At 50.2% G+C, this 56,215-nt stretch carries 58 protein-coding genes, 1 tRNA gene and 1 pseudogene (1 of these 60 cut by a window edge); 35 read left to right on the top strand and 25 right to left on the bottom strand.

Annotated elements, in window-relative coordinates; genetic code table 11:
• Positions 1-27, top strand: the 3' end of a protein-coding gene (locus GY634_RS15945; protein ID WP_166409717.1) for a hypothetical protein. Its footprint begins 264 nt before the window's first position; only the last 27 of its 291 coding nucleotides appear in the window; its start codon lies beyond the left edge, outside the window; the stop codon is at positions 25-27.
• A gap of 67 nt (positions 28-94) precedes the next feature.
• Here GY634_RS15945 and GY634_RS15940 read toward each other — a convergent pair whose 3' ends face one another.
• Positions 95-271, bottom strand: coding sequence for a hypothetical protein (locus tag GY634_RS15940; RefSeq protein WP_166409716.1), 177 nt, complete (start codon positions 269-271; stop codon positions 95-97).
• 262 nt (positions 272-533) lie between these two features.
• Positions 534-746: a cold-shock protein gene (locus GY634_RS15935; RefSeq protein ID WP_278249060.1), complete on the bottom strand. Its 213-nt coding sequence runs from the start codon at positions 744-746 to the stop codon at positions 534-536.
• 751 nt (positions 747-1,497) lie between these two features.
• On the opposite strand from GY634_RS15935, the gene GY634_RS15930 reads away from it, so the two are divergent.
• From GY634_RS15930 to GY634_RS15880, 11 genes are all read left to right on the top strand, one after another.
• Positions 1,498-1,698, top strand: a complete 201-nt coding sequence (locus GY634_RS15930) for a hypothetical protein (protein ID WP_166409714.1) — start codon at positions 1,498-1,500, stop codon at positions 1,696-1,698.
• Between the two features lie 3 nt (positions 1,699-1,701).
• Positions 1,702-2,202, top strand: coding sequence for a single-stranded DNA-binding protein (gene ssb / locus GY634_RS15925; protein ID WP_166409713.1), 501 nt, complete (start codon positions 1,702-1,704; stop codon positions 2,200-2,202).
• A gap of 71 nt (positions 2,203-2,273) precedes the next feature.
• Positions 2,274-2,609 (top strand): hypothetical protein, encoded by a 336-nt coding sequence (locus GY634_RS15920; RefSeq protein WP_166409712.1) that lies wholly within the window; start codon positions 2,274-2,276, stop codon positions 2,607-2,609.
• A 14-nt stretch (positions 2,610-2,623) separates the two neighbouring features.
• Positions 2,624-3,415 carry a DUF2303 family protein gene (locus tag GY634_RS15915; RefSeq protein WP_166409711.1) on the top strand — a complete coding sequence of 264 codons (792 nt, stop codon included), beginning with the start codon at positions 2,624-2,626 and terminating at the stop codon, positions 3,413-3,415.
• 158 nt (positions 3,416-3,573) lie between these two features.
• Complete coding sequence (locus GY634_RS15910) at positions 3,574-3,831, top strand: hypothetical protein (protein ID WP_166409710.1); 258 nt, start codon at positions 3,574-3,576, stop codon at positions 3,829-3,831.
• An 81-nt stretch (positions 3,832-3,912) separates the two neighbouring features.
• Positions 3,913-4,077 carry a hypothetical protein gene (locus tag GY634_RS15905; RefSeq protein WP_166409709.1) on the top strand — a complete coding sequence of 55 codons (165 nt, stop codon included), beginning with the start codon at positions 3,913-3,915 and terminating at the stop codon, positions 4,075-4,077.
• A 744-nt stretch (positions 4,078-4,821) separates the two neighbouring features.
• The gene (locus GY634_RS15900; protein WP_166409708.1) at positions 4,822-5,634 is read left to right on the top strand and encodes a hypothetical protein; all 813 of its coding nucleotides are present in this window, start codon (positions 4,822-4,824) and stop codon (positions 5,632-5,634) included.
• Between the two features lie 523 nt (positions 5,635-6,157).
• Positions 6,158-6,421, top strand: coding sequence for a DUF4224 domain-containing protein (locus GY634_RS15895; RefSeq protein ID WP_135865856.1), 264 nt, complete (start codon positions 6,158-6,160; stop codon positions 6,419-6,421).
• Positions 6,422-6,443: 22 nt separating this feature from the next.
• Positions 6,444-7,136, top strand: coding sequence for a tyrosine-type recombinase/integrase (locus tag GY634_RS15890; RefSeq protein ID WP_166409707.1), 693 nt, complete (start codon positions 6,444-6,446; stop codon positions 7,134-7,136).
• Positions 7,137-7,645: 509 nt separating this feature from the next.
• Positions 7,646-8,236 (top strand): TetR/AcrR family transcriptional regulator, encoded by a 591-nt coding sequence (locus tag GY634_RS15885; RefSeq protein ID WP_166409706.1) that lies wholly within the window; start codon positions 7,646-7,648, stop codon positions 8,234-8,236.
• 82 nt (positions 8,237-8,318) lie between these two features.
• Positions 8,319-8,657, top strand: a complete 339-nt coding sequence (locus tag GY634_RS15880) for a tRNA-binding protein (protein WP_166409705.1) — start codon at positions 8,319-8,321, stop codon at positions 8,655-8,657.
• A gap of 39 nt (positions 8,658-8,696) precedes the next feature.
• Here GY634_RS15880 and lpdA read toward each other — a convergent pair whose 3' ends face one another.
• From lpdA to GY634_RS15860, 4 genes are read right to left on the bottom strand one after another with little or no spacing between them, the layout of a single operon-like run.
• Positions 8,697-10,094, bottom strand: coding sequence for a dihydrolipoyl dehydrogenase (gene lpdA / locus GY634_RS15875; protein WP_166409704.1), 1,398 nt, complete (start codon positions 10,092-10,094; stop codon positions 8,697-8,699).
• Positions 10,091-11,434, bottom strand: a complete 1,344-nt coding sequence (locus tag GY634_RS15870) for a dihydrolipoamide acetyltransferase family protein (RefSeq protein WP_166409703.1) — start codon at positions 11,432-11,434, stop codon at positions 10,091-10,093. The genes lpdA and GY634_RS15870 overlap by 4 nt, the downstream gene beginning before the upstream one ends.
• The gene (locus tag GY634_RS15865) at positions 11,434-12,513 is read right to left on the bottom strand and encodes an alpha-ketoacid dehydrogenase subunit beta (RefSeq protein ID WP_166409702.1); all 1,080 of its coding nucleotides are present in this window, start codon (positions 12,511-12,513) and stop codon (positions 11,434-11,436) included. Before GY634_RS15865 ends, GY634_RS15870 begins: the two co-directional genes overlap by 1 nt.
• Before the next feature lie 2 nt (positions 12,514-12,515).
• Positions 12,516-13,748 carry a 3-methyl-2-oxobutanoate dehydrogenase (2-methylpropanoyl-transferring) subunit alpha gene (locus GY634_RS15860; protein ID WP_166409701.1) on the bottom strand — a complete coding sequence of 411 codons (1,233 nt, stop codon included), beginning with the start codon at positions 13,746-13,748 and terminating at the stop codon, positions 12,516-12,518.
• Positions 13,749-14,080: 332 nt separating this feature from the next.
• On the opposite strand from GY634_RS15860, the gene GY634_RS15855 reads away from it, so the two are divergent.
• Genes GY634_RS15855 through GY634_RS15845 form a run of 3 tightly spaced genes read left to right on the top strand, consistent with a single transcriptional unit; the run spans position 14,081 to position 16,400 of the window.
• Positions 14,081-14,821, top strand: coding sequence for a GNAT family N-acetyltransferase (locus GY634_RS15855; protein WP_166409700.1), 741 nt, complete (start codon positions 14,081-14,083; stop codon positions 14,819-14,821).
• A gap of 14 nt (positions 14,822-14,835) precedes the next feature.
• Entirely contained in the window at positions 14,836-15,873 is a 1,038-nt protein-coding gene (locus GY634_RS15850) for a GNAT family N-acetyltransferase (protein ID WP_166409699.1), read from the top strand.
• Between the two features lie 17 nt (positions 15,874-15,890).
• Complete coding sequence (locus GY634_RS15845) at positions 15,891-16,400, top strand: GNAT family N-acetyltransferase (RefSeq protein WP_166409698.1); 510 nt, start codon at positions 15,891-15,893, stop codon at positions 16,398-16,400.
• A gap of 32 nt (positions 16,401-16,432) precedes the next feature.
• On the opposite strand, the gene GY634_RS15840 is transcribed toward GY634_RS15845, so the two are convergent.
• Together GY634_RS15840 and GY634_RS15835 are read right to left on the bottom strand one after the other, a co-directional pair.
• Positions 16,433-16,930, bottom strand: a complete 498-nt coding sequence (locus GY634_RS15840; RefSeq protein ID WP_166409697.1) for a GbsR/MarR family transcriptional regulator — start codon at positions 16,928-16,930, stop codon at positions 16,433-16,435.
• A gap of 88 nt (positions 16,931-17,018) precedes the next feature.
• A complete protein-coding gene (locus GY634_RS15835) occupies positions 17,019-17,441 on the bottom strand; it encodes an acyl-CoA thioesterase (RefSeq protein ID WP_166409696.1) in 423 nt (140 codons plus the stop codon).
• A 160-nt stretch (positions 17,442-17,601) separates the two neighbouring features.
• Here GY634_RS15835 and GY634_RS15830 point away from each other — a divergent pair, with 160 nt between their 5' ends.
• Positions 17,602-17,994 (top strand): nuclear transport factor 2 family protein, encoded by a 393-nt coding sequence (locus GY634_RS15830; protein ID WP_166409695.1) that lies wholly within the window; start codon positions 17,602-17,604, stop codon positions 17,992-17,994.
• A 1-nt stretch (position 17,995) separates the two neighbouring features.
• Positions 17,996-18,835 carry an ankyrin repeat domain-containing protein gene (locus GY634_RS15825; RefSeq protein WP_166409694.1) on the top strand — a complete coding sequence of 280 codons (840 nt, stop codon included), beginning with the start codon at positions 17,996-17,998 and terminating at the stop codon, positions 18,833-18,835.
• A 73-nt stretch (positions 18,836-18,908) separates the two neighbouring features.
• Here GY634_RS15825 and GY634_RS15820 read toward each other — a convergent pair whose 3' ends face one another.
• From GY634_RS15820 to pdxR, 4 genes are all read right to left on the bottom strand, one after another.
• On the bottom strand, positions 18,909-20,270 hold the full coding sequence (locus GY634_RS15820; protein WP_207625629.1) for an NCS1 family transporter: 1,362 nt from the start codon (positions 20,268-20,270) through the stop codon (positions 18,909-18,911).
• A 23-nt stretch (positions 20,271-20,293) separates the two neighbouring features.
• Positions 20,294-21,037, bottom strand: coding sequence for an aspartate/glutamate racemase family protein (locus GY634_RS15815; protein ID WP_166409693.1), 744 nt, complete (start codon positions 21,035-21,037; stop codon positions 20,294-20,296).
• 21 nt (positions 21,038-21,058) lie between these two features.
• Positions 21,059-21,802: a GntR family transcriptional regulator gene (locus GY634_RS15810; RefSeq protein WP_166409692.1), complete on the bottom strand. Its 744-nt coding sequence runs from the start codon at positions 21,800-21,802 to the stop codon at positions 21,059-21,061.
• A 409-nt stretch (positions 21,803-22,211) separates the two neighbouring features.
• The gene (gene pdxR, locus GY634_RS15805) at positions 22,212-23,705 is read right to left on the bottom strand and encodes a MocR-like pyridoxine biosynthesis transcription factor PdxR (protein ID WP_166409691.1); all 1,494 of its coding nucleotides are present in this window, start codon (positions 23,703-23,705) and stop codon (positions 22,212-22,214) included.
• A gap of 179 nt (positions 23,706-23,884) precedes the next feature.
• Between pdxR and GY634_RS15800 the strand changes: the two genes are divergently transcribed.
• Genes GY634_RS15800 through glyA form a run of 5 tightly spaced genes read left to right on the top strand, consistent with a single transcriptional unit; the run spans position 23,885 to position 28,963 of the window.
• Positions 23,885-24,718, top strand: coding sequence for a YggS family pyridoxal phosphate-dependent enzyme (locus GY634_RS15800; RefSeq protein ID WP_166409690.1), 834 nt, complete (start codon positions 23,885-23,887; stop codon positions 24,716-24,718).
• Positions 24,715-25,563: a pyridoxine/pyridoxal/pyridoxamine kinase gene (gene pdxK, locus GY634_RS15795; RefSeq protein WP_166409689.1), complete on the top strand. Its 849-nt coding sequence runs from the start codon at positions 24,715-24,717 to the stop codon at positions 25,561-25,563. The genes GY634_RS15800 and pdxK overlap by 4 nt, the downstream gene beginning before the upstream one ends.
• 34 nt (positions 25,564-25,597) lie before the next feature.
• On the top strand, positions 25,598-26,830 hold the full coding sequence (gene trpB / locus GY634_RS15790; RefSeq protein ID WP_166409688.1) for a tryptophan synthase subunit beta: 1,233 nt from the start codon (positions 25,598-25,600) through the stop codon (positions 26,828-26,830).
• Positions 26,827-27,684, top strand: coding sequence for a tryptophan synthase subunit alpha (gene trpA / locus GY634_RS15785; protein WP_166409687.1), 858 nt, complete (start codon positions 26,827-26,829; stop codon positions 27,682-27,684). Before trpB ends, trpA begins: the two co-directional genes overlap by 4 nt.
• A 10-nt stretch (positions 27,685-27,694) precedes the next feature.
• On the top strand, positions 27,695-28,963 hold the full coding sequence (glyA, locus tag GY634_RS15780; RefSeq protein WP_166409686.1) for a serine hydroxymethyltransferase: 1,269 nt from the start codon (positions 27,695-27,697) through the stop codon (positions 28,961-28,963).
• A gap of 69 nt (positions 28,964-29,032) precedes the next feature.
• On the opposite strand, the gene ptsJ is transcribed toward glyA, so the two are convergent.
• The 4 genes and pseudogenes from ptsJ to GY634_RS15760 all read right to left on the bottom strand — a co-directional run bounded on the left by ptsJ (position 29,033) and on the right by GY634_RS15760 (position 32,672).
• Positions 29,033-30,328 (bottom strand): MocR-like B6 salvage transcription factor PtsJ, encoded by a 1,296-nt coding sequence (ptsJ, locus tag GY634_RS15775; protein ID WP_166409685.1) that lies wholly within the window; start codon positions 30,326-30,328, stop codon positions 29,033-29,035.
• Between the two features lie 222 nt (positions 30,329-30,550).
• Positions 30,551-30,781 (bottom strand): annotated as a pseudogene (locus GY634_RS17410) (aldolase); the annotation flags it as partial.
• Positions 30,782-30,998: 217 nt separating this feature from the next.
• Positions 30,999-32,483, bottom strand: a complete 1,485-nt coding sequence (locus GY634_RS15765; RefSeq protein WP_166409684.1) for an L-lactate permease — start codon at positions 32,481-32,483, stop codon at positions 30,999-31,001.
• Positions 32,484-32,598: 115 nt separating this feature from the next.
• A tRNA-Cys gene (locus tag GY634_RS15760) sits at positions 32,599-32,672 on the bottom strand.
• A gap of 135 nt (positions 32,673-32,807) precedes the next feature.
• Here GY634_RS15760 and GY634_RS15755 point away from each other — a divergent pair.
• Positions 32,808-35,072 carry an arginine/lysine/ornithine decarboxylase gene (locus GY634_RS15755; protein WP_166409683.1) on the top strand — a complete coding sequence of 755 codons (2,265 nt, stop codon included), beginning with the start codon at positions 32,808-32,810 and terminating at the stop codon, positions 35,070-35,072.
• 70 nt (positions 35,073-35,142) lie between these two features.
• Here the strand turns inward: GY634_RS15755 and GY634_RS15750 are convergent, their stop codons facing one another.
• Together GY634_RS15750 and hisC are read right to left on the bottom strand one after the other, a co-directional pair.
• Positions 35,143-35,688, bottom strand: a complete 546-nt coding sequence (locus tag GY634_RS15750; protein ID WP_166409682.1) for a carboxymuconolactone decarboxylase family protein — start codon at positions 35,686-35,688, stop codon at positions 35,143-35,145.
• Positions 35,689-35,751: 63 nt separating this feature from the next.
• Complete coding sequence (gene hisC, locus GY634_RS15745; RefSeq protein ID WP_166409681.1) at positions 35,752-36,855, bottom strand: histidinol-phosphate transaminase; 1,104 nt, start codon at positions 36,853-36,855, stop codon at positions 35,752-35,754.
• Between the two features lie 85 nt (positions 36,856-36,940).
• On the opposite strand from hisC, the gene asd reads away from it, so the two are divergent.
• Positions 36,941-37,789 (top strand): archaetidylserine decarboxylase, encoded by an 849-nt coding sequence (gene asd / locus GY634_RS15740; protein WP_166409680.1) that lies wholly within the window; start codon positions 36,941-36,943, stop codon positions 37,787-37,789.
• Here the strand turns inward: asd and GY634_RS15735 are convergent, their stop codons facing one another.
• Positions 37,790-38,725 (bottom strand): LysR family transcriptional regulator, encoded by a 936-nt coding sequence (locus tag GY634_RS15735; protein WP_166409679.1) that lies wholly within the window; start codon positions 38,723-38,725, stop codon positions 37,790-37,792.
• Positions 38,726-38,882: 157 nt separating this feature from the next.
• Between GY634_RS15735 and GY634_RS15730 the strand changes: the two genes are divergently transcribed.
• Genes GY634_RS15730 through GY634_RS15720 form a run of 3 tightly spaced genes read left to right on the top strand, consistent with a single transcriptional unit; the run spans position 38,883 to position 41,905 of the window.
• Positions 38,883-40,196: a CitMHS family transporter gene (locus GY634_RS15730; protein WP_166409678.1), complete on the top strand. Its 1,314-nt coding sequence runs from the start codon at positions 38,883-38,885 to the stop codon at positions 40,194-40,196.
• Positions 40,197-40,214: 18 nt separating this feature from the next.
• Positions 40,215-41,582 carry an acyclic terpene utilization AtuA family protein gene (locus tag GY634_RS15725; protein ID WP_166409677.1) on the top strand — a complete coding sequence of 456 codons (1,368 nt, stop codon included), beginning with the start codon at positions 40,215-40,217 and terminating at the stop codon, positions 41,580-41,582.
• Complete coding sequence (locus GY634_RS15720) at positions 41,579-41,905, top strand: AtuA-related protein (RefSeq protein ID WP_166409676.1); 327 nt, start codon at positions 41,579-41,581, stop codon at positions 41,903-41,905. Before GY634_RS15725 ends, GY634_RS15720 begins: the two co-directional genes overlap by 4 nt.
• A 75-nt stretch (positions 41,906-41,980) precedes the next feature.
• Here the strand turns inward: GY634_RS15720 and GY634_RS15715 are convergent, their stop codons facing one another.
• Both GY634_RS15715 and GY634_RS15710 read right to left on the bottom strand, forming a co-directional pair.
• On the bottom strand, positions 41,981-43,012 hold the full coding sequence (locus GY634_RS15715) for a methionine synthase (protein ID WP_166409675.1): 1,032 nt from the start codon (positions 43,010-43,012) through the stop codon (positions 41,981-41,983).
• A 28-nt stretch (positions 43,013-43,040) separates the two neighbouring features.
• A complete protein-coding gene (locus GY634_RS15710) occupies positions 43,041-44,018 on the bottom strand; it encodes a DUF1852 domain-containing protein (protein ID WP_166409674.1) in 978 nt (325 codons plus the stop codon).
• 293 nt (positions 44,019-44,311) lie between these two features.
• Here GY634_RS15710 and GY634_RS15705 point away from each other — a divergent pair, with 293 nt between their 5' ends.
• The 3 genes from GY634_RS15705 to GY634_RS15695 all read left to right on the top strand — a co-directional run bounded on the left by GY634_RS15705 (position 44,312) and on the right by GY634_RS15695 (position 47,726).
• Positions 44,312-45,208 (top strand): LysR family transcriptional regulator, encoded by an 897-nt coding sequence (locus GY634_RS15705; RefSeq protein WP_166409762.1) that lies wholly within the window; start codon positions 44,312-44,314, stop codon positions 45,206-45,208.
• Positions 45,209-45,225: 17 nt separating this feature from the next.
• Positions 45,226-45,666 carry a hypothetical protein gene (locus GY634_RS15700; RefSeq protein ID WP_242683733.1) on the top strand — a complete coding sequence of 147 codons (441 nt, stop codon included), beginning with the start codon at positions 45,226-45,228 and terminating at the stop codon, positions 45,664-45,666.
• 77 nt (positions 45,667-45,743) lie between these two features.
• Positions 45,744-47,726 carry a metallophosphoesterase family protein gene (locus GY634_RS15695; protein WP_242683732.1) on the top strand — a complete coding sequence of 661 codons (1,983 nt, stop codon included), beginning with the start codon at positions 45,744-45,746 and terminating at the stop codon, positions 47,724-47,726.
• Positions 47,727-47,728: 2 nt separating this feature from the next.
• Here GY634_RS15695 and sorU read toward each other — a convergent pair whose 3' ends face one another.
• Both sorU and sorT read right to left on the bottom strand, forming a co-directional pair.
• Complete coding sequence (gene sorU / locus GY634_RS15690) at positions 47,729-48,037, bottom strand: SorU family sulfite dehydrogenase c-type cytochrome subunit (protein WP_166409673.1); 309 nt, start codon at positions 48,035-48,037, stop codon at positions 47,729-47,731.
• Positions 48,038-48,090: 53 nt separating this feature from the next.
• On the bottom strand, positions 48,091-49,305 hold the full coding sequence (gene sorT, locus GY634_RS15685; RefSeq protein WP_166409672.1) for a SorT family sulfite dehydrogenase catalytic subunit: 1,215 nt from the start codon (positions 49,303-49,305) through the stop codon (positions 48,091-48,093).
• A 337-nt stretch (positions 49,306-49,642) separates the two neighbouring features.
• Here sorT and GY634_RS15680 point away from each other — a divergent pair, with 337 nt between their 5' ends.
• Together GY634_RS15680 and GY634_RS15675 are read left to right on the top strand one after the other, a co-directional pair.
• The gene (locus tag GY634_RS15680; protein WP_166409671.1) at positions 49,643-49,996 is read left to right on the top strand and encodes a helix-turn-helix domain-containing protein; all 354 of its coding nucleotides are present in this window, start codon (positions 49,643-49,645) and stop codon (positions 49,994-49,996) included.
• Positions 49,996-51,228, top strand: coding sequence for a type II toxin-antitoxin system HipA family toxin (locus GY634_RS15675; RefSeq protein ID WP_166409670.1), 1,233 nt, complete (start codon positions 49,996-49,998; stop codon positions 51,226-51,228). The genes GY634_RS15680 and GY634_RS15675 overlap by 1 nt, the downstream gene beginning before the upstream one ends.
• Before the next feature lie 109 nt (positions 51,229-51,337).
• Here GY634_RS15675 and GY634_RS15670 read toward each other — a convergent pair whose 3' ends face one another.
• Positions 51,338-52,048, bottom strand: a complete 711-nt coding sequence (locus GY634_RS15670) for a phosphoribosylaminoimidazolesuccinocarboxamide synthase (RefSeq protein ID WP_166409669.1) — start codon at positions 52,046-52,048, stop codon at positions 51,338-51,340.
• A 352-nt stretch (positions 52,049-52,400) separates the two neighbouring features.
• Between GY634_RS15670 and GY634_RS15665 the strand changes: the two genes are divergently transcribed.
• From GY634_RS15665 to GY634_RS15655, 3 genes are all read left to right on the top strand, one after another.
• Positions 52,401-52,877: a DUF4189 domain-containing protein gene (locus GY634_RS15665; RefSeq protein ID WP_166409668.1), complete on the top strand. Its 477-nt coding sequence runs from the start codon at positions 52,401-52,403 to the stop codon at positions 52,875-52,877.
• Between the two features lie 38 nt (positions 52,878-52,915).
• Complete coding sequence (locus tag GY634_RS15660) at positions 52,916-53,650, top strand: hypothetical protein (RefSeq protein WP_166409667.1); 735 nt, start codon at positions 52,916-52,918, stop codon at positions 53,648-53,650.
• Positions 53,651-53,951: 301 nt separating this feature from the next.
• Entirely contained in the window at positions 53,952-54,983 is a 1,032-nt protein-coding gene (locus GY634_RS15655; RefSeq protein WP_166409666.1) for a hypothetical protein, read from the top strand.
• Between the two features lie 407 nt (positions 54,984-55,390).
• Here the strand turns inward: GY634_RS15655 and fdxA are convergent, their stop codons facing one another.
• Complete coding sequence (gene fdxA / locus GY634_RS15650; RefSeq protein WP_166409665.1) at positions 55,391-55,720, bottom strand: ferredoxin FdxA; 330 nt, start codon at positions 55,718-55,720, stop codon at positions 55,391-55,393.
• Between the last annotated feature and the right edge of the window lie 495 nt (positions 55,721-56,215).

Genomic DNA, 56,215 nt, shown 5'->3' with positions numbered 1-56,215 from the left:
GCCGCAATGGAGGCAAAGCAGCCATGAGCAGCCTGAGCCAAGCAAAAGCCGCCTAGAAAGGCGGCTTAGGTGGCAAGGTGTTATTACTTGCTAATTAGTAAGGTAGCCCAGGAAACCTGTTTTTCAGGTTGCGGACAAAGTTACGACGGATTTCGGTAAGTCGCCTTTCTTGAGCTTGTTCTTCTTGCTGTTTAGCAGTTTGTTTAGGTTCAAGCAAAGGGGATACGTGCAGGGGGCTCATGCCACCCTGATTCAGTTTGTGGTAAATCATTAAGATCTCCAACGCTTCTTCATATTGTTCATTGAGAGCGGTCGGGAGCTGGTGCTGCCAAAAGCGTAGCGTAGAAAAAAGTGAACGCGTAGTAAAAAGTTATAGGCGAGCGAGGATGCTGGCCTTTTTTATGATTGTTGTAGATGTGTGTTAACGCACTTAAGCACTATGGGGCTTTGCGGTAAACAAAAAACCGGCGCTTCGTAAAGTCACCGGTCTTTACTCTCTTATGTTCTTGCTGTGTTATGCAAGAACGGCTGTATTAGACAGCTTGAATTCTTGTGGCGCATGGTCCTTTTTGACCTTGGCCAACAACGAAAGATACTCGTTGGTTTTCATCAAGCGATTTGTGATATCCATCACCTTGGATTTCACTATGGTGTGCGAAGAGGTCCTTACTACCATCCTCTGGCATGATAAAGCCAAAGCCACGTGTGTTATCAAACCACTTCACAATACCGATTTCTGTTTTCAATATAAATCCTAAATCATCAGGGAAAAATATCCCTGCATTCATAGTGTCATGTATGGCCAGTTAAAGATAGGTATAGTTTGTAACAGCCGAATCTTACCTGACACAACTCTATCGACCTCTGCCTGAACCCCGATTAACTGGTTTACGAGAATGAGCAAAACTTGCCCTTTTGATACCAGCGCTGGATGGTTGCGCAGGCCAACCCGGTTTATTCGAAACGGAGTCTGAGCTTTGTGGCCTCACCCTCTTTGGTGACTTCTCGCTTTTATTCATTACAACCCCTATGAGTAAACTTCGACATCAGCAAAATTGCTGTATGACTCTTACAGCATAGGACACTTCACCTCAAATAGCTTGTTAAACCTGACACCCTAGGCAGTAACCACCGCCCTTAATGGTAAACGGCTTAACAATTGCCTTTCTTGGCCTGACCCGGTGGGCAATGTCTTTGCTGTAAGTTCCCATCAGGATCAACCACAACGGAACCTCTTGGCGTATACACCGCACAGGCCGTTAATCCAAAAGCAAGTAAGCAAATTAGTAATTTTTTCATCGCAGGTTACTCCAAGAAACTCTGGCAAGTATACAGCGCACTTTTTATGCTTCAAACAATTATCCCCACGATCTGTTGATAACGCTGGGGACACTCCCTTAACAGCACAGCCAGAGCCACTATTGCAGCGGCTCCGCACGGTGCTGGCTATTTACTATCCAATGGGCTCACCGCCCACAACTCAACAGGAAATACATCATGAGCATGCTTGCTAGCCTGTTCCTGTGGACGCTCGCCTTTGCTGTTGGCGGTACCGTCACATGGATTTGGCAACACCACATCCGACCACCTATCGACCCCAGCGAAGTAATACCCACACAAGCGTACTTTTGGAGCTGGCTGGTCTGCATCACCATTTATGTAATCTTGGCCTTCACCGGCCCCTACCCCGGACAATAATTCATGGCTTCAGTTAACAAGGTAATTCTGGTGGGCAACTTAGGCCGTGATCCGGAAGTACGTTACAGCGCAGAAGGTAACGCCATCTGCAATATCTCAATCGCCACCTCCTCCAAGTGGACTGACAAGCGCTCCGGCGACACGATAGAAGATACCGAATGGCATAGAGTCGTGTTCTACAACCGCCTAGCCGAAATCGCTGGCGAGTACCTGAAAAAAGGCCGCTCGGTCTACGTTGAAGGCCGCCTGCGCACACGCAAATGGCAAGGCCAAGACGGTAAAGACAACTACACCACTGAAATCATCGCCGACCAAATGCAAATGCTAGGTGGTCGTGATGGTGGCAATGATGGTGAGTACAGTGCACCTCCGCAGCAGCGAGCACCTACCCAAAACCCAAAAAGCAACCCGTACCAAGCAGCAAGTCAGGGTGGCGGCATTGCTGACATGGACGACGATATCCCGTTCGCTCCGCTGCTCGCTCGCTGTGAATACGTAATTTAAGAAATAAACCACCCTGCCACATACCCCAACAACAGCCGCTTATCCTGCGGCTTTTTTAATCCGAGGAAATCATGAGCAACAAAACCTTTGGCGAGGTTCTTCAAGACCTCCGTTATGGAACCCTCCACGACGAACTAACCGAAAAAATGCAGGAAGTAGTAAACGCTTGCATTAATACAGGGAAGGTTGGATCACTTACCCTTCAAATCAAACTCAAGCCGGGAAAGAGCGGTGAACTGGAAATCACAGACACCATTAAATCCACAGTGCCTGAGCTCGAAAAAGGCGGCTCCATTATGTGGGCCACGCCCGAAGGCAACCTCCAGCGCGAGGATCCACGCCAAATGACTATCGAAGGCTTGAAAACCATTGGTTCCGAAAAACCCCAAAACCTTAAAACCGTATAAGGAAAAAATCAGTCATGGAAAAAATTGTTTCTGACGCACTCGCCGCCGGCGCCGCACTCGGGAAGCCTGTTGCTATACCTGGTGCCGATGGTGCATACGCCATCGTACCTGATGGCTACAGCATCATTACGCTTGAATCTCATCTACCAACCCCTACTCGCAAGACTGGCGCTGTAGTCACGGATGATGCAGGTAGCTTTATCCAGTACTTCAATAAACATGCCACGGACACCAGCCAGATTTACGCTAAGCTGAACCCGCCCAGCTTCACCGGCGTACTTAACGACCACACACATGAAAGTGCCGGTTGGAAAGACCATAGAGTGAAATACGCCTGCCCATTCTCGCCTGAATGGCTGGAATGGTCTAAGAGCGATGGTAAAGCAATGAAGCAGGCAGAATTTGCGGAGTTTATTGAACGCAACCTACCTGACATCGTAGAACCTGCTGGCGCTGACATGCTGGAAATCTCGCGCAGCCTACAGGCCAAAAAACAAGTGAACTTCTCGTCTGGTATCCGTCTGCAGAATGGGCAGACAGAGCTTACATACGAAGAAGAAATTAAAGGGACTTCTTCCAAGGGTAAGCTGCAAATCCCTGAAACTTTCAAAATAGGTATTGCTGTTCTCGACGGCGGCGAAGGCTACAAAATTGAATGCCGCCTGCGCTACCGCATCAACGATGCCAACCTGGTGATGTGGTACGAAATGGTTCGCCCCCACAAAATCATTGAAGATGCTGCGCGTGATGTGTTCGCCAAAATCGCGACTGAAACCGGACAGCAGATTCTGCGTGGCACCCCTTAATCATATTGCGAACAAAGCCCCGCGCAAGCGGGGTTCTATGGAGAAGTAAACGTGTGGTGTAAGAAGTGCGCAGGCTGGTCCGTCTTAGCAGTAGTCATCTGCTTAGCTGCCGTCGGCTGGCTAGTCTATTTCAATGAAGTGGTGAAACGTGGTGGCTTATGAGCGAACCCACAAAGAAAAAAGTACTCAACGGATATAAACCTAAGCCCCGCATTCAGCATATTGAACCGGGGCAATTTTTTAAGCTAACAGAGGACGACGGCGGCCACATCTTACTGATGCTAAGGCGCTGCGAAACATACTGCTATCACTCAACTGGAAAAATCGCGCTCGGCACCGAAATTTCGCCCCTTGGTATGGCCTACGGTGACGAGGATGGTGGTACCGGAGGATGGAGGGTAAGACGTGAAAGTTAAAAGATGGCACCTATGGGCATTCGTCGCAATATTAATCGGGTTGGTTATTCCAGCCCTTATTTTTGGAATTTGGAAGGCATCGTGAAACGAACAAAGAAAGCTGTTACCCCTACCCTATCCCCGCTTGCTCAATACAACTTGCAGCGAGCGGAAGAAGCTCAAACAGCGCATGGTGGGAAAGCGCCCGCTCTCCTAAGCTCTAACGTTCGCTTGAAGCGCAACTTAGACGACAAGGTGATCCGATAATAGTTTAATCACCTCCTCCTATCTTAGTTTTGACTCTTATACGCCCCGCTATCCATAAGCAAAAAAAATAAACGAGGAGCATCAAGCAATAGAATACAACCAGCCTGCACCAGATAACTACCCAAACAGGAAAACAAAACATTTCACTCTCCTTGTAGATACCTCTAGCCGTATGCAATAGATACGACTATAACAATACGTTACTTTTTATTGCTTTGTCGATACAAACTAGAGTAATTACTTATGGGGCTCCAAGTGAAAAATCTCAGCTTTATTTGCCTAAGGCGCGAAAAAGCGGCATAAAAATGCCGCTTTCTTGATTGATTGCACACTTCTTATACTTACTCGCTACTCAAAACAGCCTTTTGAATTATTGTTTTATGCGCATGGTATACGCTCACACACCCATCAGGTGTTAGCTCCTCTTTGGCATAAGACTCCAAAGAGCTTTTTGAGACCCAACCCAAGGTTTTATCACCTTCCTGTAAAAACAAAAAAAGTACTCCTGACGGTTCCTCTATATATTCAGCGCGCATAGTCTTTCTCTGTGAGTTTTATTAAAAAATAACGCACCTATTCTTGCTTCTATAGATGCATTACTCGATACCCATACTCCTGCATTGATATCCTAGCGATTATTAAAGCTTCAACAAAGCTCAAATTGTTACAAAAACCCACCCCCCACAGACGCACAAGCTTAGCTTAGTGCGTTTCTTTTTACGCCTATACATAGAAGCCACCCACATGACACAGATACAAGAAATCGAAAATCTAAGCCAGCCTGACCTGGTGAAGCTGATCAAATTTGAACGCCAGCAGCATGCAGATGATATGGATATGTTGGCGAAAGAACTTGCTGGCAAAGGCATGCGCCCCTATAGCCTCAACTTAGACCCTCTAGGCATACGCGCCCTTACATCCGATGGAATCACTGGCGCATTTGAGTTTGGGCGGCTGAACACTTACCGGCCACCGGAGGGGCATTGGCTAGAATCGTTTTGGAAAATGGGTAACGCAGCATCCCCTGCCGCCCAGGCGCAATGGATCGAGCATTGCAGCATCACCGACATACCGGATGCTGTTCTTACACCATCAGGGCTGGCGATCAAGAGCGAACAGGTACAGCCTGGCCTCATCCGGTTCGACTTCATTAATGCTGATGGACAACCTGATAGCAAAATGCTCACGCATGATCAAATGCGCAGTCGCTATGCTGATCTCTTCGCATCCGCTGCAGCAGTACCTACCGACATCGTTGCAGCGCAGGAGCCCCTGCCCCCGCTTAATGATGACCTAATAGCAATCTTGGGGCGGCCAAACTTTATGTGCGCTGGAATCGCTCAGTTGTTACGCGACAGCGGTCATGAAATAAAAAAACGCGCCGAGAATGAACAAGCAGCTGCCCTTCACTTTCTTCTGGGGCATTACCTTTCTGATCCCCAAAACTGGAATTGGAAAGTAGCAATCGCGCTAAATCCTGACAAAACCACATGCACCTGCCCATCTGTTGATGGCACGCAGAAGTGGCCTTGCCCTGTGCATCCGCCTGAAGTTTGAGCGATGCAAAGCTGAAATGCCCTATGCGTCTAAGGATGCTTCCTTGGCGTTTAGTCTAGTTTTCAACACATCAGGAAGCGCCACTGTAACAAGCTCACTACTGCTGATGCTACGACTGTTTAAGACAACAGAATGTATAGCTTCTTTGTGTAACACATAAGCCTCTATACACATATCAGCATTACGCAATTCTCTCCCAGCCAGCCTCTCTAGTGCGTAAAGCGACACTTGCGCTATAACCCTTTGGTTTTCTGCTGTGTGAAAGGCAAATATGATCCGAGCTGGGCTTATTTCGTATTTAACAAACTCACTCTCACCCATAGTGCCCTCTCAACACAAAAAGTCTCTTAAATTATGATTATTTCATCAGCGTATGAACAGTCTACATAGCAGAATTTTAAATTCACCACGAAAAACGTAACAAAAAGAAAACTACAAATCTAAACCTACAGACGCAACTACACACCCGGCATAAGCCGGGTTTTTATTGGATACGCCATGATATCTAAAGGACAAAGCTATTATGAGCACCAGAGTAAGGAAAAACTCACTTACGCTAAATGACCCTGAGTTAACAGAAATCACAGGGAAGACCCGCAACAAAGGGCGAATTGAGGTGCTCACGCAAATGGGCATCCCATTTCGTATTCGCCCTGATGGTTCACTTGTAGTGCTTAAAGCTGTTATTGAAGTGGAGTTAGGCTATGCGCCCAAAGAAACACAATCGGCACCTCCCCGCCTGCGTATACCTAAAGCACGGGGCTTATTACTATGTCAAAAACAATAAGTGGACACGCCTAGGTGATAACTTGCACGATGCGCTGGTAGCTCACGCCCGCATCGTTGCGATCCCCAAGGAGGGAGTGGTATCCCTCATAACCAAGGCCATGCCTTTCATTACAGAGAAAGTCGCCCCCGCTACACTCAAACAATATCTATATGCAGAACGCATTCTCAAGGAAATGTTTGCTGAGTTCACGCCAAGCCAGGTAACACATGGCAGCGTAGTACAAATGCTCGACGTATGGAGACATAGTCCCGCAACAGCTAACCGCCTGTTAACCGTTCTTAAGCAAGTTTTCCAATGGGCTCTAGACCGTGAAATAGTCGACAGAAACCCATGCGAATCAGTGAAACGCCTGACGACCGAGTCGCGGGATCGTCTCATCACGCAAGAGGAGTTCGATAGAATCCATGCTGAGTCACCGGACTGGCTGCAGGTCGTTATGGACCTCTGTTACTACACTGGGCAACGAATTGGCGATGTACTCGCCATCCGCTACTCCGACATATCAGAGGAAGGCATCTACTTCGAACAACAAAAGACAGGCAAGAAACTAACCGTAGGGTGGTCTGAAGGTTTACAAGCTACAATAGAAAAGGCTTCTCTCATCACAAAAAATCCATCATCCGAGTTGGTTGTACCAACATACAAGGGACTGAGCGAAGACACACAAACGTGTGGCGAGTTTTCAAAGAAAGTGCAGCTAAAGCGGGTGTAGAAAACGTAACGCTGCACGACCTACGGGCAATGTCAGGTACTGATGCTGACCGCGAGGGTAAAGACCCAATGCTCTTGCTAGGTCATACCGACAGAAAAACTACCCAAATTTACCTGCGTGATAAGACCATTCAGGTTGTTTCTGGCCCCACCAGAAAGCAGGGTAAGAATGTCTAAGTATTAGACAGATTTTAGAATCTTAGACAAAACCAAAAATAACACCCAATATTTCAACAAGTTAGAAATCGGTCATGTAATCAACCATGCCCTGCCCACTTTGCTTTTCATCTACTGTCATACGTTTCTCCTTTGGTATGTAGTAGCAGTGTGGAACAAAGCTTCGCCCCCCTCAATTCGCATGATTGAGGGCGGATAAAGGGGCGTAGCACACGAAAAATGACCACAAAAAGTGCTAATAGCCTTAACCCTACGCCCTGCTGTTCGCAGCACTGAGCACACTATCGCCCAATAAATAGGTATACTGGTCTACCTACTTTCAATGTAACGATTATGAGCGAATCCCCCGCAACCAAAAAAGAAAGCGCGCACGACAAGTTGCTAAACGCGGCGGCCACCTTGTTTTACAACGATGGCATTGCGGCGACGGGCATTGATGCCATCGTCAAAAAAGCGAATGTAGCGAAGAAAAGTCTGTACAACAATTTCGCCTCTAAGTCCGAACTGATCGCGGCGTATATAGAAAGACGTCATGCTGAATGGTTGTCGTTGTATGCCCTACGTTTACAACAGGCAAACAGCCCAAAAGAGCGCGTTTTAGCGGTATTTAATGCTTATGCCGACCATGCAGACGACGCCTATGAGCGCGGCTTTAGAGGGTGTGGTTTGCTAAATGCGGCTGCTGAGTTTCCAGCAGGCGATAGCGCACGCTTGGCGGTACGCCAGCACAAAGAAGAAATAGAAGCACTGCTTCGCCAGCATGTGACCGAGCTACTGCCGCAACAGCCTGAACGTAGCACCGCGCTAGCCCAGCACTTAGCTTTTATTTTGGAAGGCGCCATTGTACGTGCTGGTCTAGAGGGTAATAGCACCTGCATGACACACGCCACACAACTTGCTGCCTCGCTGCTCAACAACCCATAAAACAGCAGCGACGTCTCTCACCACGGTTGAGCACCTTGCTCGCCCTTTCTTATTCTTGTTTTAGCTCTGGAGCTTTTGCACCATGAACACCATTTCTTGGGATGATTTTGAAAAAGTAGAACTGCGCGTAGGCCGTATTATTCAAGCCGAAGCCTTTCCCGAAGCCCGCAGACCTGCTTACAAACTGCTAGTGGATTTTGGCCCTGAGATTGGGCAACGCAAATCCAGCGCGCAAATCACCGATCTCTACACGTTGGATGAGCTAGTCGGTAAACAGGTGGTAGCCGTGATTAATTTTCCGCCCAAGCAGATAGGCCCCATTATGTCTGAATGCTTGGTGACAGGCTTTCCAGACGAGGAAGGCCGTGTGGTGCTGTGTACGCCCGACAAAGCCGTGCCAGTAGGCGTAAAGCTGTATTAAGTGTAGCGATACGCCGTAGAAGGGATAGCCCCTCTACGTTTACCGGTGTAGCCCCTGCCCCAAGGCGTGAAAGGCGGCTTCTTGTATGGCTTCGCCTAATGACGGATGAGCATGGATGGTTCCTGCTACATCTTCTAGCCTACTTTGCATTTCTAGCGATAACGCAAAGGTACTTATGAGCTCAGCCACCCCATCACCTACCGCCTGCCAGCCTACGATGGCATGATTGTCTCGTCTGGCCACAACGCGTACAAACCCCTGCGAGGCCTCCATCGTCATCGCCCGACCATTCGCCGCAAAGGGGAATACCCCAGTGATGCAATCTATTCCTGCTGCCGTGGCTTGCTCTGCTGATAAACCTGCGGTGACAACCTCGGGCACCGTAAAGCACACAGCAGGGATGCTAGCTGGTTGGAAGTGGCGCTTTTTACCTGCAATCACATCGACTACCACCTCAGCTTGTGCCATGGCTCGATGGGCCAGCATGGGATCTCCCGTTACATCGCCAATGGCCCACACCTGATGCATAGAGGTACGACACTGATCATCCACTCGTATGGCATTACCGTTCATGGCAAGGTTTAAGCTTTCTAAGCCAAAGCCTTTGGTGTACGGATGACGCCCTACTGCCACTAATACTTTATCAAACCGCCCTTCACCGGCCGTGTTTTCGCCACTCACCCAATGCAAGGTATTGGTTTTAGCGTCGAACTCGGTCACTGAACACGACAAACGCATCGTGACACCTAGTGCTTGTAAACTGGCTTCTACAGGCTTCACGAGTTCGGCATCGTAACCGGGTAAAATACGATTACCCGCCTCTATCACGGTTACCTGGCTACCTAATCGGGCATACGCCATGCCCAGTTCTAGGCCTATATAACCAGCGCCAATCACAGCGAATTGCTTAGGCACCTGCGTCAGCGACAGCGCTTGGGTGGATGACAACACATCGCCCCCAAAGGGTAAGTGGCTTAAGGCAACCGCTTGAGAACCCGTAGCAATCAACAAATGCTCGCACTGTATACGTACCGTGCCTTCGGCGTGCTCTACCTCTACAGTTTTGCCATCCAGAATGCGCCCCCAGCCTTGCAGCAGATGCACCCCTGCTTTGCGTAGTAAGCCATTTACACCTGAGGTTAACTTGCCTACTACCCCATCTTTCCACGCCATGGTCTGCGCCAAGTCTATGCTAGGTGCAGTCACTGTAATCCCTAGTGGCGAGGATTGTTGCTCATAACTCGCTGCACGATGAAACTCCGCCGCCGCATGGATTAAGGCTTTAGACGGAATACAACCTACATTTAAGCAGGTACCGCCCACGCCACCACCTTCTACCAAGACGGTTTGTAATCCTTGCTGTGCAGCGCGTAATGCGGCAACGTATCCCCCAGGGCCTCCACCTAGTATCAGTAATGTCGTTTTCTGTAGCGTCATAGCACCTCCACAAACAACAAGGCTGGGCACTCCAACAACGTACGTATACGTTGAATAAACTGTGCGGCATCCATACCATCTACCACCCTGTGATCAAAAGACGATGACAAGTTCATCATTTTGCGCGCGACGACAGCACCGTCTTTAATGACTGGCCGCTCCACAATACGGTTTACCCCCACAATGGCGACTTCGGGGTGATTAATGACCGGCGTTGCCATAATACCGCCCAGTGGGCCTAAGCTGGTCAAGGTAATGGTAGACCCCGACAGCTCGTCACGGGTAGCGCGGTTTTCTCTGGCTACCCGCGCTAACCGCACTGTTTCTGACGCCACTTGCCACATATCCAATTGATCGGCGTGTCGCACTACAGGCACCATTAGCCCAGTTTCTGTTTGCGTGGCTACCCCCAAATGCACAGCACCATAGCGATGGATAATTTCGGCATCGTCATCGTATCGTGCATTCATTTGCGGGAAATCGCGTATGGCTAACACCATCGCCCGTGCAATAAACGGCAGTAAGGTTAGTTTGCCTTTATCCTCGCCATATTCTTGATTGAGCTTGCTGCGCAGGTTTTCTAGCTCGGTAACGTCTAGTTCTTCTACGTAGGTGAAATGAGGAATACGCCGCTTGGCTTCCTGCATTTTCTGAGCGATTTTGCGTCGTAAGCCAATAACGGGGATGTCATCAATACGTTCGTCATCGTGAACCGTGGCGCGAGGTACTGCCCGAGCATCACCTGCGCTAGCCGCTGGTTGGCGTATATAAGCATCTAAATCTTGATGGGTAATTTGCCCCACTGGCCCACTCGCAGGTACATATTGCAGCTCTATGCCCAGCTCCCAAGCACGCTTGCGCACAGCAGGTGATGCCAAGGGTTTGGCACCTGTGGGGCGTGCTATCGCCCCTTGCACAGCAGCCGATCGCATAGGGATGACCTGGGCACTGCGAGTGGCAGAAGCGACTGGTGTAGTAGCAACCGGCGCATCCTGAGTCACGCTGGCCTGCGTAGCGGTTACCGGTTTGGGTGCCTCAACCACGGGAGTCGCCTCAGCAGTCTCTACCGATGCACTGACTAGCCCCGCATTGCCTGGCCCTTCTACTTCTAGGCGTATCAGTTCGGAACCTACCGCCATCACCTCGCCTATCTCACCCCCTAAAGCCACTACCACACCACTTACAGGAGAAGGTACTTCCACTGTCGCCTTATCGGTCATCACATCAGCCAGTATTTGGTCCTCCACCACGGTATCACCCGCTTTAACATGCCAACCTACTAGCTCAACTTCTGCAATACCCTCGCCAATGTCTGGCATTTTGATAATGTGTATACCCATCACTGACCTCCTGTACGTCCGTTGTCTGCTGTGGGCACACTACCCAAGGCTCGTCTGTACGCATCTTGTACGCGCTGTGGGCTAGGGAAATAATGCCACTCATGCACATGAGGATACGGAATGTCCCACCCTGCCACGCGTTCAATAGGCGCTTCTAAGTGGTAGAAACAATGCTCTTGCACCAAGGTAGTCAGCTCGGCACCAAACCCACTGGTTTGGGTAGCTTCGTGCACAATGACACATCGCCCTGTTTTACGCACCGACGCCACGATGGTGTCCAAATCTACTGGCCATAAGGTACGCAAATCAATGACCTCGGCATCAATGCCTGAGGCTTGCGCGGCCTCTAGCGCCACATGCACCATGGTGCCGTACGTGAGTACAGTCAGCGCCTCGCCCGGACGTACAATCGCTGCTTTATCCAACTCTATGGTGTAGTAACCAGAGGGTACTTTGCCTTTTTCATGTTTGGACCATGGCACAATAGGTCGGTCGTGGTGCCCATCAAAAGGCCCGTTATACAAGCGCTTAGGCTCCAGAAAAATCACGGGGTCGTTATTTTCTATGGAAGCGATCAGCAACCCTTTTGCATCGTAGGGGTTACTGGGCATCACCGTACGTATGCCGCTTACATGGGTGAAAAAGGCTTCTGGGCTTTGGCTATGCGTTTGACCGCCAAAAATCCCCCCACCGCAGGGCATGCGAATCGTTACCGGTGCAGTAAATTCCCCAGCGGATCTATACCGTAAGCGTGCCGCTTCTGAAACAATTTGGTCAGTGGCTGGATAAAAGTAGTCGGCAAATTGAATCTCAACTACTGGGCGTAATCCGTAAGCGGCCATACCCACCGCCGCGCCCACAATACCGCCTTCAGAGATAGGGGCATCAAACACGCGGGTTTTACCGTGCTTAGCCTGCAAGCCTTCGGTACAGCGGAATACACCGCCAAAATACCCCACGTCTTGCCCAAAAACCACCACATTATTATCGCGTTCTAGCATCACATCCATGGCAGAACGTAAGGCTTGGATCATGGTCATATCCACCAGATCGTGCTCTAGCTGTTTATGCAGTTCCATGATTACACCCCCGCCTGTTGACGCTGATGTTGCAGATGCCATGGCGTGTGTTCGTACACATCGTCGAACATGCTGGCCGCGCTACGTACTTGATCATCGGCCATAGTGCCAAAGGCCTCGGCTTCTTTCTGTGCTGCCATCACCTCTTCTAAGGCCGCTTTTTCAGCCTCTTCGTGATCAGCGTCAGACCACACGCCGCGTTTGATCATGTGCTGCTTGAGCCTAGCAATAGGGTCGCCTAATGGAAAGTGCGACCAGTCATCAGCAGGCCTATATTTGCTAGGGTCGTCTGAGGTTGAGTGTGGACCAGCTCTATAGCTCACCCATTCAATGAGCGTAGGCCCAAGGTTGGCGCGTGCACGTTCTGCCGCCCATTTAGCAACTTCGTACGCCGTGATGAAATCATTACCATCTGCTCGTACAGACACAATACCGCTGCCCACACCCCGTGCCGCAAAGCTGTTATTTTCACCACCAGCAATAGCTTGGAAGGAGGAAATGGCCCACTGGTTATTCACCACATTCAAAATAACAGGGGCTTGATACACGTGCGCAAACGTCAGTGCCGTTTGGAAATCGGCTGCTGCCGTTGCTCCGTCACCAATCCATGCCGACGCAATACTAGTGTCGTTTTTGATAGCGGAGGCCATTGCCCACCCCACCGCTTGTATCATTTGCGTGCCTAAGTTTCCCGATAACGAGAAAAAGCCCGCATCGCGTACCGAGTACAGCACCGGCAACTGCCTACCTTTTAAGCGGTCTTTTTCGTTAGAAAACAGTTGGCACATCATGTCTACCAACGAAACACCTTGGGTAATCAGCAAGTTTTGCTGCCGGTAAGAAGGAAAACACATATCCCCTTTGTTCAACACCATCGCCTGCGCTACACCAATGGCCTCTTCACCCAAGCTTTGGGTGTAGAAAGACATTTTCTTCTGGCGCTGCGCATTCACCATACGCGTATCAAACACACGCGTTTTAATCATGGCTAGCATGGCTTGGCGCAATAACTCCGGCGGCAAGTCTTGAGCCCATGGGCCTACAGCGTTGCCGTCATCGTCTAACACACGCACTAAGCCATAGGCTATGTCCGTGGTATCACGCGCCGATACATCCAAAGGGGGTTTTGCCGCCGCACCAGCTGGCTGCAAATGTAGATAAGAAAAATCAGTAGGTTGACCGGGACGCCCAGAGGGTTCGGGCACGTGCAACCGTAATGCAGGTGTTTGTCTCATAGTGTTTTCGCCTTCGAAAAAACTTGTGGAATTTTCGTTGCTGCTTTTATTTCACTGCTTGATGAGCAGTTAATCAATCATCGCCTATCTTTAAGAATTTCTCAAATCATCAATGAACCGTCACCAACGCGCTTCTGCTCTGAATACAAAAAACACTGGTATAGTTAGTTTGTTCAGTTTAGACTGAACGGTCTATTTTTAAAACACCATAACAGACCAGTCTACTTACAGCCTCCACCTTGCCCACATCAGCCAATAACAACTAGGCATTTTTCTGATAAGTAGCCAGCCACTGCCACGCGCTAACGCTGAGTTTTTCCACATAAGACACCATGACACGATTTGCCGAAGCCATTTACCAATACTGGCAAGAGCCCTTTACAGGCCCCACTGTATATAGCGATGAACACCTAAGCATCAGCGTGAATCCCGCATTAGACGCCGACGAAGGTGTCACTATCTTGCACACCATCAGCAACACGCACACTTATGTGGCGCTCTTACCCGACATTGCACACGCACTACGTACTAACGGCACTCTGGATGAAAGTGCTTTGCTCACCGAACACACACTGCGCTTGGGTTTACGCAATCTAGGCATAGTGATGCATGGTGCTGATCACTTGTACTACCTGCCCAACAGCCTGCGAGAGTCGTGGTTACTCACGCCCCAAAACCCACACATACGTCAGCTAACAGAAGACGATGCCATGCTGTTTTCCAACTTGGAATATCACACTACAGACCAAGAGTTGGATCAAGCTCAAGTGGCTCTGGACGACTGGGCCGTATTTGGCGTGACCGACAACAACCAACTCGTGTCAGCAGCCAGCATTTACCCGTGGGGCAACAACAATATCCTTGATATTGGCGTGCTGACTCTGGCGACAGCGCGCGGTAAAGGCCATGCCACTCGCTTGCTGCGGGCGGTAGGGCAATACGCCATGTCACAAAGCGGCGAACTTCAATACCGTAGTCAGGCCGATAACCTTGCCTCTATCGCGCTGGCTGAAGCATCGGGATTAGCCCTATTTGGCTATTGGGAAACCCCCACCCCTAACAATCAAGAATAAAAAATCTGTACAACATGAATACCTCTCTCACACTGAAACACCGTGTGTGTGTATCCCCTACCCCGCGATTACCGGCAAGCGTTGCCGGCGTCGCATGGCGTCGCGTCTGTCACGACGATATCCCTTTATTAGTAGCGCTATCACAGGCCTGCCATGCCGTAGACTCCCCGTGGGAAGCCACATCGGCCACAGACTATGCACTTACTTTTGACGAACCCTCTGTTAACCTAGAACAAGACTCTGTCATTGGACTGGATGCTCAAGGCCGAGCCGTGGCCTACGGCTTAGTATTTGGTAGCCCCACACATAACACCTTAGTCTGGGTAGACTTAGAAGGGATGGTGCACCCTGAGCGTCGTGGCGAAGGCATAGGTACCGCCTTACTCACGTGGCAAGAAGAGCGCGGGCAGCAATTTCTTTCTACCCTTGATGCCACTGCCCCCGCTTTATTGGCTGTTGCCGCATGGAACTCCGTACAAAGCAGTTGTCAGTTAGCGCAGGAAAACGGCTATCGCACCATTAGGTCATGGCTAGAGTTAGAGCGCGAGCTAGACCACGCTTTACCTACACCTGCCTTGCCTGAGGGCTATCGCATAGAAAGCTACATAGGCAACGAAGAAGCGGCACGCGCCGTACACAACGATGCTTTCCGTGATCACTGGGGCTCACAACCTGTTAGTAAGGAAGAATGGTTACGCGATAACCAACGCGGCCCTACCCGCACCGATTTGTCCTTTGTCATCAAAGCCCCTTCTAGCAATGGCTCGGATACGGTAGTCGCCACGATTATTTGTGCTGTCCCACACGAAGATTGGCATGCTAGGGGACGACGCTTTGGCTATATACAGGTCGTAGGCGTCACCTCCCATGCCCGAGGTATGGGCTTAGCCACTGCACTAATTGCCCATGCGCTGCACTGTTTTAAACACGAGGCCCTGGATTTGGCCGTACTGAGTGTAGACGCAGAAAGCCTAACCGGAGCCGTCGCCCTGTACGAACGCTTAGGTTTTCATACGGTTCGCACGGCACTCACACTGGTTAAAGAATATTGAAGGTAGCAGTCATCAACATGAGCAATTTAGTCATACGTCGAGCAAGCGCTGCCGACGCCCCCGCTGTATTAGCGATTTTTGATGAAGTAGTCGCGTGGTTTATGAGCATAGGTAATGAACAGCAATGGGGCGTAGAACCTTGGTCATCCCAACCTCATCAACAGGCTAGAGTCACCGAAGCCTGCACCCTGCCGGGTGCTTGGGTAGTGGAAGATACAAAAGGAACCATTTTGGCCGCTTTAGTGCTGGGCGACGCCATGCCTTATGTGCCGCCCGCTAGCGAACCTGAACTCTATGTACGGTTGTTAATTGCCTCGCGCAACCCTAAAGCTAGAGGAGTAGGCAAACGCTTACTCGCCTTTGCTGACGATCAGGCTCGCTTTGCTCACGTTAACCGTTTACGCGTGGATTGCTACGGTGGAGGCTCTGGTGCCTTGATTCGGTTTTATGAATCCTGCGGCTATAAGCGCCTAAGCACCTTTGATGTAGAAGGTTGGCCAGGTCAACTATTGGGTCGCACACTGTAACAGTACTACCGTCGCCTTTTCACTCAGCGCACTTAGGACTTGGTGGAAGCACCTGGCATAGACCAGCCCGTTTCCGCCAACGTCATGAGCAAATTTTCCAATGCCATGACGGTTGCTTTATGAAAATCTTGGGCGGCTTGCACACGAGCAGTCGCGTCGGCAGGCAAATCCCCATGTTCTAACAATTCATCCACATAACCTGAAAATCGTAATGATTCGCGGATACTGTGTTCTACCGCTAAGGCAAAAGGATTATTGTGCAACTGGAAGAAATCTTGGCGTTTGCCGCGTATGGATACACGCTCAATAATGCCCAAACGCTCAAGCAAACGCGTATTGGTACTGATGCTGGCCCGACTAGCCTGTAACCGCTCAGCCAGCTCGGCAAAACTAATAGGGCCGCCATCCAACAAGAAAATACCTATTAAGCGTCCCGCAATTCGGGGCACGCCACTGGCCTCGGCTTGCAGACCATTACGCTCAATAAACTGTTCCCTTGCCTGTTGGCTGGCGGAGATTTCTTCAGTCATGTTGTCACTCGTTGTTCACTGCGCTCAGTTTAGCCCAAACGCAGAAAACACGAGCAAGTTATGCGGTTTTACCGGCGATACGCTACTTTCATTCGGTTTGTAACATCGCCAACGCTGTTTTTGCCGCGTCGGTAAGTGGTTTCTTCTGACGTGTGGTTTTGTCTGCCCACACAATCACCGTTTTCGCTACGGCGGCACACACATCACCCGAAAAAATTACCTGCTCTGTCGTAAAAGAACTGTTCCCTATATGGGTAACCTTCGTTCCTATCACGACCGAACCTGGCCAATTGATTTCAGCCAAATAATCCACTGAAATATGTGCCAGCATAAACATACTGTTCTCGTGATCTAAGGCGTATTTAGGGTCAAACAAAATGTCCACTCTACCCATCTCAATTAAGGTGATATACACCGCATTATTCAAATGACCTTGTGCATCGGTATCACGAAACCGCAGTTTTTCTACGGTATGTACGGGGTAATCCTGTAATGCATAATTCTTTTTCATTGTCTCTGTACTTCCCTGCTGCTCTAGTTGGCGAATAGATAAAGCCGTATTTTAGAGGTTAGGCTGCCTTCTTTACAGCGCTTATCCCCCTCACCATCGCTACGCCCTTTATACTAAGCAGCTAGAGTTTTACGCTTTGCTTACCGCTAGGAATATACGCATGCCCGCCATCAGTATTCATACCGTACTAGACCAATTACTCAACCAACAGCAGCTTGACTTGAGTGATGTCATTGATCGCCATTTCAGCCCTCACTACAGACAACGCACCAATGGCGTGTGGGACGATAGAACCGCCTTCACCCAACACATACGCAAGTTGCGTGAAGTCGTGGCATCGGTACGCATCGAAGTGTTAGACGAACTGCGTGACGGTAACCGCTACGCGGATAGGCATTGCGTGTATGTCACTAAACGCGATGGCTCTACCGTCGTACAAGAGGTGTATTTATTTGGTGAGCTAGACCACGAAGGCCGTTTCTTGCGCATTGAAGAAACCACCTTAATGCTAGAAGGTGCCGAGGCCGATAGAAACATTGGCAGTGTGAAGTAACATGAAAGACGATAACTCTTTGCTCTACGCCTGCGTCATTAACGACCTAGCGCTCATCACGCAACGCTTAGTCAATGTAAAGCCTGCACAGTTAAAGAAAAGCACCCAAGAAACAGGGACACCGCTACACGCCGCCGCATTAAACAACAACCGTGAAGCCGTTACCCTCTTGCTAGAATCCGGTGCTGATATTGAGTTGGGTAATTTTTTACGTAATAACGCTCTATTTGCTTGCATAGAAGCCGGCAACTTAGACATGGCCACCTTTTTGATAGAAAAAGGCTCAGACATCACGAAAAAGGGCTGCCAAAATCGCAACCTCCTAAGCCAGCTTATTTGCTATGCGTGGGACAGGGATTTCGCCGAGTACCTGATTAGTAAAGGCTGCGACGTGACGCAAACCTCGCGTGATAACTACGGTTTACTCAACGACGCCGCATGCTTAAACAACGTTGATGCCATCGATTTTCTGCTGCAATACCCTGTTGCGCCTGAGCACCTACACTCCGCCTTGTGCTGGGCCATCATCAAAAACGCACCGGCTGCCGTACACGTACTACTAGAAAACGGCGCTAACTTAGCAGACATGCATGCATCCAGAAAAGGCCTAGAAAAAGGCGTGTATCACTTAGCTGCCCTGCAAGAAAATGGCACTGAACTCATCACGTTATTAATGCAACATGGTGTGGATTTTGCTCAGGCCCCCGAGCGATCAACGGTAGTGCGATTAGATAAAACAAAGCTTAGCCCACTGGATTACGCCACGGCCCATTTAGAAAAGTGGCCAGCAGCAACGTTTTTGGTGCGTAATATAGAAGCGATGCACGCAGTTAGCGCCTAAACGCAATCTTATTCGACTCTATACAAAAAACGCCTTCGTGACGTCCGAAGGCGTTTTTTTAGAGCAAGCTACATTAGTCTTTAAAGCGCTGGCAATGGCCCCAGTTTTGCATCAGCAGGTAATACACTAACCCTGCTGGAATTAAGCTCGCGTACCAAGACACCGTAGAGAAATACAACGCAATGGCAGCCCCCACAGCAGAAGCGATAAAGCCTGCGTAATTCACACCTTTATAGGCACCATTCTCATCGTAATACTTTTCCAAGTTCAGGCGACGCTTACGAATGATGTAATAGTCCACTACCATCACAGCGAAAATCGGTCCTAAAAATGCAGAGTAGGTTTGCACAAACACCTGTAAACCCGCCGCAGACTCATCTTTTACCAGCTCCCATGGAAATGTCAGAAAAGCAGCAAAACCCACAATAATCGTGGCTGCCTTAAACGGAATTTTGAACACATCCATTAGCACATACGTAGGCGGCACGACGTTATTCAACACGTTGGTTGTCACCTGAGCGAAGGTAATAAACAGCAATGTGGCGATCAGCAACGGCTTATTATCGACAGCGCTAGAAAACACAGCAATAGGATCAGCATGCCCTGTTGCACCTGACACCATCAAGCCGATCAACCCCATGAACAATGTGCAAGGCAAAATGGACATGGCATACAAGGTAGTGAGCGGCCCACGTTTCATGCCTGTTTGCAGCTCTCGAGAATAGTCGCTGACGTTTAGCATCATGGTGCTGTAAATCCCTAGGAACAACATCGTCGCCCCCCAGAACTCTAACCCCCATGTGCCTTCAATCCCTACTAAGTTCGCATTGATTTCATCACCATATTTATTGATGACGCTGAAGAACATATACACCAGCGATACCAAAATAAACACGCTACCTATGTTTTCCAGCCACTTAATGCCTTGAAACCCTAACGTAGACAACGCAATCTGCAACAACTGAAAAACGACGAACCAAAACACGATGCTTTCGAAGCCAAATAACGAGGCCGATACCGCATTCAGTGCCCCTGCACCTACCCAACTTTGAAAGCCATACCAAACAATGGCGGGAATCGCTCTGACCAAGCCCGGAAACTTAGTTCCAGCAAACCCAAATGCACCACGCGCTTGCACCACAAACGGAATGCCGTATTTATAACCAGCAGCCCCATTTAGCGTTAGCGCAATCCCAATCACAAAGCACCCAATGGCGATAGCCAGTGTGGCTTGTAAAAGATTAAGCGTCCCAACAATACTGGACCCCATAGCAAACGTCCCTATGGAGACACACCCTCCGAACCACGCCAGTAAATACGACCACTTCCCCATGATACGCACACCTTGTGGGGCTAGTGACTCTTCTCCTGCGGCTTTAGTTTGTACTTCTTGCTGTTGGGTCGTCTGCCCCGTTTGTTCTATTGATTGAGTCATGTCTCTCTCCTTTTGTACTGGTCTTACGCCATGTCTATATCGCTCAAATATGCATACTTACCTGTAAATTTTTTACTCAATGGAAAATTCAAATCACCAAACTTGCTGGTGTGTACCCCAAGTCCTACTAATGCCTCAGCCAACTTCACTGCCGCAGTTACGCCTTCAATGACAGGCATTTGCACAGCATCACTAATACGGTGCCTAAGATCAGCCATGCCACCGCAGCCCAACACTACGGCACCAATTCCATCTTCTGCTTTGGCGCGCAAACACTCCTCCACGATGAGCTGAAAAGCAGCGTCACCGTCTTCCTCTAACGCCAAGACGGGTATTTCTGCTGCACGAACTCGACGGCAATGCTCTTTAAATCCGTACTGTTCTAGAAGATGTTCAGCAATAATCCCCGTACGACTTAAGGTAGTCACAATAGAAAAACGGGTGCTCACCATGGTCGCCACATGGAATGCTGCCTCGGCTATGCCTATCACCGGGGCTCGCGTCATTTCACGTGCAGCCAATAGACCAGGGTCTCCAAAACACGCCAGGATGTAAGCATCCACTCCCTCTTTTTCGCCCTTACGTATTTCCTCCAATACGCCTACAGCAGCAATAGCCTCGTCATAGTGCGATTCGATAGAAACAGGGCCATCCGCCGGGTTAGTAGCAGAAATACGCGTACCTGCACTCGCAACCTCCTTGCCCGCCTCGCCTATTTTGGCTGTCATCGGGGCTGTAGTATTTGGGTTAATCAAACGGATATGCATGCTTGTGTCCTCACATAAGTGCTAAGACTCTCGTTGCCCCACTCGGCTGAGAATAGCTTTTAAGTCCAGACTGCCTGTCTCGCTACGTTCTAGAACCACACTGCGTTCAATATCACGCAAATGTGCGTCCATCCATTGCTGCGCCGCCTCTACATCTTTCTGTCGTAAAAGCTTCAACATTTCCTGATGCTGGCTAGGAGGGCAACTGCAAGACTGCGAGCCACCAAAAGTGGCAATGACTAGCGAAGTCCTTGCCACTAAGTCCTCAAGAATGTCAGCCACCACATCATTGCCCGACACCCTTGCTAAACACGTGTGAAATTGCCCCGATAGAAAGATAGATTTGCGCCGGTCTTGAGCTTGAACTGCCTCGTTTTCCTGATTGGCAATATCTTCTATCTCGCGTAGACGTTCATCTGTCGCGTTCCTCACCACACAAGGCAATACACCCACTTCAATCATGCGACGCGCCGCAAAGAGGTCACGCGCCTCTTTGATACTGGGCTGCGCCACTGAGGCGCCATGATGCAGACGGATATCTACCAACTTGTCATGCGCCAACGACTGGAACACCTTCCGAATGCTAGTTCTACTAACCCCGTAACTTTCCGCCAAGACGTCTTCTGGCAGCCTAGTACCAGGCTCTAAGTGGTGCTCCACAATGGCCTGATAGAGGTGCTCATAGATAGCCTCATCTTTGCTTTCACGTCGCTTCAGTCCCGATGGTTTGATTACTGATGAAGGCTTACGTTTGGACTCACTCATAACCTACCTTTATATGATTCTATTTATGACATCTATTCCCCAGACATCCTGTACAAACTCTTTTTTTTATGATTTTCGTTTCCATCAGTTTAGTATTGTATACGAAGTTGTATACAAAAAAATGTTTAGTATTTACCCTTAATAAATAAAAATACATTTACATTTCAATAACATACTGAAAAACCAAAAACCCAATCAACTGAAAAATCCTCAATAAAAATCAAGTAAATTAAAATTTCGAATACGAAATTAAAAACAATACCCACACATTAGTCCTGCTGCGACCAAGTCGTCCTCTTCCCCGTATAGGCACAAAAAAGCCCGCACAAGGCGGGCTTTAACCTCTATACGACCGTGATACTCATGCACTACAACATACGCCTATGTAAGGCTCTCTCTTTTCACACCATTACATCGGCTTCAACGCCTGCAACACATGCGCCAACTTCTTCACCCCCACTTCCATCTCACCGGGGGTATGCGCAGCAAAGCCCATCAAAAACCCCGATCTATGCTTATCCGACGCATGCAAAGCCGTTAAGCCCAATAGGTCTATGCCTGCACGCTTAGCCGTCGCCACAGCCACGGCTTCCGGTATAGGCTGTGTTAACAAGCACGGCATTTGCATCCCGCCAGTTGGCACACGTGGTTCTAAAAAATCTGCCAGATGCGTGCGTACTAAGCGCTCTAATACATCACGCCGTTCGGCATACACTGCCCGCATCGTACGTATGTGAGCCCCAAAATGCCCGCCCTCAATAAACCTTGCCAGCGTTAGTTGGGGGATAGGCGCGCTGTGCCCGTCTAGCAAGGTACGCGCTACAGTCATGGGCTGCACCAACTGCGGGGGCAGGATCATATAGCCTATGCGTAATCCAGGAAATAACGACTTGCTAAAAGTGCCTATATAAATGGTGCGTTCGTGCTGGTCTAAGCCTTGGACGCAGGCTTTGGGTTTACTGGCATAGTGAAATTCGCTGTCATAGTCGTCTTCAATGATCCATGCTTGCTCCCGTTGCGCCCACTCTATGATGGCTAAGCGCCTGTCCAATGCCAGTGTTGCCCCCGTCGGAAACTGGTGCGACGGCGTGAGGAACACCGCTTTCGCGCCGGCCTCTGCCTGTGCGGCCTGCAATAACTCTACCTTTATGCCATCAGCATCTAAAGGCACGGGCACACAGGCTAAGCCCGCTGCATCAAAGGCTTTTCTCGCGCCGTGATACACAGGGTCTTCAACAAAAATTCGGTCGCCTGCGTCCAGCAACACAGTGGCGCACAAGGTTAATGCTTGCTGTGAACTGGTCAAGATGAGCACCCTGTCTGGCGTAGCATGGGCACCGCGCTCTAGGTTGACGTAATCCGCAATGGCTCTACGCAGCGTTTCTATTCCTTGTGGGGCGCTGTGCAGCAAGGCTTGTGTGCCATATTGCTTTAACTCTAAGCGCTGTAAGCGTTCCCATGTATGCAGAGGGAAATTACGGGTTTCAGGCACACCTGGAGCAAAAGCACGCGGCGCAACAAAATCGCGCAAACCACCGCTGGCAAACATCGCTGTACCGCGTTGGCTTAGACGCAGCACAGGCTTGGCCGCACTAGCCCGACGCACTACCCCTCGACCGGGTAAATGCTGTACTTGTTCTGAGACAAACGTACCACTGCCTGTACGGCGCTCAATAAACCCTTCCACATGCAATTGGCTATAGGCCTCTTCTACCGTCCCTCGCGATACTCCTAGCGACGCAGACAACGCTCTTGACGCTGGCAACGCCTGACCTACGTTCAGCGCACCGTCCAAAATCAGTTGGCGCACAGCCAGTCGTATACGCACATGCAGTGGCAACGCGTCATGCGCTGGGTCGTTCATCCATGCTTTAACGGATTCTAATTGGGCATGCTTAAACAATGGTCTATACACCTTACAAAAAGTGGCTATGAATACTAGGCCACTTAAGAGGTATAAAACAGTTAGGCCTTTGTCGCAATGTTGTGTTTCTCGCCAACCACACCTAGGCCTGCGCTTTGCTCACTCGTTACCGTCTGCGCACGGTAGCCGTTTCACTCTTGATCAAAAAGGGGTAAGTAATGTCGGAAGCTATAGGCACTCAAACCCGCCACGACAAACACGGGCTCTATCCTCAGGCCACATCAGTTGAAGACTTCAAGCAAAATATTGCTGCCGTACAGGCACGTATCACCGCCGCCTGCCTGCGCTCAGGGCGTGACCCGGCCAGTGTACGCCTGCTACCCGTTAGCAAAACCAAACCCGAATCCAGCTTACGTTTAGCACATGCGGCGGGCTGTACGCTTCTGGGTGAGAACAAAGTGCAAGAGGCCTACCGCAAATGGGAAGCCATGCAAGATTTAACGAATTTGCACTGGTCTGTGATTGGGCATTTGCAAACCAATAAAGCCAAGCTAGTCGCCAAATTCGCCAGTGAATTCCAAGCCCTAGATAGCTTACGCGTGGCCGAAGCTTTAGACCGACGCTTACAAGCCGAAGGTCGGTCCTTGGATGTGTTCGTACAAGTTAATACCTCAGGGGAAGTCAGCAAATATGGCCTAGACCCCAAGGACGTGCAGGCGTTTGTCAACCAACTACCTGCCTTCTCGGCCTTGCGTGTACGGGGCTTCATGACCTTAGCCTTGTTTTCGGCAGAAGCTGAACGTGTACGCCAATGCTTTATTTTGCTGCGTAACCTACGAGATCAGCTACGCCAAAGCGCCCCCGCTGGTATGTCGCTAGACGAGCTATCCATGGGTATGTCGGGCGACTTTGAGATCGCCATTGAAGAAGGCTCCACCATCGTGCGGGTAGGACAAGCCATCTTTGGCGCCAGACCCTTACCGGATAGCTACTACTGGCCTACTGCTGGTGCCGGTGACCCCGACAACGCTGCTTCAAGTGAGCTGCCATGAACCCACTAGCGATTGATGTAGTCTCCATACAATCCCAGGTGGTGTATGGACGCGTAGGCAACAACGTTGCTGTGCCTACCTTAGAGGCCTTAGGGCTATCAGTTGCGGCGGTACCTACCGTGCTATTTAGTAATACGCCGCACTACCCCTCTATGCACGGTGGCAACATCGCCATAGAGTGGTTCGAGGGTTATCTGCAAGACTTAGCCGCACGCGGTGCGCTGCGATCCTTACGTGCGCTCTTGGTAGGTTATTTAGGCAGCCCATCTCACGCTCTTGCTCTACTGCGGTGGGCGCATAACCTGTCTAGAGCAGGCATGAACCCACGCATCGTCATCGACCCAGTACTGGGCGATCACGACCACGGCATTTATGTGGACGACCGACTGGTGCAAACCTATAGCCGCGACTTACTCCCCATGGCTGATGGCCTCACCCCCAACGGTTTTGAGCTAGCACAACTAAGCGGCATGCCTGTAGACACAGTAGAAAATGTGATTACTGCTGCCCGCAGCTTGCTCACTGCAAAAACACAATGGATTGCCGTCACCAGCGCAGCGCCTGACACCTGGGTACCCGGCGAGATGAAGGTGGTTTTGGTCACCCGCACCGATGCTGAAGTCATCACACACCCGCGTTTAGACGCTGCCCCCAAGGGCACCGGCGATCTATTTTGTGCAGCGCTAACTGGCCATTGGCTAAACGGTACCAGCCTACCTAAAGCGGCTTTTTTAGCCTGTCAGCAAGTGGTATTGGCCTTGCGTCACACCCAACAAGCCCAGTGCGCCGAACTGCTGCTATCACCTGTTATGCGCTATCCCACGATGGCAGATATGCACCTGTAGCGCCTACAGAACACCGTATCCGGAGATTCACCCCATGACCACACAGCCTCATTCTTATGAGTCTGGCGAAGACGGCTTTTTCGGCCCTTTTGGCGGTTGCTTCGTCAGTGAAACCTTAGCGCAGGCAGTAGAAGAACTACGCTTAGCCTATGCCCATTACCGTAACGACCCCGCTTTTATTGCTGAGTTTCACGAGGAGCTCGCAGACTATGTAGGTAGGCCATCGCCAGTCTATTACGCCAAACGCTTAAGCGAGGAAACGGGTGGTGCACGCATTTTCTTAAAGCGTGAAGACCTCAACCACACTGGCGCGCACAAAATCAATAACGTGATAGGCCAAGCTATGTTGGCTAAGCGTATGGGTAAACACCGTATCATCGCCGAAACCGGTGCGGGTCAGCATGGGGTTGCCGTTGCCACCATTTGTGCTCGCTATGGTTTGGAGTGCGTGATTTACATGGGTAGCACCGACATGCAACGCCAGCAGCCCAACGTACAGCGTATGCAGCTTTTGGGGGCAACGGTTACGCCAGTGACTACCGGTAGCTGCACCTTAAAAGACGCCATGAATGACGCCATCCGCGACTGGGTGGCACATGTAGACGACACCTTTTACCTGATTGGCTCGGTAGCCGGTATGCACCCCTACCCCACTATGGTGCGTGACTTTCAAACCGTCATCGGCAAAGAGTGCTTGCTACAAGTACCCGCCTTATTTCAACGCTTAGGCCTGTCGCAATCACTGCCTGATGCGGTGATAGCCTGCGTAGGTGGTGGCAGTAATGCGATGGGTATTTTTCACCCTTACCTAGAACATGAGTCTGTGCGACTTATAGGCGTAGAAGCGGCTGGGATGGGGCTGGACTCTGGACTGCATGCGTCCTCTATTCAGCGCGGTAGCACTGGCGTGCTGCATGGCAGTCGTTCGCTGATTCTGCAAGATGACCTAGGCCAAGTGCAACAAACCCATAGCATTAGCGCCGGCTTAGACTACCCCGGTGTAGGCCCGGAACACGCCTGGCTGCATGAGCTAGGCAGAGCCGAATACGTAGGAATCACCGACGCCGAAGCCTTACACGCCTTTCACCAACTGTGTCGCGTAGAAGGCATTATCCCTGCCCTAGAAGCCAGCCATGCTGTGGCCTATGCCATCAAACTGGCTGCTACCTTAACTAACGAACACACCATCTTAGTGAACCTCTCTGGTCGCGGTGACAAAGACATGGAAACCGTCGTCAATAGTTCTCTACACAGGGAGGCATCATGAGCCGAATAGACGCTACCTTTGAACGGTTACGTGCCCAATCCCGTAAAGCGCTGATTCCCTACGTAACTGCTGGCTTCCCACACGCCGACATCACCCCCGCCTTGATGCATGTACTCGTAGAAGCGGGAGCAGACATTATCGAGTTAGGTGTACCTTTTTCTGACCCGTCTGCCGATGGCCCCACCATACAAGCCGCAGGGGAATATGCCTTACGACACGGCATGGGCCTACCTAAAGTACTAGAGCAGGTTCGCCTTTTTAGGCAAATCAACACCGAGACACCCGTGGTGCTCATGGGTTATGCCAACCCCATAGAACGCTACGACCAATTACGCCACGTAGGCGCCTTTGCAGAAGATGCCGCTGCCGCAGGGGTAGATGGCGTCTTAGTCGTGGACTACCCTCCCGCTGCGTCTTCTACCTTGGCGGCACAACTTAAAGCACAAGGTGTAGACCTTATTTTTCTGTTAGCCCCTACCTCTAGCGAGCAACGCATACAAGACATTGCGGAACGCGCCAGCGGCTACGTCTATGGTGTATCCATTAAAGGGGTAACTGGCGCACGTACGCTAGACCCTGCCCACGTAGAACATATGCTGTCACGTATACGCCGCCATGTTTCCATTCCCATCGGCATAGGCTTTGGCATACGCGATGCAGAAACTGCCCGCGCCATCGCCCGTATGGCAGATGCCGTCATTATTGGATCGTGGCTGATTGAACGCTTAGCCAACCACGAAGCCGCCACCGCGCTGGAAATCGCCAGCGACGTGATCAGCGACATTCGCCGCCACTTGGATTTGGACATACCCGAGTCCGCACGCACGACTAAACCTCTACCCTTACGCCCATAGGATGCGAACCATGTATAACGCCTCTCTTACCCTATCCGACTTCGACCCCATGCTCGCCGCCGCTTTAGAGCGCGAAGAGCATCGCCAAGAAGATCACGTAGAACTCATTGCCTCTGAGAACTATGCCAGCCCCTTGGTCATGGCTATTCAAAACTCGGTATTCACCAATAAATATGCCGAAGGCTACCCCGGCCGACGCTACTACAGCGGCTGCGAAAACGTGGATGTAGCAGAAAGCCTTGCCATTGAGCGCCTAAAACAACTGTTTGACTGCGACTACGTGAACGTACAGCCCCACGCTGGCGCACAAGCCAACGCTGCCGTGTTCTTGGCCTTAGCCCAGCCTGGTGACACCGTCATGGGCATGAACTTAGCCCAAGGCGGCCACCTCACACACGGTAACCCCTCTAACTTCTCGGGCCGCCACTACAAAATCGTCCCTTACGGTCTAGACCCAAAAACCGGGTTAATTGACTACGACGACATGGAGCGCATTGCCCTTGAGACCCGCCCCCGTATGTTGATTGGTGGGTTCTCGGCCTACTCGCGTCATAAAGACTGGGCGCGCATGCGTGAAATCGCCGATAAAGTAGGCGCCATATTCTGGGTAGACATGGCGCACGTTGCCGGATTAGTGGCTGCTGGCGAATACCCTAACCCTATCCCCCACGCGCACGTAGTGACAAGCACCACGCATAAAACCCTGCGCGGGCCACGCGGCGGCATTATCTTGGCTAAAGGGCAAAGCGAAGACTTCTACAAAAAACTGGATTCCGCCGTCTTCCCTGGCATTCAAGGTGGCCCGTTGATGCACACCATCGCCGCCAAAGCCATCGCCTTCAAAGAAGCGCTGCAACCCGACTTTAAAGAGTACCAACGCCAAGTCATCACCAATGCCAGAGCCATGGCGGCTGTGCTGATGAAACGCGGCTACCAAATCGTGTCGGGCGGTACCGACAACCACTTGATGCTCATCGACTTATCCAGCAAACCTTATACCGGTAAAGATGCCGATGCCGCACTCAGCAACGCGTACATCACCACGAATAAGAACTCCGTACCTAACGACCCCCGCTCACCCTTTGTGACTTCGGGCGTACGCATAGGCACACCCGCAGTCACCACACGCGGTTTTGGTGTAGCGGAATGTGAGGAATTAGCGGGCTGGTTGTGTGATGTGCTAGATGCGTTGGAAGCAGGAAACTTGGATGACGTAACAGCGCGAGTACGTGAGCAGATCGTAACGCTGTGCCGTCAGTTTCCGGTGTATGGCAACTAACTACTACGCCTAAAACTAAGGGAGGCATTGGCCTCCCTTAGCTTTATTAGCACGTAAACAACTTCTTATTTACCCCAAACTACCTCTAATATCCTGCGCCAATTGTTCGCATTGCTCGGGGCTGATATCAGCAATAGTAATGCGCAAGCCGTTCACGCTGTCATCCACAGCTAAGCTGCTGCCATGTCTAACTAGCCAGCCACGTCGAGCTAAGGCTAAAGCCACGGCTTGATCATCGCCTTGCAAGGGTAGCCACAAGTTCAGCCCGTCGCTGTCTTTCTGAAACGCTATACCCTGCTTGCCCAAGGCATGCTCTAAGCTCTGCCTGCGTTGGCGGTAATCGTGCTTGGCGCGCTCTATCACTTCGCTGGTGCTGGGGTCCGTGACGATAGCCTCCACCACATCTTGCAGTAAATGGCTGACCCAACTGGTGCCCGAGGCCAAGCGCAAGCGTAGCTCTTTAGAGGTGGCTTTGTCGCTCGCCACAGCGGCCACTCGCATGTCGGGGCCCAAGGCTTTAGAAAATGAACGTACCAACGCCCAGCGCGTAGAACTCTCTGGTATTACGGAGTAGTAGGTCGCCGTAGACAATAGCGCAAAGTGATCGTCGACGATCACCAACACATTGGGGTACTGTGCGAGTACCCGCGAGAGTTCTTGCGCTCGTTTTTTACTTAAGCTGCAACCCGTGGGGTTGTGCGCACGCGGGGTCAGTAAAACGGCTCTGGCTCCTTTACGCAGGGCTTCGTCTAAGGCGCTGACCTGCATACCGTCATCATCCACCGCTACGCCCGTAGCCTGCAGCCCCAACGCACCTAAGCTATGTAAGCTGCTTAGAAAGCACGGGTTTTCTACGGCTACTTTGTCACCCGCAACCAAATACGCCCCCAGTAAACGCTCTATGGCATCGACTGCTCCGTGCGTTAGGTCTATCTCGAAACTCTTTGGGCAATCTGGCTGCATCCAGCGCTGAATGTAGTGCTGTAAGCCTGCATTTACTGTAGGTTCCCCATACAGTCTGGGTGTATAGGGTTTGCGTTGTAAGGCTGCTGCCACATCTGGCAACCATTTGGCATTGGGGTTGCCACTGGCTAAATCGGTTAAGGGCGAATCCGCTTGGGCGCCTTCTTGGTCACTGGACTCATACTGATTACGGATGATGGTACCTAGGCGCCCATGTGTGGTCGCAATGCCCGCCACCACTAACCGTCTATACGCCGCCGCCACAGTATTTCTGCTGATGCCCAACTGCACGGCCAAATCACGTACGGGGGGCAGTGAATCGCCTGAACGCAATTGCTGTGATTGTGCCAAGGTACGCACACAATCAAAGATTTCCGCCGCGGTTTTGCCGTGTATAGCCATAGTGTTCCGTGAAAATAATCAGGCCTAAATGGGCCAAAAATGCTGTGCTCGTAGGGCTAGTTCTGCCAAACGTAGGTGTACGTTATGTAGAACGTCGTTGCAGACTATGCAGAATTTTGCCATAGCCTACTCTGCGACGCGACCTCTTCCCTATTTACACCCTTTCCCCTACCCACCACTACCGTGATAAAGCACCGAATTTACGGTGCCTGTAACGATCATTTAGCGTATGCAGTCTGCATGAATCGCATTTTTAAGCATGCGTCGCACGTAATACTGAAAAGAAATGCTATAGCGTTTGGGGCGTGGCACCCAGTCATGCGCCTCTTTGCCCAGTGCAGGATCTATAGGTTTGATATCCCCCGCGCTGCTAGCCAGTAGCTGCATCTGCGCAGCACGCTCAAACGCCAAGGCCAACATACACGCCTCTTCCACGCTGGAGCCTGCCACCAACCCGAGTCATGGCCGTTATCAAACAAGATTCTGCAGGTCAGCGCCAACTTCTGGCGTAACGTATAGCTGTTGTCTTGAAACTGCTGCTCTATCTGCGTGGTAGATTGCGACACCAGTGTGGCTTTATCTAGGTGAAATGTAGTAGGTGTTGCCATGTCTTCTCCTTGTAACGGCACAACAAAAACTCCAGCAGCAGGCATCGCTACAACCTAGACAGTCAGGTATAGAGCATCACGCCTACCGCTACCCCCATCAACAACATCAATGCGACTAGCGCGAACGGTAATAACTGCGCATAAACCTGTCTTTCCTGCCCTCGCCCGTTAGATAAGGTAGCGGCAATGGACATGCGCACGGGCGAGAACAAGCCTAGCGACATGCCCGACACCTGCTGTAAAGCAGCTACAGCAGGCACACTTAACCCCGCCTGCACGGCCAAAGCCACTTGTGAAGGTAAAAAGAGACTGTTTCCGGGGTTGCCGCTGTTGGTCAGAATGCCAAAAGCGCCCGATAGTGGTGGGGTTAACAGAATGGTTTTCTCGCCCAGCTCGTTAAAGATTGCCACGGCAAAAGCGCCTGAAATCCCTGACGCAGTTAATACTTCCGCCATCATCGCAAACAGAAATACCGCCAGCACGGCGTGCTTACCGGTAGCCCAGGCACTTTTGGCCTCGGCTCCTAGCACCGACGGCTGCCCACGTACCCACGCTGTCACAATACTCCCCACGATTAGCCACGAACCAGCGTGAAATAGCGGTACCCACGACGGCAAGTCAGCAAAAGGGGTAACTCGCCCTATGCTATCTAGCGTGCTGCGTAACTCGGGGATCAAGCGTGTTAAGGCTAAACAGCCAATCAATATGGCGTAAGGTAGTACTTTGGTTGCTGCCGCCACCGCTTGATCACGACTAGGCTTGGTATCCAGCACATAGCGCAATACGATCAGTGGCCCATACGCGGCTAGCAAGGCAGTCTCTGGCCCTAATGCAGCTGTTGTAGCCGCTAAAAACAGCATGCAGGTCGCTACCCACGCTACCTCGCGCAAGCATTCGTTTCTGCTGACAGCGATACCTGCTTTATGCGCGGTTTGCCAAAATAGACTTAGCCACACCAACATCAATAACGCCACAGGCAGTACCGAGTACAACCCCAGTTGCACTGCCGGTAAACGTGCATACGCCGCCGCTAATATTGTGCCGCTGCTCATTGCTCCCCATGGGATCACCGTTTGGCTAAGCAGCGCAAACACCATGAGATGGCGTGGAGCAAAACCCAAATGGCGAATTAACATCACGGTGCCCAGCATGCCCACCCCGAAACCGGTAGCTGACTCGGCAAAAGGCCCCACCAAGAAACAAGCAAAAAACACAAAGCGGCGCTTTGCTACCGTGCTATCGCTGTTGCTACCTAGCAATTGCTCTACAGAAGATTGGGGGGATAGTTTTGCAGGTGCGCGTGCAGCCACTTGCCAGAACATCAGTCCACCTAAGATATACGGCGCGATCACCGTGCCTATCCATAAGCCGCGCAGCAATGCCACATAGAGCTGATGGCTGTCGAACAACAGGCTAGGGCCGGTCCACAACGCAACAGGTACAGCACAAGCTAATCCGAGGGTGGCGGCAATCGTGGTGTTGACTCGACCGCTAAGTATGGCGGCCAATAAAGTCAACGTGGGCAGGGACCACAAGAAATACGTCATTCAGTGTTGTTGCTCTACTAAGACGGTAGGCCGCCCAGCGGCCAAATGTCCATTCTGCCTGAATTTATCGTGTCGTTGTACACGAACGTTGACATTCAGAACCCCGATAAAAGGATGGAGGCGCGGGCTGGAATTAAACCAACCTACATGGATTTGCAATCCACCGCATCATCACTCTGCCACCGCGCCATCTTTTGTCATGGGACAAACTGTATTATTATCTATGTCAAACTTTTTAGCAAGTGTTCATGGTGTGTACCCGCCACAGCCGTACTGCATGACTCCACACTTGCTGTTGTTGTTCCCTTTCTTACAGGACACGCCATGCAGTTTCATTTCCCTATTGTCATCATTGACGAAGATTTCCGTTCCGAGAACAGCTCTGGCTTGGGCATACGCGCGCTTGCTCAAGCCATACAATCCGAAGGCTTTGATGCGTTAGGCGTCACCAGCTACCACGACCTTAGCCAATTCGCCCAACAACAAAGCCGCGCCAGTACCTTCATTTTGTCTATAGACGATGAGGAGTTCACGCCAGACACGGAAAGCTCACAAGCACTGCAAAACATCCGCACGTTTATAAAAGAGGTAAGGCGTCGTAATGTGGATGTGCCCATTTATGTGTACGGGGAAACCAAAACTGCACGCCATATGCCCAATGACATCTTGCGTGAGCTGCACGGTGTGATTCATATGTTTGAAGACACGCCAGAGTTCGTCGCTCGCCACTTAATACGCGAAGCCAAAAGCTACTTAACGGGTATTAAGCCCCCGTTTCTAAAAGCGCTATTGGATTATGCTGAAGATGGTTCGTATTCGTGGCACTGCCCAGGACACTCAGGTGGTGTGGCCTTTTTAAAAAGCCCTGTAGGCCAAGTGTTTCACCAGTTCTTTGGTGAAAACATGCTACGCGCAGATGTTTGCAATGCGGTAGAAGAACTGGGGCAACTGCTAGACCATAAAGGTGCTATAGGTGCCAGCGAACGCAATGCTGCCCGTATTTTTAATGCTGACCACTGCTTCTTCGTGACCAACGGTACTAGCACTAGCAACAAAATTGTGTGGCAGCATGTAGTCGCCCCCGGCGATGTAGTGGTGGTTGACCGCAACTACCATAAATCGCTGCTGCACAGCATTGTGCTTACCGGTGCGATTCCTGTGTTTTTGCGCCCTACTCGCAACCACTTAGGGCTGATTGGGCCCATTGCACGCGAAGAGTTTTCGCCCGAATCCATTAAAGCCAAAATACGTGCACACCCACTGTTAGCCGGCGTAGACCCTGACAGCATTACGCCCCGTATCTTGGTGCTAACCCAGTCTACTTACGATGGCATTATGTACGATACTGAAGTCATCAAAGCGGCCTTAGATGGCTACGTAGAAGCGCTGCATTTTGACGAAGCATGGATCCCACATGCCGCTTTTCACCCCTTCTACGGCAGCTATCACGCCATGGGTAAGAAGCGCCCTCGCCCGCAACACTCCTTGGTGTACTCCACACAATCCACCCATAAACTGCTTGCAGGCCTGAGCCAAGCCAGCCACATTTTGGTGCAAGATTCCGGCAAACCGCAATTCGATAAACACTTGTTTAACGAAGCCTATTTGATGCACACCTCTACATCACCCCAATACGCCATTATTGCCAGTTGCGACGTGGCTGCCGCCATGATGGAGCCACCCGGCGGTCAAACACTCGTAGAAGAAAGCATTATGGAAGCGCTGGATTTTCGTCGTGCTATGCGCCAAGTAGGTGCACAGTTCTCGGAGGATGATTGGTGGTTCACCGTATGGGGGCCGAAGCAATTAGAGGAAGAAGGCATTGGCCGCACCCAAGACTGGATGCTTTACGGCAACGAAGATGACGCTAGCTGGCACGGTTTTGGGCCACTTGCTGACGGCTTCAATCTACTAGACCCCATCAAAGCCACTATAGTCACCCCCGGCCTAAACCTAGACGGGCGCTTTGATAGCACTGGTATTCCCGCCCCCATTGTGACCAAGTTCTTGGCCGAGCACGGCGTCATTATTGAGAAAACTGGCTTATACAGTTTCTTCATCATGTTCACTATTGGCATTACTAAAGGCCGCTGGAATTCACTAGTGACGGCACTACAGCAGTTTAAAGATGACTATGAGCGCAACGTACCGGTATGGCGGATTCTGCCTAGCTTCTGCAAAAAACACCCCCGTTATGAAGAAATGGGGCTGCGCGATTTATGTGATCACGTACACAACATCTACGCCACACACGATATTGCCCGCCTGACTACCGAGATGTATGTAGAAGAGGCCGAGCCCGCCATGAAACCTAGCGATGCCTATGCCCACATTGCTACGCACCGCACCGAACGTGTAGAAATAGACCAGTTAGAAGGACGCATTACCACTAGCTTAATCACCCCCTACCCACCCGGTATTCCATTGCTCATCCCCGGCGAACGCTTTAACCGCAACATTGTGGAATACCTAAAATTCTCTAGGGAGCTTAACCGCTTAGCTCCGGGTTTTGGCACCGACATCCATGGTTTTGTAGAGCAGGTCGATGCCGAGGGTAAGCCACGCTACTACGTGGATTGTGTGGCCTAAGCCGTAACGTACATCGCATAAAAAAACACCGCAGCTTTTACACTGCGGTATTTTTGCCTGCCCACTACTCTTATGCGTTACGTTGCAACTTCACTGCCGGAAAATCCACCGGTACATCAAACGCAACGTTGATGTAATTCGTGAACAGGTTCAGCGCCACATGCGCCAAAATTTCCACCACCTGCTCATCGCTGAAACCCGCATCACGTACCGCTTGCACATCGGCGTCTGTGACCTGCCCTCTGTCATCCACCACTTTCAGCACAAACTTCAAGGCCACGGCTGTTTTAGGAACCGCTGACTCACCTCGCTGCGCAGCGGCCAGCTCGGCCTCTGAAGCTCCAGCCTTACGCCCCAATACCGTATGGGCAGCCAAACAATACTCGCAGGCATTACGATCAGCCACAGCCACCGCAATCAACTCGCCTAACTTAGGATCAATAGTGCCATTGCTCAGCGCGCCAAACGAACCCCACATGCTTTGCAGCGCAGCCGTGGAATTAGCTACCGCCTTAAACATGGCTGGTGTCGCACCAAAAGCACCGTGAATTTGTTTCAGCATCAGTTGGCGATCGCCAATCGCTGTGCTGGGGTCTATAAGAGGAACTCTGGACATGGTTGAACTCCTTAAAGTGGATCAAACTGCACGCAAGGATTGCGTACACAACAACGACAACAATCACGCATCCTGTTCGGTAAACAGATGCTCCAACACCTTCAGCAAATAGCTCACCTGCTGATCTGTGCCAATGGAAATACGTAAGTACTGCGCCACTCGCTCTTGTCTAAAGTGGCGCACTAAAATTCTGGCTTCTCGTAAATATGCGGCTAACTTCACCGCACTGTGCTGCGGGTGGCGTACAAACAGAAAGTTGGCTTTAGAAGGCAGCACGTCAAAACCCAGCTCACCTAAACCCTCTGCTAAGGTGGCACGTGTGGCCATCACCGCTTGTCGTGTCTGCTCAAAATAGGCACGGTCATTAAATGCAGCAATGGCCCCCTGTTGGGCCAAACAGCCTAAGGGAAATGAATTAAAACTGTTCTTCACCCTGTTTAGCGCACTAATCAGCGTAGGCTGGCCTATAGCAAACCCCACACGTAACCCAGCGAGAGATCGCGATTTAGACAAGGTTTGCACAATCAGCAAGTTGGGATACTGCTGTACCAACGCCATCGCAGACTGCCCACCAAAATCCACATAGGCTTCGTCTACCAGCACCACCCTATTGTGGTTCAGCGATAGCAACGACTCTATAGTTTCCAACGGCAGGCTTTCTCCCGTGGGGGCATTGGGGTTAGAAACCACAATGCCAGCGATATCCTCATTCGCCTCTAGCGCCGCAGCAAAGGCCGCGACATCAATTTGCAATGACCCGCTCACAGGCACTAACTCAGGCGCTATCCCAAACAGACGGCAATACACGCTGTAAAAACTATAGGTCACATCCGGGATTAACAACGGTGCCCTGTCGTGCTGAAAAAAAGCACAGAACGCATGCGCTAGCACTTCGTCCGAACCATTGCCCACAAACACCTGATCCCTGTCTACCCCGTAATAGGCCGCTATGGTTTCGCACAGTTGATCCGATTCCGGGTCGGGATACAGCTTGAGGCTGGTGGCGGCGACTTCGGTAATGCGTTCTACCACCAGCGGCGAAGGCGGGTACGGGTTTTCGTTCGTGTTTAGCTTTACCAGCCCTTCTACCTTGGGCTGCTCACCTGGTTGATAAGGCTGAAGGTCTAGCACACGTGGGCTAATAAAGGCTTCGGTCACTACAGTCATGCTTGCACTTCCAATCAAATTGTCATGTGACAATATAAATTATTGTACTGGTACAATAAAACAATACCACAACTTGGTTGAAATCATGACTATCACGACTTTCCTACAACACCTGGCCCCCATGCGTTTACTCACGCGTGGCGCAGGCTACTTGGCAGAAAGCCGCATCCCTGCCATCGCCCAGCCCTTAATACGCGCCTTTATACGCCAGCACGGCATAGACCTAAGCGACGCCCTACGCAGCACGCCCAGCGAGTACCACAGCTTTAATGATTTCTTTACACGCCAACTGCATCCCGAAGCCCGCCCTCTTGATAAAGCAGATTGGGTAAGCCCTGCCGATGGCATCGTGACCCAAGTGGGAACCATAGAAGCCACACAGTTAATCCACGCCAAGGGGCAACGTTATAGCGCCAGCACCCTCTTAGCCGACCCTGCCCTTGCTCACTACCTAGAAGGCGGCCACTTCACCACCGTGTACTTAAGCCCGCGCGACTACCATCGCGTGCACATGCCCTGCGCCGGACGCCTACTGAGCATGTGTTATGTACCTGGAAAGTTCTATTCGGTTAGGCCAGACATTGTGCAAGCCATAGATGGCCTACTCGCCCGCAACGAACGGCTGATTTGCTGGTTTCAGCACCCACGATGCGGCATTTTTGTGATGGTATTGGTAGGTGCTGCCATCGTAGGCAGCATCCATACAACGTGGCACGGCGTGGTCAACCCTGCCGGAAAAAGACGCATCAAACGATGGTGGTATAGGGACGAAAACCCCAGCCTATGTTTTGAACAAGGCGATGAAATGGGGCATTTTCAGTTAGGTTCTACCGTGGTGGTATTAATGCCCAAAGCGGCAGTCAGTTGGGGAGAAACATGGCAAGTCAACGGTGCAGTGAAGCAAGGCCAAGCACAGACCCGCATGCACGCCTAACTACGATGTATGCACATCACTGGTAACCAACTGCCCATGATCCACAAACAAAGGCAACTGTTCTTGCAACAGCTGCAAAAATGCCTGTGCCGCCGCACTCAGCGGTTGGCGACGCAATTGCAGCACCCCTAATAAACGCCGTAAACTGCTACCCGCCACAGGCCTATACTCAAGGCCATCACAGGGCGCCGCATGTAAAGTAGAACGCGGTAATACGGCCACCCCTAAACCCGCACGCACCATACCAATCGCTGTAGACAAGTAGGCTACCTCGCACGCAATTTCTATATCCACGCCTTCGGCCTCTAAGGCTCGATGCACCGACTGGCGTACGCTGGAACCTCTAGACGTCAACACATGGGGGTACTGCGTTAATTGCTTAAGACTTGGGCACTTCTGTTGGTGTAACGGGTGATCTGGTGGGAAGAACACCACCATTTGATCTTCCATCAAGGGTGTGAAATGCAAGGTTCTGTCCCTATTGCCCCAAGGCCCCAACCCTATATCCACCTGCTCATCACGCACCAATTTAATAATGCTATCAGCCGACACGTCATCAATTTGTATATCAATGCCGGAATAACGTTGCCTATACGTACGCATGACCTCGGGTAACCATGCCGCGGCAATAGACGGTAAGGACGCAATAGACAACCTACCGCTTTTTAGATCAGCAATATCTTGTCCCTGCTGCACTGCCCCATCAAACTCATCCAAAATGCGCTGCATGGCGGGAAGCAGCCTACGCCCCGCTTCGGTAAGCGATACCTGTCGTCTGTCCCTATCAAACAAACGCGTACCCAACTCGTCTTCCAGTTGCTTGATTTGTACCGTGAGCGCAGGCTGAGACACATGCAACTGATTAGCTGCTTGCGTAAAACTGGAGAGTCTTGCCACCGCTAAAAATGCGCGTATGTGCCTAAAACCTTGTTTCATTTGAAAAACAAATCACAGAGATAATAAAAATTCAATTTTCTAATAATAACGTCAATCGTATGCTTGGGATACGTCCGCTTCACGCTTTGCGAGCCAAAAAGCGGTCTTAATCAAGAAGCCTGCTTCTAGTCAGGCCGTTATTTTCAGGAGACTTCCTATGCTCGCTTTGCTTGGGCTGTTGACGGTACTGGTGCTGCTCGCCGGTATCATGAGTAATCGCCTCTCTCCCTTGGTGGCCTTAATTGCCATCCCTGTGATTGCGGCGTTGATCGGTGGTTTCGCCCCAGAGTTGGGCGGCTTTATGGTCAATGGCGTGAAAAACATTGCTCCCGTCGCGGGCATGTTTGTATTTGCCATTTTGTTCTTTGGCATTTTGACGGATGCTGGCACCTTAGACCCCATCATCAACCGTATCCTGAAAGTCGTCGGCAACAATCCCGTGCGCATTGTGATAGGCACCGCTGTGTTGGCCGCTATCGTGCACTTAGATGGCTCTGGCGCCGTGACCTTTATGGTGACTATTCCCGCCCTACTTCCTCTATACGAGCGCTTAAACATAGATCGACGCATCTTGGCATGCGTGGTCGCGATGGCAGCGGGCGTAGGTAACATGCTGCCGTGGGGTGGCCCAGTATTACGCGCCGCCGCCGCACTGGAAGTACCTGTGATGGACTTGTACCTACCTTTGCTACCCGTACAGCTAACCGGCTTTGCCTTTGTACTGCTGTGTGCATGGTGGTTGGGTAAACGAGCAGGTGCATCGGTAGATTTCCAAAGTGTGGCATCAGGTCATGCCACAGCGCTCCCTACCCCTGACAGCAAAGAAGTCACCCCAGAAAACGACATACGTCGCCCCCATTTATTTTGGATCAATATTGCGCTGATCATTGTGGTAATTGGCACCATGATCTCTAGCCTGCTCGCACCCGTTGCATGTTTTATGCTGGGTACCATCATTGCTTTATTGATTAACTATCCTAGCTCCAAACAGCAACGTGAACGTATAGACGCGCACGCCAAAGCTGCATTATTAATGGCAAGCGTACTGTTCGCAGCAGGTGTATTTACCGGCATCATGAATGGCACCGGCATGCTGAAAGCCATGGCCACCTTTGCTGCGGACCACATTCCGTCTAGTGCTGCCACACATCTGCCTTTCTTGCTGGGTTTGGTATCCACCCCATTAAGCCTGCTGTTTGACCCCGATTCATTCTACTTCGGTGTGATGCCTGTGTTGGGCCAAGTGGTACAAGCGCATGGCGGTTCAGCCATTGAAGTGGCCTACGCCGCCACCATGGGTCAAATGACCGTGGGCTTTCCTATCAGCCCTCTTACCCCTGCTACCTTCTTACTCGTAGGTTTGTGCAAAATCGAACTGGGTGCGCACCAACGCTTCACCTTACCCTTCTTAATGGCTACCTCGATTTTGATGACCTTCGTCGCAGTAGCCTTGGGCTTGTTCCCCCTTTAACGTGCGAGAGTATTTGTGATGACTAACGCCCACCCTTCTTCCCTACGCTTAGGTTCTGGTGCCGGTTACTCTGGTGACCGCATCGACCCCGCAGTAGAACTGGCCCGCGATGGGGATATTGATTATTTGATTTTTGAATGCTTGGCAGAGCGCACCATTGCGTTAGCTCAGCAAGAGCGCTTGCATCATCCCGACAAAGGCTACGACCCGTTGCTTACCGATCGCATGCAAAGCGTGCTGCCCTTACTCTTTGACAGCACTGGGCAGCGCCGCTTCAGAATCATCAGCAACATGGGGGCAGCCAACCCCATTGCCGCTGCCAAACAGGTCTGCAGCATTGCTAAATCATTAGGTATAACTGGCCTAAACGTCGCTGCCGTCACAGGTGACGACGTACTAGAGCAACTACGCACCAGTAACGACCTGCTGGATAATGGCCAAACGCCTGCTCAACTGGGCGACAAACTGGTATCTGCCAACGCTTACTTAGGCGCAGCCGGTATAGTTGAAGCCATACACGCCGATGCCGATATTATCCTGACTGGCCGAGTCGCTGACCCCGCCCTATTCCTTGCGCCTTTACTAGCTGAATTTAAATGGGCTTGGGACGACTGGGCAAAACTAGGGACCGGCACATTGGTGGGCCATTTGTTGGAATGCGCTGGCCAAGTCAGTGGTGGCTACTTTGCTGACCCTGGCGTGAAAGACGTCAGCAACTTGGCAAGACTGGGTTTTCCTATTGCCCAAGTCTCTGCCGATGGTGATGTACTGATCACCAAAGTAAAAGGCTCTGGCGGCCAAATCACCGTACAAACCTGCACCGAACAGCTGCTATACGAAATCCACGACCCCAGCCGTTACCTCACCCCTGACGTCATCGCCGATTTTTCTAAGGTACGCTTTAGCGAGCAAGCCGTTGATGAAATCCGCGCAGAAGGAGCGAACGGCCAAGAAAAGTCCGGCCTCTTTAAAGTGAGCGTAGGCTACTTAGATGGCTACCTAGGAGAAGGACAAATCTCGTACGGCGGCCCCAACGCCTTAGCACGCGCCACTCTCGCACGCGACATCGTGCTAGAACGCATCACCATGTTAGGGCTAGACGTAGAAGACCTACGCGCTGACCTCATCGGCATGAACTCCCTTTACGGCAATGCGCAACCACCTGCCACAACAGAGCCACAAGAGCTACGCCTACGCATTGCCGGCCGATGTGCCAACCCCGCCCACGCTAAACAGTTGAGCAATGAAGTCGAAGCCCTATACACCAACGGCCCAGCCGGCGGTGGCGGTGCCAGTAAATCCACCCGCCAAGTGGTGGCTGTGGCATCCTTGCTGTGGCCTTCGGACCGTATCCCTCATTCTGTGCACATGGAGACCGTGGCATGAAACTACACCAACTCGCCCACTCTCGCACAGGTGACAAAGGCGACATCTCGAACATCTCGGTGATCGCCTACGATGCCCGTGACTACGACTACTTGTGCCAGCAACTTAGCCCCGAACGTGTGCAAACACATCTGCAAGGCTTAATACCTGAAGTACCGCCAGCAGAGTGGCGCATCACACGCTACGAGCTGCCACAACTACAGGCGCTGAACTTTGTGATTTCTGGCGTGCTGCGCGGCGGCGTAACCCGATCTACTGCCTTGGATGCGCATGGGAAGAGCTTGAGTAGTTTGATGTTGGATTTGGAACTAGGCGAGAAATAGAAAGGGTGGCTAAAAGCCACCCTTTTTTATCATCACACCGTAGAAGAAAACTCCTACTGCTGGTTAGTAATGCGATTACTTACCAGCCAATTCCTTGCGAATAATCTCTGCACCGGCACTTAGCGCATGCATTTTGCCGCGTGCTACGTGGCGTGGCAGTGGTGCCATGCCGCAGTTCGTTGCTGGGTACAGGTTTTCAGCATCCACAAACTGCAGTGCTTTGCGCAATGTGCTGGCTACTTCCTCTGGCGTTTCTACGTTGTTAGTGGCTACATCAATTGCGCCTACCATCACTTTCTTGCCGCGAATCAGTTCAATCAAGTCCATTGGTACGTGCGAGTTCTGACACTCCAGCGACACAATATCAATCTTAGATTGCTGCAGTTTAGGGAAAGACTCTTCGTACTGACGCCACTCTGAACCCAGCGTTTTCTTCCAATCGGTATTGGCTTTAATGCCATAGCCATAGCAAATATGTACGGCGGTTTCGCATTTCAGGCCTTCAATCGCGCGCTCCAAGGTAGCAATACCCCAGTCATTCACTTCGTCAAAGAACACGTTAAAAGCAGGCTCATCGAACTGGATAATATCTACGCCTGCGGCTTCCAACTCTTTGGCTTCTTGGTTCAGAATCTTCGCGAATTCCCACGCCAGTTTTTCGCGGCTTTTGTAGTGGTTATCGTAAAGTGTGTCGATCATGGTCATAGGACCAGGCAACGCCCATTTAATAGGCTGCTTGGTCAACTGACGTAAGAACTTCGCATCTTCAACAAATACTGGTTTGGTACGTGCTACCGCGCTAACTACCGTAGGTACGCTAGCGTCGTAACGATCACGAATACGCACTGTTTCGCGTTTCTCGAAGTCTACGCCGCTTAAGTGCTCAATAAATGTCGTCACAAAGTGTTGGCGAGTTTGTTCGCCATCACTAATGATGTCTATGCCTGCGTGTTCTTGCTCTTTAAGTGCCAAACGTAAAGCGTCTTCTTTACCTTCAACTAGGCCTTCGCCTTCTAAGCGCCAAGGAGACCAGAGCTTCTCTGGCTCAGCAAGCCAAGACGGTTTAGGCAAACTGCCAGCGGTACACGTGGGTAACAATTTTTTCATAAGTCTATAGAGGATTTATTGTCGTTAATTAAACAGCGTAACTCGCTGCCCATTGCTCAAGAATAGCTTTGTATGGCTTGATGAATTTTTCTTCCGTGAACTTACCTTGCTCAACCGCCAATTGACTACGCTCTTCTCTATCGTAAACAATTTGCGTGAAGGAGTGGTCCTGATTCGTTAAACGTGGTTGGTAAACCTTTCCAGCTGCCGAGTTCGCGTTATAAATTTCAGGGCGGTAAATTCTCTGGAAAGTTTCCATCGTACTAATAGTACTGATCAGCTCAAGATTGGTGTAATCGTTAAGCAGATCACCACGGAAATAAAACGCAAACGGTGCTGCACTGTTTTTAGGCATGAAGTAACGCACCTTCAAGCCCATTTTGTCGAAATACTGGTCTGTAGACGAAAACTCGTCCTGACGGTATTCCACGCCCAAAATAGGATGGTGGTTTTCCGTACGGTGGTAGGTTTTGCTGCTGGATACGCTTAGGCAAATCACCGGCGCTTTGCTGAAATTCTCTTTATAAATGGAAGAGTTCACAAAGTACTGGAACAGCTTGCCATGCAAATCACCAAAGCCCTCGGGCATGCTAAAGCCATTTTTGTTTTTATTGTGCTCTAGCAGCAAGACGCTGAAATCATAGTCGCGTACGTAGGACGAGAAATTATTCCCCACAATGCCTTCAATACGTTGATTGGTTTTGTGATCAACAATATTGGTTTTTAGTATCTCAATTACCGGAAAGGCCGAGCCTTTACCCTCTACATCCAGATCAACCGAAACGATATCCAGCTCAACCGAGTAACGATCGCCGTTAGGATTATCCCAGTCGGCCAAATCATTGAAACGGTTATTCATCATTCTTAGGGTATTGAGCAAGTTCTCTTTTCTGCTCTCGCCTCTAGCCAAGTTTGCGAAGTTGGTGGTGATGCGTGTGTTATCAGAGGGATGATAGTTTTCATCAAACCTGATGCTCTTGATACTAAAGGCAAACTCTTTACTCATTTTATTCTTGAACCCTAATTTATTAACCAAACCCTAATCGGGTTTTATGCGTAATCATTGATTGAGCTAACTGAATGACTCTCATTGAATAGGTAGGTGTACTCATTTCGTGATGTACAGTCAGAAAATCCTAGGCAACTACGTCTAGACCTTCTGCGAAACCACTCCGTATTTGTCTACACTCTGCGCGTAACGCTGCAACGGTAAGGACAAGGAGAGACTTGCATTGTAGGAAAGCCAACCAATGAAGTAAAATGGCTTTATCTCACCTATCAATGAATATTATTCATACCATGTTAGAGCGCATCCATCTCGCTATCCTCCAGCAAGTAGAACAACAAGGCTCCTTAACTGCCGCGGCTGGTGTACTGCATGTCACCCAGTCAGCTCTGAGTCACAGCATGCGGAAGCTAGAGCAACAATTAGGCACCGAAATTTGGCGACGTGAAGGCCGCAGCCTGCAGCTCACACAGGCAGGCCAATACTTGTTGGCTGTCGCCAATCGTGTATTACCGCAGCTAGATTTGGCCGAAGAACGACTACAACAGTTTGCTCAAGGTGAACGGGGTTCTTTGCGCATAGGCATGGAATGCCACCCCTGTTACCAGTGGCTGCTGAAAATCGTCGCCCCCTACCTAAGCGCCTGGCCCGATGTGGATGTGGATGTAAAACAGAAGTTTCAATTTAGCGGTATAGCTGCGCTCTATGGCTATGAGGTGGATCTACTCGTCACCCCCGACCCTATCTATAAACCAGGCCTCACCTTTGAGCCTGTGTTCGACTACGAACAGGTGCTAGTGGTTGCTAAAGGCCATAAACTCGCCAACGAGAGCTATGTAAAACCACACCACATCACTAAAGAAGTACTAATTACCTACCCCGTCGACGTAGACCGCCTCGACATCTACAACCACTTTCTACTGCCTGCTGGCGTTACCCCTAAGCGCCATAAAACCATAGAAACCACCGACATCATGCTACAAATGGTGGCCAGTGGCCGCGGTGTCGCCGCCCTACCTCGCTGGTTAGTAGAAGAATATGCAGAAAAGCTGGACATCGCCCCCGTGCGCTTGGGACCTAAAGGTATTGCTAAACATATATTCTTAGGCGCACGTGAGACCGACGTTAACATTGACTATGTGCGGGCGTTCATTGCCTTGGCACACGGACCTGCTCCGCTGGCTAGCTAGCCTAAACAGGCGAATTGATGGTACAAAACTGCCCATCTATTCTTAACAACTCTACACCTACGCTCTACCCCTTTATGCACATTAACAGCCAAGAATTCCCCCGTGTCTGGATCTCCAACACACCGCCCTCCAACTGGCAACCCGCCATTGAAGGCTTAGTACATCAAGGCAGGCCTTTTGTGCTACTAACACGCGACGTACCTGGCACAGGCCCAGAGGAATCAACAGATCAAAAAGCCTTTGCGCAATGGATAAAAGACAACCGCAGTAACTTGAGCAAGTGCTGTGCCGCCAGCTTAATTGTGGTGAACAACCCTATACTCGCTTTTTCCTTAGGCTTTGTTGTAGGGGCTATAAGTAAAAAATTGGGTTTTCCTGTGCATGTAGTACAAGAAAGTGACATAGACGAAAAAGTTGCCGAGTGTTTAGCAAACCATAGCCAAATAGAAAACCTCTAAGGTAGTGGCTACGGCTGCAACTTTATGCGGATTGAGTAGTCCTAGTAGAGTCTGTTTTTACCCGTGCAGTAATACCGTTGACTCTACCTATACCTTCCTCAGACCTACCCCCAGTAGTAGCCGGCCCACTCCTGCGTCGCTTAGAACCACAGCGTTTAGTGTTGTGGCTGATAGGCACTGAGCCTTTATCATTAAGTCTACAGTTAGAACCTACTGGCGCTGACGCGCAGCGCCTTCCTCTAACTCCTGCACACTGCCGCATTCTGCCTATAGGCCTACACGCCTACATACATTTGATAGAGGTAGTGCTAGATACCCCCCTGCCCAGCGAAACAGTCATTCACTATGATCTAATCGCACGTACCGCCAATGGGCAGGAACAAGGCATCGCAGACTGGGCCCCTCACCTGCTGCACCATAACCAGTCGTTACCCAGTTTTGTGCTGTCCAGCCGCACCGACAACATCATGTTCGGCTCCTGCAGAAAACCACATCACACATCACGCGACGGCTTAGCCCACGCCGATAGTGTCTTAGGCCCACACATAGACGAGCCACACGCTAGACCCGCACTGTTAATGCTTAGCGGTGACCAAATCTATGCCGATGATGTCGCAGGCCCTATGCTGGCCGCCATACATGCATTGATTCAGCGCTTAGGTTTGTTTGGTGAGTATTTAGACGGTGCGGTCGTTGCCGATAGTGAATCCCTTTACACGCACCCTGCCAGCTACTACCAGCGCGCAGACCTGCTACCCGCTTTTAAGTCTAATGAAGACCTGCGTGAACGTTTTTTTGGTGGCGTAGAAAAACCCATTTTCACGACAACCAGCGCCCATAATCACCTTGTCACGCTAGCCGAAGTGCTCGCGATGTACATGCTAGTCTGGTCACCCATCGCGTGGCAGATCATTCCCAAAGCTAAAGCCCCCACACTCACGCCCCAACAGCAGCAACGATGGGAACAAGAAACACAGGCGCTAGAAGGTTTTAGACAAGAACTACCCAATGCCGCACGCCTTTTAGCACACGTACAGACCTTGATGATCTTTGATGACCACGACATCACTGACGACTGGAATCTGTCCGCCAAATGGGAAAGCACTGCCTACGGCCACCCCTTTTCGCGACGAATTGTAGGTAGTGCATTAGTGGCCTATATGCTGTGCCAAGGCTGGGGCAATAGGCCCGAGGTCTTCCATCACGTAGTGGATGAGATCACTGCATGGACAAGCACCACGGATGAACACAACAGGCTGGAACCCCACGCTCAAGATGCCATCATCACGCAATTGCTAGCCTTCCAACAATGGGATTACGTACTACGCACCCAACCCACGCTGATTGTGCTGGACACCCGCACGCGACGCTGGCACAGACGCCGCTTACCCAATCGGCCTTCAGGTTTGATGGATTGGGAGTCTTTAATTGAGCTACAACATGAACTGTTGGATGAACACTCAGCGATTATTGTGTCGCCTACCCCCATGTTTGGCGTCAAACTCATCGAAGTCATACAAAGCCTCTGCACCTATGCAGGTTTTGCGCTGACGGTAGATGCCGAAAACTGGATGGCACACCCTGGGGCCGCCAACACCATGCTTAATATTTTTAGGCATTCTCGTACCCCCGGTAACTACGTCATTTTATCGGGCGACGTGCACTACTCCTTTGCCTACGACGTTAAAGTACGCCACAGCAAGCAAGTTCCCCATATTTGGCAGATCACCAGTAGCGGCATTAAAAATGAGTTCCCGCGAAGGTTATTAGACTGGTTAGATAGGCTAAACCGATGGTTATATGCGCCACGCTCACCCTTGAATTGGTTTACCCAACGCCGAGACTTAATCATTACCCCACGACTACCTGATCAACGTAAACGCGGTGAACGCGTGTGGAATGGATCAGGAATGGGCCAAATCTGGTTGGACGAGCAAGGCCGCCCAGCGCGGATTGTGCAGCACAATGCTGATGGGTCACCTGCTACGGAGTTTTTGCCGACTGAAATAGAAGCTCAAGTTGTCACTGACAAGGGGCAAGTAGAGCACCGCCGAGCATAAACCTACTGCCCAACTACAGAGCTAACATAGGTAGCAATAGCATCTCGCTCTTCGTCAGTTAAGCTCTCCGCGAAAGAAGGCATAGCCCCCATACCTTCTTGCATCACCTTTAGTATCTGTTCCTTGGAAGGTTGCAATTCATCCAAATCTGGTCCAATTGCCCCAGCAGAGCCTGCATCTGCCAAGGTATGACACACAGCACAAGCAATAGGTTTTGCCCCCGCCGTGAACAAAACCTTACCCTCTTCATCCGCCTGAGCGTAACCAGAAACCAACAAAAAACACCCAACAACAGCAAGATACTTCGTCATGATTCTCTTCCAAGTCCGCCCCTACACCTAGGGGCGGCTACACCATTTCAGACTTAAACAACTGTGATAGGCAGCATGTGGTCATGCCAGCTATTGTTTAAATAGCCGTGACTATTAGGCATGCGCTCTTCTGGCTGAACAGTGCCTGCTTCGCTGGTTGCTCGGCTAGCAATCTCGTACTGACCAGGCTGTAGATCCACGCCCACTACAAATTGACGCCACGCATACTTGCCTAAATCTGGCCCCACAAAGCTGGCCATCACCCAGTTCTTGCCGCCGTCCACCGATACTTCCACCTGTTTAACGGCCGTCATACCACCAAAAGCCAGCCCTTGAACCTGAAGCTTACCTGCGTTGACCACTTCACCTGTTTCTCCGTTCGGGCTAGTAATCCACGACTTCACCGGCATTTCCCATACCGATTCCTGATTGACATTAGTCTTTTCGCCTAAAGGTGTAAGGCGGTAGCTATTTTGCTGAATATTGGCTGCCGACTGATCCTTGGCAAAGGCCAATTGCTTAATGTACTTAACGTTGTTCACACCCGTGTAACCAGGCACCACCAACCGCAACGGCCCCCCGTGAGCCAAAGGAATAGGCTCGCCATTAATTTCCCACGCTAGAATCGCATCATCAATGGCCGCTATAGGGATGGAGCGCTCAACCATGATGGCGTTTGGATCCAGCCCCGCAGGAATTTCTTCCCCCCCTGTTCCTGTCATGTATTTAGCACCAGCCTCTGCACCGCCCGTGGCTTCCAGAACAGCCTTAACAGGCACCCCTGAAAACACCACACACCCCGCTGCGCCTACGGTCCACTTGGTACCGCTAGGGTTTTCAGGGAAATAAGCACGACCATTGCCGGAACATTGCAATACCATAGGTACCGCTACAAGCCCCAAACGCTTAAGCTCGGCCACGGTCATATCTTTAGGATCATTCACCCCCTTAATAGACAGCACCCACGCATCGGGATCAGCCACAATTTGCTCAGGTGGAGGCGCTACGTTATTACGCACAAAGAGGCGATCTAGTGGGGTGATCAAACCCGAACCAAACGCGCTACGTTTGGTTTCAATGGTGTTGGCACTATGAACGATCAAACTGTCCGCATGCTTCCATGATGCATAGGCTGGTAATGCTTTTTCTTTGGCCTTATCCTGAGCCAATGCTGCCGACAGAGGTGTCAGGCTAGCAGTACCTGCCAAAGCGATAACCCCACCCGTGGATACGAGCATACGCCGGCGAGAAAGATTGCTGGGTTGCATTGTCACCTCCATGTGTCTTTTAGATATAAAGGATTCGTTTTTATTCTAGGGAAGCAAAAGCCAGATAACTACAATCTATAACCCTGATATATAACGCCTTACATACAAAACTGACAGCACACTGCAATGGTCCTACGAGCCATCCATCTTGCACAACATTCATCTCTACGCCATGAGATGAATGTGGCGTAACCCACATGCTCATGCCATCGCATAAATTTGATCTATTCTTTTATATCAAAATTCATTTAATATATACAAAAACAGATCAATAAAATAAAAATGATCTGCTATGATACATTGAATTAATCTACTGATATATAAAAAGATATCAATTATGGACTATAGCCTCGCCCACTTCTCTGAGCGCTTACGTGAGGCCCGTATCGCTAAAAACTTAAGCCAACGCGACCTGAGTAAGTTGGCTGGCGTTCCGCAGTCGCATATCTCTAAAATTGAAAGCAGTCAGGTAGACTTAAGGCTCTCCAGTTTAGTCGCGCTTGCCAATGCCCTTGATCTAGAAGTAGAGCTGATACCGCGCAGCGCCATGCCTGCTGTCCTGTCTATTTCGCGACAAGTGGCAGCAAAGAAAGTGGCCATGCTACGCGGTCAACTATTACAAAGTTCTGCAGCGCACAATGCGCTAGCCGAAGCCAAACCGGCCTACTCTCTGGATGAGGAGGACGAGTAATGGCAGGTGTCTCCACGTTGACGGTCAGGCTTTACAACGAATCTATAGGCACTATTACTCATGTTGGAGGTGAGCGCTCGCTGTTTGCCTTTAACGAGGCTTATATCAATGACCCACACAGGGCCACTTTGAGCCTAAGCTTCAAAGATACGTTGGGACAACTGCTCACGGACTTTAGCCCCTATCGCAGCAAACTCATGCCTTTCTTTTCCAACTTATTACCAGAAGGGTATTTGCGACAATATCTGGCCGACACAGCACAGGTACACCCTGGACGTGAATTCTTCCTACTGTTAGCACTAGGCCGTGATCTGCCTGGCGCGATTACCGTCACCGCCGAAAATGATCAGCCTTGGTCAGAACCCGACACGGCATTTGACGACGAGCAAAACACCCCACCAATTCCCCTTAACCGTTCCTTACGGTTCTCGTTAGCTGGCGTACAACTGAAATTTTCTGCCGTTATGAACGCACAAGGCGGCCTAACCATCCCTACACGAGGTATAGGCGGGCACTGGATAGTTAAACTGCCGTCTCGGGATTTTATGCATGTTCCTGAGAACGAGTTCTCTATGATGACACTGGCTAAGCTAATAGGCATTGATGTGCCAGAGATAGCCCTAGTCGATATATCCTCTATTCACAACTTACCCGAAGGAACCCGCCAACTTGGCAGCAAAGCCTTCGTCATTGAACGCTTTGACCGAACAGACGACGGCCATAAGCTTCACATTGAAGACTTTGCCCAAGTATTTGGTGTGTACCCACAGGCAAAGTACGAAAAAGCCAGCTATCGTAATCTGGCCCGAGTTATTGCTGCTGAATCCGGAGACGACGACATTGCCGAATTTATCCGTAGAGCCACATTTAATGTACTCATCGGCAACGGGGATATGCACCTCAAGAACTGGTCGTTGATCTATAGAGATCGCCGCCACGCTGAACTCTCTCCCGCTTACGACTTCGTGTCCACCATCGCCTATATTCCAGACGATAACTCCGCCTTAACATTCAGCCGTAGCAAAGCATTCTCAGACTATAGTGTCGACGAGCTAGAACATCTGGTCGCCAAAGCCGCCTTACCCCGACAACTGGTAATCGATACAGCCAAGGAAACCGTTGCGCTATTCATGCAGCGTTGGGCAAGTGAAAAGCATCATCTGCCCATGAGCAAAGAGGTCAAGCTTGCCATCGACAAGCACCTTCAAACATTACCCATCTTGGCCGCGTAATACGCTACTTAGCTTGATACTTCTATATAGCACTAGATTGTCTAGCACAAACAAAAAGGCCTGAGCTCGATGCCATAGCTAGCTCAGGCCTAGGCTAGCTAATCTACAATTAACCAACCAATTTTTCGTGCACCATGCTGTGTTCTAGCACATTGCCTGCAGCATCCATGACGCGCATGGCATCGGCAGAAATCTCGTCGATCACTACCACTTTGCCATCTACCAGACCAAGTTCAATCTTCATGTCGATCAGGGTTAGGCCTTTGCTAGCCAAATCCGCTTCAACAATGCGGCATACACGGCGAGTAATGTCTTTAGCTTGCGCCAGATGTTCGGTGCTCACCAAACCAATCGCTACGATAGCGTCATCGTTGATCAGAGGATCGCCGCGCTCATCGTCTTTAACAGTGATCTCTACCAAGTAGTCTAGCTTTTGCTCGGTGTTGCGAATGTACTGTTTGTAGCGGCGGATGAAACTGCCCCACGGTCTAGTACGGCACACGAACTCTAGGCCACCAGCACCGTTCAGGTCTTTACCCAATGGTTCAGCACGACGAACTTCCATGGTGCCTTTTTCCAGGTCCAGGCTCACCAAGTGTGTGGCGATATCAGCAGCGTGCAAACGCGTAAAGAAGTAATCCGTCATCGCGAGGGACTTACGGCCCTTACCTTCTACCTGACCAATAACGGTGTTTGCACCGGGATCAATCACACCGTTCTCGCCGGTTACATCATCCTTGAAAACAAGGAGAACATTATTGTTCGGCAAGAGGTATAAATCTTTAGTTTTTCCGGAATAGATTTTTTCGTTGCTGCTCATCAATTTGCTCGCTGGTGATCCCACTATCTCGATACTAGGCCGTCTTGGTGTGCCTGTTACAGTGCCCTGCACCCCATCACTGGCTCTAGACAGCCTACAGTTTAACAAAAAACCACCGCAGCATCAGCGTTACACTTGTCCCAACCACCCACTTTTTGCAGAAACAAAACTCTTTGACCTAACACACACCCACACCAAAAATTACAGTTCTTACGGATTAATCACTACTTTTATTTTTAGATATCAGAGCGCTCTAGACGGTTGAACACTACAATCGTATGATTACCCCCATTTCATCAGAAATACCATTTTAATTTAAGAGTCAACCAAAAACTCAAAAAACCAATCAGCCATGAATGAAAAACATAAGGTCTCAATAAGAAAAAGAATAATAGTAATAAAAATACTATTTAGCAGTTTATTATTTATTTTCACGACCACACCAAGTCATGCCTCCTGCTGGGCACCAAACTGCTACGGCGCTGTAGGATTTGATAAAAACACAGGTCAAACATCCTACGCTACTGACTATCCAACAGAGTATCAGGCTAGAGAAGTTCTACAGAAGGATTGCCCTGGCTGCACCTATCTCACCTTTAATAATGCCTGCGGTGCTATTGTATTTTCCGAAAAACACAATTTCACGTTGACGTTTTACGGTCCTTACGAAAGAGATCTAACAGCACATGCTATAGGTGAGTGCAGAACAAAGATCAATGACATAGGTTTAAATGAAACTCGAAATGACAGACGTCGATCTAGGGTACGCAGCAATGCAGAATCCGATTGCAAAATTGCCGTTTTGGCGTGCACCTATAGAGTTTATTAAATATCAAAACCCATTAAAAATTTAGCGACCATTCAGAAATGCTTAAAAAACTTAAACCAAAAATACTACTATTTATACTTCCCATTGCTATAACTGGGTGCGCTACCACAGATTTCACTGATCTTCTGGGTTTATCCAGCACGCCAGAAAGCTCTCCATTTGAACCCGCTGACTATAGACAGTACGGCAAGCCAATCACGTGTTCTGAAATAGGAAGTGCCATATCCAAGGCTTACCAACTTAAAACCAAAGGTAAGAGCAAAGAGGATATATACTGGGAAATCACCCCTGAAGATAGCTCCTATGTGCAGCAGGATATTTATACCATTCTGATTGACACAGGAATGTCAGCTGATCAGAAGACACACAAGTTATTCACGCAGGCTTGCCAACAAAACCTCGACACCTATCAATCTATATTTGATGGCACATCCAAAGATTTATACACCCGTGTAGATCTACTGTACTCCACTGCTTATGGCATCGAATTAAAAGCGTACCGCGCTAGCCTATCAACTAGCTTTAGAGCGGGTAGATACTACTATGGTAGATCTAAAATGGATATAAAACGTGATTTCGTAAACTCTGAAAGCCGTGGTGGCCTAGATAACGTTAGTGATGAAATCAATAAACTTGTTTATGAAGAATTAATAGAAATTCTATATAAACCTGAGTTCATTGATGCTTCACGCCACCCAAATAGAATAATGCCTTCACTCGATAGCGTTAGAATGCAAATGGCACCTGAGCTAATATTAAGAGTCGTCAAATAAAATCAATCATAGAAGATCTACATTTGTATATGAACTGGTTTCAATAAACCTCATATATAAAACTATGCATTGACTAAAACCTATACAGCTTCCGCACGAACCACTCATGAATAAACTTATGCGGAAGCTGTTCAAAACACTGATCCTTGGTTTCACCCATACGGAAAGGGACTACTACCAACTCGCTTACGGAGCAGCAACACAAGGTGCTACCGGCCGCTAGAGGTGCTCCCAAAGGCTCTGGATGGCATGTATTTCTTTTAAATAGTGTTTTACGCACTGTTATGTGGCTTGATCTCTTATGATTCCTTTCGCCCCGTTTCCTGTGGTTTTCGTACTGATTCTGATGCTGGGTCTACTGGCACTCGGCATTTTGCTGATTTGGGGTGTTTTGCTTGTGCTACAGCCACAGCGCCGAGCAAACTTTAAGAACAAGCCATGGCCACGTATCCTGTTTTTGCTACTCTTGCTAGCGCTGGCTGGGTACTACGGTTCATTTCAATGGGATCTCTATCAATACAAAAAAAGCTATCAAGAAGAAATCCGTAGTCGACAGCACGTATTAAAAGAACCAGGCCGCTATGCGAGCATAGACATGCCTACAGGCACAGAATTAGAGCTAGAAGTATGGGGCGACCCAGACAGTGTCTCTTGGGCCCGTTTTCCAGAACCTGTGATGGTAGGCAATGCCCCTGTGCTGTCTTTCGAGCGCCCCCGCCCTGACCTACAGGACTCCAGCTGGAGACTGCATCTGGCACACGATACCGAGCTGGAAGGCTGGCAGTGCGATGGCAGCAAACTGCTGGAAATGGAACAAGACTATATGGCAGAGAACGGCTTTAGGTTTGTAAGCTGCTTTTTAGCCGAAGAAAACCAGATCATCGGTTGGAGCCCGTTGGCTGCAGCGACCAATAGGAGTGCGGCCTCAGATTTTGTGCTGGATATTCCTGCGGGTACGTTGGTACAAGCTAGACCTGAGGGAACCCTCTACGTCAACGGAGAGCGAGATCAAGATCGTTGGCTGGTTCGCATTGAAGAGGATGGTTTGCAGATTAATGCGTGGGGTTTGCCTTTGGAGCGTGCTTATTTCGCTGTCGATAACAATAAAGCACTGCTTTATCTATCACACGCCAAATTAGTCAAAGACACTGAGCTTGGTGGGGTGAGCTACGCAGCGGGTACTCAGGTGTCTACACCCAACTATAGGTTTTATCCGCAGTGGCCACTGCTAGTGAGTATGACGTTGCCCGCTAAGGATGATTCAGGTCGAAGTAAAAAGCAGTTGCATGAGCTGCTAAGTGGGGAGGTTTGGACAGAGGGTCGGGAGGATTGATTTGGCTGGGTTACTTTGTCGCTTTAATCTGAAAGAGAAAGCCGATCGTCGCAGTAGCGTCTAAACTGGCCAGAACATCTTGGCGATAGCAGCTACTACAACTCGCCCCGCCCCAAGCTACCAACGCCGGATTGATAATTTCTGCTACCTGTGCTTCTGAAAGGAGAGCATGGACCGGTACCGTCCAAGCTACAGGTGCCTGCTCTACCATGGAACCGAGGCTTGATCGCTGCCGCTGTGACGCGAACTAACGCTCCCCTCTCCAAGACATCAGGTTCCGCAAACTCACCAAATAGCGGAATGAAATAGAGCCTGTCCTTTGACTTAATGTGGCGCAGCCTAGTATCCGTCAGTTGTATATGCCTAATCCACCAAGAGATCTAGTTATTAACTCTTGAAGACGAGTTTTATTTTTGAAGTAAATGTAACTTAGACTTTACCTCTCTCCATTTCTCATGCTCAGTTAACGGTGTTTTTGTCGAGGTAATACGTGTCCAGCGAGGGTCTTGTGACAGCGTTTGGTTAAGCTCTACAAAATGGACCTGATCTAAGGGAATCGCGCTGGCTTCTACAATAGCATTTACAGGGCATTCACCTACGCAAATAGAGCAGTCAATACATTCGTCAGGATTAATTACTAGAAAATTAGGCCCTTCATAAAAACACTCCATGGGGCAAACACTGACACAGTCCGTATATTTACATGCAATACAACTTTCAGTGACTACAAATGCCATCTTATCCAATGTCCATCTAAGTTAGTTTAGGTGCTTAGTGATTACGTTTAGCTTCGAATTGGTTTGTTTGAACTACTGAGGTGAGCACCTATTAGCACCTTTAACCTTGGGATTTTAGCTTCTCGATGTATTCAGAGCCACGAAAACCCTGGATAGAAACCCCGGACAGAAAAAAGCCCGCAATTACGCGGGCTTATCGGCTTTTTATGCCTTGTATTGCTGGTCTATTCCAGACGCGGGATTATTCCCACTCTATTGTAAACAAGACATTTTTATCTTTTATATTCAATGGCTTATTTTCCTGCTAATTGGTAATACCATGAAAAATACCATGCTCAGAAAAGGCTTAACAATATTTTGAAAAATTGCCTACTGAGCGCTGCCGCACAGCTCCATAGGCCGCTTTCCTGGCTTTGCTTCCAGATGTATGCTCTTCTGCTCCTGCAGCTAATGGATCACCGCAAACAGGTTACTCGCCTGGGGATTCCCTTTCGA

This window comes from Paenalcaligenes suwonensis (assembly GCF_011290505.1).
GTDB lineage: Bacteria > Pseudomonadota > Gammaproteobacteria > Burkholderiales > Burkholderiaceae_B > Paenalcaligenes > Paenalcaligenes suwonensis.
This window is presented reverse-complemented; position numbering and strand designations above follow the sequence as displayed.

What these genes read in the sequence shown, in the direction of transcription:
- GY634_RS15940 (WP_166409716.1), bottom strand. Translation starts at nt 271, where the DNA reads ATGATTTACCACAAACTGAATCAGGGTGGCATGAGCCCCCTGCACGTA.
- GY634_RS15930 (WP_166409714.1), top strand. Translation starts at nt 1,498, where the DNA reads ATGAGCATGCTTGCTAGCCTGTTCCTGTGGACGCTCGCCTTTGCTGTT.
- ssb (WP_166409713.1), top strand. Translation starts at nt 1,702, where the DNA reads ATGGCTTCAGTTAACAAGGTAATTCTGGTGGGCAACTTAGGCCGTGAT.
- GY634_RS15920 (WP_166409712.1), top strand. Translation starts at nt 2,274, where the DNA reads ATGAGCAACAAAACCTTTGGCGAGGTTCTTCAAGACCTCCGTTATGGA.
- GY634_RS15915 (WP_166409711.1), top strand. Translation starts at nt 2,624, where the DNA reads ATGGAAAAAATTGTTTCTGACGCACTCGCCGCCGGCGCCGCACTCGGG.
- GY634_RS15910 (WP_166409710.1), top strand. Translation starts at nt 3,574, where the DNA reads ATGAGCGAACCCACAAAGAAAAAAGTACTCAACGGATATAAACCTAAG.
- GY634_RS15900 (WP_166409708.1), top strand. Translation starts at nt 4,822, where the DNA reads ATGACACAGATACAAGAAATCGAAAATCTAAGCCAGCCTGACCTGGTG.
- GY634_RS15895 (WP_135865856.1), top strand. Translation starts at nt 6,158, where the DNA reads ATGAGCACCAGAGTAAGGAAAAACTCACTTACGCTAAATGACCCTGAG.
- GY634_RS15885 (WP_166409706.1), top strand. Translation starts at nt 7,646, where the DNA reads ATGAGCGAATCCCCCGCAACCAAAAAAGAAAGCGCGCACGACAAGTTG.
- GY634_RS15880 (WP_166409705.1), top strand. Translation starts at nt 8,319, where the DNA reads ATGAACACCATTTCTTGGGATGATTTTGAAAAAGTAGAACTGCGCGTA.
- lpdA (WP_166409704.1), bottom strand. Translation starts at nt 10,094, where the DNA reads ATGACGCTACAGAAAACGACATTACTGATACTAGGTGGAGGCCCTGGG.
- GY634_RS15870 (WP_166409703.1), bottom strand. Translation starts at nt 11,434, where the DNA reads ATGGGTATACACATTATCAAAATGCCAGACATTGGCGAGGGTATTGCA.
- GY634_RS15865 (WP_166409702.1), bottom strand. Translation starts at nt 12,513, where the DNA reads ATGGAACTGCATAAACAGCTAGAGCACGATCTGGTGGATATGACCATG.
- GY634_RS15860 (WP_166409701.1), bottom strand. Translation starts at nt 13,748, where the DNA reads ATGAGACAAACACCTGCATTACGGTTGCACGTGCCCGAACCCTCTGGG.
- GY634_RS15855 (WP_166409700.1), top strand. Translation starts at nt 14,081, where the DNA reads ATGACACGATTTGCCGAAGCCATTTACCAATACTGGCAAGAGCCCTTT.
- GY634_RS15850 (WP_166409699.1), top strand. Translation starts at nt 14,836, where the DNA reads ATGAATACCTCTCTCACACTGAAACACCGTGTGTGTGTATCCCCTACC.
- GY634_RS15845 (WP_166409698.1), top strand. Translation starts at nt 15,891, where the DNA reads ATGAGCAATTTAGTCATACGTCGAGCAAGCGCTGCCGACGCCCCCGCT.
- GY634_RS15840 (WP_166409697.1), bottom strand. Translation starts at nt 16,930, where the DNA reads ATGACTGAAGAAATCTCCGCCAGCCAACAGGCAAGGGAACAGTTTATT.
- GY634_RS15835 (WP_166409696.1), bottom strand. Translation starts at nt 17,441, where the DNA reads ATGAAAAAGAATTATGCATTACAGGATTACCCCGTACATACCGTAGAA.
- GY634_RS15830 (WP_166409695.1), top strand. Translation starts at nt 17,602, where the DNA reads ATGCCCGCCATCAGTATTCATACCGTACTAGACCAATTACTCAACCAA.
- GY634_RS15825 (WP_166409694.1), top strand. Translation starts at nt 17,996, where the DNA reads ATGAAAGACGATAACTCTTTGCTCTACGCCTGCGTCATTAACGACCTA.
- GY634_RS15820 (WP_207625629.1), bottom strand. Translation starts at nt 20,270, where the DNA reads ATGACTCAATCAATAGAACAAACGGGGCAGACGACCCAACAGCAAGAA.
- GY634_RS15815 (WP_166409693.1), bottom strand. Translation starts at nt 21,037, where the DNA reads ATGCATATCCGTTTGATTAACCCAAATACTACAGCCCCGATGACAGCC.
- GY634_RS15810 (WP_166409692.1), bottom strand. Translation starts at nt 21,802, where the DNA reads ATGAGTGAGTCCAAACGTAAGCCTTCATCAGTAATCAAACCATCGGGA.
- GY634_RS15800 (WP_166409690.1), top strand. Translation starts at nt 23,885, where the DNA reads ATGTCGGAAGCTATAGGCACTCAAACCCGCCACGACAAACACGGGCTC.
- pdxK (WP_166409689.1), top strand. Translation starts at nt 24,715, where the DNA reads ATGAACCCACTAGCGATTGATGTAGTCTCCATACAATCCCAGGTGGTG.
- trpB (WP_166409688.1), top strand. Translation starts at nt 25,598, where the DNA reads ATGACCACACAGCCTCATTCTTATGAGTCTGGCGAAGACGGCTTTTTC.
- trpA (WP_166409687.1), top strand. Translation starts at nt 26,827, where the DNA reads ATGAGCCGAATAGACGCTACCTTTGAACGGTTACGTGCCCAATCCCGT.
- glyA (WP_166409686.1), top strand. Translation starts at nt 27,695, where the DNA reads ATGTATAACGCCTCTCTTACCCTATCCGACTTCGACCCCATGCTCGCC.
- ptsJ (WP_166409685.1), bottom strand. Translation starts at nt 30,328, where the DNA reads ATGGCTATACACGGCAAAACCGCGGCGGAAATCTTTGATTGTGTGCGT.
- GY634_RS15765 (WP_166409684.1), bottom strand. Translation starts at nt 32,483, where the DNA reads ATGACGTATTTCTTGTGGTCCCTGCCCACGTTGACTTTATTGGCCGCC.
- GY634_RS15755 (WP_166409683.1), top strand. Translation starts at nt 32,808, where the DNA reads ATGCAGTTTCATTTCCCTATTGTCATCATTGACGAAGATTTCCGTTCC.
- GY634_RS15750 (WP_166409682.1), bottom strand. Translation starts at nt 35,688, where the DNA reads ATGTCCAGAGTTCCTCTTATAGACCCCAGCACAGCGATTGGCGATCGC.
- hisC (WP_166409681.1), bottom strand. Translation starts at nt 36,855, where the DNA reads ATGACTGTAGTGACCGAAGCCTTTATTAGCCCACGTGTGCTAGACCTT.
- asd (WP_166409680.1), top strand. Translation starts at nt 36,941, where the DNA reads ATGACTATCACGACTTTCCTACAACACCTGGCCCCCATGCGTTTACTC.
- GY634_RS15735 (WP_166409679.1), bottom strand. Translation starts at nt 38,725, where the DNA reads ATGAAACAAGGTTTTAGGCACATACGCGCATTTTTAGCGGTGGCAAGA.
- GY634_RS15730 (WP_166409678.1), top strand. Translation starts at nt 38,883, where the DNA reads ATGCTCGCTTTGCTTGGGCTGTTGACGGTACTGGTGCTGCTCGCCGGT.
- GY634_RS15725 (WP_166409677.1), top strand. Translation starts at nt 40,215, where the DNA reads ATGACTAACGCCCACCCTTCTTCCCTACGCTTAGGTTCTGGTGCCGGT.
- GY634_RS15720 (WP_166409676.1), top strand. Translation starts at nt 41,579, where the DNA reads ATGAAACTACACCAACTCGCCCACTCTCGCACAGGTGACAAAGGCGAC.
- GY634_RS15715 (WP_166409675.1), bottom strand. Translation starts at nt 43,012, where the DNA reads ATGAAAAAATTGTTACCCACGTGTACCGCTGGCAGTTTGCCTAAACCG.
- GY634_RS15710 (WP_166409674.1), bottom strand. Translation starts at nt 44,018, where the DNA reads ATGAGTAAAGAGTTTGCCTTTAGTATCAAGAGCATCAGGTTTGATGAA.
- GY634_RS15705 (WP_166409762.1), top strand. Translation starts at nt 44,312, where the DNA reads ATGTTAGAGCGCATCCATCTCGCTATCCTCCAGCAAGTAGAACAACAA.
- GY634_RS15700 (WP_242683733.1), top strand. Translation starts at nt 45,226, where the DNA reads ATGGTACAAAACTGCCCATCTATTCTTAACAACTCTACACCTACGCTC.
- sorU (WP_166409673.1), bottom strand. Translation starts at nt 48,037, where the DNA reads ATGACGAAGTATCTTGCTGTTGTTGGGTGTTTTTTGTTGGTTTCTGGT.
- sorT (WP_166409672.1), bottom strand. Translation starts at nt 49,305, where the DNA reads ATGCAACCCAGCAATCTTTCTCGCCGGCGTATGCTCGTATCCACGGGT.
- GY634_RS15680 (WP_166409671.1), top strand. Translation starts at nt 49,643, where the DNA reads ATGGACTATAGCCTCGCCCACTTCTCTGAGCGCTTACGTGAGGCCCGT.
- GY634_RS15675 (WP_166409670.1), top strand. Translation starts at nt 49,996, where the DNA reads ATGGCAGGTGTCTCCACGTTGACGGTCAGGCTTTACAACGAATCTATA.
- GY634_RS15670 (WP_166409669.1), bottom strand. Translation starts at nt 52,048, where the DNA reads ATGAGCAGCAACGAAAAAATCTATTCCGGAAAAACTAAAGATTTATAC.
- GY634_RS15665 (WP_166409668.1), top strand. Translation starts at nt 52,401, where the DNA reads ATGAATGAAAAACATAAGGTCTCAATAAGAAAAAGAATAATAGTAATA.
- GY634_RS15660 (WP_166409667.1), top strand. Translation starts at nt 52,916, where the DNA reads ATGCTTAAAAAACTTAAACCAAAAATACTACTATTTATACTTCCCATT.
- GY634_RS15655 (WP_166409666.1), top strand. Translation starts at nt 53,952, where the DNA reads ATGATTCCTTTCGCCCCGTTTCCTGTGGTTTTCGTACTGATTCTGATG.
- fdxA (WP_166409665.1), bottom strand. Translation starts at nt 55,720, where the DNA reads ATGGCATTTGTAGTCACTGAAAGTTGTATTGCATGTAAATATACGGAC.